Genomic DNA, 56,923 nt, shown 5'->3' with positions numbered 1-56,923 from the left:
CTGCCGCCCATCTGGTTCAGGTTCGGGCGGATCACGACGTCCGCATACTTGTCGAGCTCGTAGGTCTTGATCGTCTGGCCCATGATCGTGAAGGTCTGCAACAGCATCTCGATCGGGTTGTTCGTCGCGCCGCCTTCGGGGCGCGCGGAGATGTCGACGGCGATCACGAAATCCGCGCCCATCTTCTTCGCGTACGACGCCGGCACCGGGCTCACGAGGCCGCCGTCGACGTACTCGCGGTTGCCGATCGGCACCGGCTCGAACACGGACGGCACGCTGCACGACGCGCGCACCGCGAGGCCCGTGTTGCCCTGGCGGAACAGGATCGGCTGGCCGCTCCGCAGATCGGTCGCGACGATGCCGAGCGGCTTCGTCATCTTCTCGATCGGCCGGTTGGCAAGCGTCTGGTTGATGAAGTTCTGCAGCGCAACACCCTGCAGCAGGCCGCGCGAGCGGAACGGCAGCGCCCAGTCGCTGATCGACGACTCGTCCATCTTCAGCGCGAGTTCGTTGATCTTCAGCCCGCTCAACCCGGACGCGTACAGCGAGCCGACGACCGAGCCGGCGCTCGTGCCGGCGACGAGATCGATCGGAATGCCGCGCGCCTCGAGGCCCTTGAGCACGCCGATGTGCGCGAAGCCTCGCGCGGCGCCGCCGCCGAGCGCGATGCCGATCCGCACGGGCCGCGGCTGCGCGGGGTTGGCGGATGTGTTCTCGGGGCGGTTCTTTCTGCCGAATGACGTGCAGGCGGACGTGCAGGCGGCGAGGCTGACGGATGCGCACGCGATTCCGAACTGGCGGCGCGACAGGCGAGGGGACGACATCGGGGGGACTCTCCAGCTGCGGGCGGCGGGCTGCGTGCCCGCGCGCCGATACGTTCCTAAAACGACCGCGCGGCGATCCGCACGGCCGGCGCGGCGCCGGCTGGCGGCCGCGGCGCGCCCATCATAAAGCAACTGGCGTGCGCTGCGCGCGGTGGCCGGCAATGCGTGCGCGGCGGGTATAATCGCCGTTTCTTTCCGTTCCGGGCATCGGAGCGCGCGCCGCATGCACGCGCCGCCGCCGGTCCCGCGTCGATTCATTTCCGAGTGACCGTTTATGAGCCGTCCTGTCCGCACCCGCTTCGCGCCGAGTCCCACCGGGTTCATCCACCTCGGCAACATCCGCTCCGCGCTCTATCCGTGGGCGTTCGCCCGCAAGATGGAAGGCACGTTCGTGCTGCGCATCGAGGATACGGATGTCGAGCGTTCGAGCACGGAGGCGGTCGACGCGATCCTCGAGGGGATGGCGTGGCTCGGCCTCGATTTCGACGAAGGCCCGTTCTACCAGATGCAGCGGATGGACCGCTATCGCGAGGTGCTCGCGAAACTGGTCGCCGAGGGGCTCGCGTATCCGTGCTACATGTCGACCGAAGAACTCGACGCGCTGCGCGAGCGCCAGCGCGAGGCGGGCGAGAAGCCGCGCTACGACGGCACGTGGCGCCCCGAGCCGGGCAAGGTGCTGCCGCAGCCGCCGGAAGGCGTGAAGCCGGTGCTGCGCTTTCGCAATCCGCTGACGGGCACGGTCGCGTGGGACGACGCGGTGAAGGGGCGCGTCGAGATCTCGAACGAGGAACTCGACGACCTCGTGATCGCGCGTCCTGACGGCACGCCGATCTACAACTTCTGCGTGGTCGTCGACGATCTCGACATGGGGATCACGCACGTGATTCGCGGCGACGACCACGTGAACAACACGCCGCGCCAGATCAACATCCTGCGCGCGCTCGGCGGCGAGCCGCCGGTATACGCGCATCTGCCGACCGTGCTGAACGAGCAGGGCGAGAAGATGAGCAAGCGCCACGGCGCGATGAGCGTGATCGCGTACCGCGACGCCGGCTATCTGCCGGAGGCGGTCGTGAACTATCTTGCGCGTCTCGGCTGGTCACACGGCGACGCGGAGATCTTTTCGCGCGAGCAGTTCGTCGAGTGGTTCGATCTCGAGCATCTGGGCAAGTCGCCGGCGCAGTACGACCACAACAAGCTGAACTGGCTGAACAACCACTACATCAAGGAAGCGGACGTCGCGCGTATCGCGGCGCTGTCGAAGCCGTTCTTCGCGGCGCTGGGCATCGACGACGCGATGCTCGCGGCCGGTCCCGATCTCGCGGGCGTGATCGGGCTGATGAAGGATCGCGCAACGACGCTGAAGGAACTCGCGGAAGGCGCCGCGATGTTCTACCGCGCGCCGGTGCCGGAGGCCGACGCGCTCGCGCAGCATGTGAGCGACGCGGTGCGTCCGGCGCTCGCGGAGCTGGCGGCGGCACTGAAGACGGCCGACTGGAGCAAGGAGGCGATCGGCGCCGCGCTGAAGGCGACGCTCGCCGCGCACAAGCTGAAGATGCCGCAGCTCGCGATGCCGGTGCGTCTGCTGGTCGCGGGCACGACGCATACGCCGTCGATCGACGCGGTGCTCGCGCTGTTCGGCCGCGATGTCGTCGTGTCGCGGATCGAGGCGGGGCTCGCGTGAGGGGCTTCGCAAAAAGTTCGCAAAAAGGGTATTTACAGAAGCGAGATTGCCCCATATAATCTCACTTCTGTTCTGCAAGGGGGTATAGCTCAGCTGGGAGAGCGCTTGCATGGCATGCAAGAGGTCAGCGGTTCGATCCCGCTTACCTCCACCATCAGAACATCGAGTCGGTTGCGAAGCAGGGTAGTGAAAAAAATGCTTCACAAAACGATTCGAAGTAGTTAAAATTTCGGTCTTCGCTGTTGACGAAAAATTAATAGCGAAACCAGACAGATCTGAAAAGATTTTGTCCCCTTCGTCTAGAGGCCTAGGACATCACCCTTTCACGGTGAGTACAGGGGTTCGAATCCCCTAGGGGACGCCAAATTCGGCGTCGTTTCGATGAGAGGCGATGCAGCTTGCAGGGCATGACCGACGCCCGCAAGTGACGGTGCAGAAAGCTGGAGCGGTAGTTCAGTCGGTTAGAATACCGGCCTGTCACGCCGGGGGTCGCGGGTTCGAGTCCCGTCCGCTCCGCCAGAACGAAGCCCGTTCAAGACGTTTTTGAACGGGCTTTTGTATTAAAGATGTAAGCAGTACGTTGTCCCCTTCGTCTAGAGGCCTAGGACATCACCCTTTCACGGTGAGTACAGGGGTTCGAATCCCCTAGGGGACGCCAGAATTCGGCGTCGTTCGAACGACGCGCCGGCAGGACATAACCGACGCCTGCCGCGTATGAAGCAAGACTGGAGCGGTAGTTCAGTCGGTTAGAATACCGGCCTGTCACGCCGGGGGTCGCGGGTTCGAGTCCCGTCCGCTCCGCCAAAATAAAGAATGCCCGCCCTGTGCGGGCATTTTTTATTGCTTTCCTCCTTGAGTGCCCGCTTGCGGGCACGTGACTGCGGAGCGGAGGAAGCCGCCTGCGCGGCTTCCGGCGGGACTCGAAGGGATGCGCGTGCAAGCGCATCCGCGGCCTGCGGGACGTAGGCGAGTCCCGTCCGCTCCGCCAAAATAAAGAATGCCCGCCTTGTGCGGGCATTTTTTTCGCCGGTAACTTTCCCCGCACCGGATGCGTGCAAATCGTGATTGCATCCGCGCCGCGCTGAGCTATCGTGACGGAATGCGTCAACGACGACCGTGCGATGCTCGATCCCACTGACCTCCGACTCCTGTATCAGCTCCGTCCCGCGGAGCCCGGCGATTTCCCGTTTGCCGAAGCGCTGACGCACGGCAACATGGGCGGCTATTACAAGCGTCATGGCCTCGTCTGGCGCAGCGATCTGTTCTATGCGAGCTGGCGTGAGTCGGAAAACTTCATCCTCGAGGCGGACGGCGCGCGCATCGGCGTGCTGCGCGTGACCGAAGAGGGCGATTCGCTCCATATCCGCGACGTGCAGATCGCGGCCGGCCATCGCGGCCAGGGCGCCGGCACGTATCTGCTCGACATGTCGCATCGCTGGGCGCGCGCGCGCGGCCTGCGCGAACTGCAGTTGCGCGTGTTCGTCGACAATCCGGCCGCGCGGCTCTATCTGCGCATGGGCTATCGCGTCGCCGGTCCGAGGCTCGCGCAGCTCGGCGCGATCCGGCACATGGTGCGGCCGGTCTGACTCGGGATCGGGCGAGCCGCCGGCACCGCCGCGCACATGCGCAGCCCGGCGCGCGCGTCATGCCTTGTCATGCCTTGTCATACGTCTGCGCGTCGTCCCACGATGCATCGTGCTCCGACGCGATCTCGCCGCCGCGCGGCTCGTGCCCGCGCAGCATGAACGCGCGTGGACTCTCGCCGAACGCGCGCCGGAACATCGCCGAAAACGCGCTCTGGCTTTGATAGCCGAGCTCGCGCGCGATGTGCGACAGTGGGCGCCCCTGATTCAGCAGCGGAATCGCGCGCGCGAGCAGCGCCTGCTGCCGCCATTGCGAAAAGCTCACGCCGAGTTCCTGCCTGAACAGCCGCGACAACGTGCGCGTGCTCGCGCCGACCTCGCCGGCCAGATGCTCGAGCGACTCCGCGTGGGCCGGATGCGCAAGCACTGCCTCGCACAGCGCGCGCAGGCGTTTCTCGTCGGGCATCGGCACCGCGAGCGGCAGCGGCTCCGCATGGCTCAGCTCGTCGAGCACGAGCGCGTGCAGCATCCGCTCGCGCGTCGGGTTCAGGTCGCGCGCGTCGAGCGCGACGACCAGCTCGCGCAGCAGCCCCGACACCTCGACGACGCGGCACGCATCGAGCCCGTCCGGCACGATCGACGCATCGACGTACAGCGTGCGCAGATACGCATCCTCGACGATCACGACCTCGTGCGTCACATGCGGCGGCACCCAGATCGCGCGCGACGGCGGCACCATCCACGTCGTGCCGTCGGTCGCGACCCGCAACACGCCGCGCGACGCGTACGCGACCTGCGCCCACGCGTGCGTGTGCCGCGGCACGCGCACGCCGGCCGCGAGCGGGCGGGCGCGCACGCGCATCGGATGGGCGGCCGTCGGCGCGAATTCGGGCGGGATGTCGATCACGTCGATGTGCGTATCGTCGGGCATGCCGGCGGCGAGGAAGGGCGGGCTCATGGTGGTCGGGGGTGGTCGGGGGCGATCGGACGCGGCGCGCGGGTGCGGGTATGGGGGTAAGTCGCTATTGTAGAAGGGCTCGCGCGCGGCCCGCGATGGCATTTTTTCGTCTGATAATGGGGTATTCAACTCAGCCTTGCACGGGACCGGAGGCGGCGCCTGAGCGCCGGGTTCGGTCGACATTCGATCGATACGACAGGAGATGGCATGACGTTTGCGACGACCGATCTTTGCGACGCCCACGAAGACAAACTCGCGGCGGGCACGCTGCGCGTGCTCGCACCGGCGCTGCGCCCGTACGGCGGCGCGGCGCGCTTCGCCGGTCCGGCGGCGACGCTGAAGCTGTTCGAGGACAACACGCTCGTGCGCGCCGCGCTCGAAGAGGCCGGCGGCGGCCGCGTGCTCGTCGTCGATGGCGGCGGCAGCTTGCGCTGTGCGCTCGTCGGCGGCAATCTTGGCTTGCTTGCGCAGAAGAACGGTTGGGCCGGGATCGTCGTCGACGGCTGCGTGCGCGATTCGGCGGAGCTGGCCGCGTGCGACGTCGGCGTGCTCGCGCTCGCGACGCATCCGCGCAAGAGCGACAAGCGCGGTGCGGGCGTGCGCGACGTGCCGGTCACGGTGCTCGGCACGCGGATCGCGCCGGGCGAATGGATCTATGCCGATGCGGATGGCGTGCTCGTCAGCGACGCGCGGCTCGAATAATCCGACACCACACAAAACATACGGGGAAAATGCGATGCGCCATGTATTCGTCTACGGGACGTTGCGGGCCGGCGAGATCAACGACATCGGCCGGGCGGCCGCACGGCACGGCATCGCCGCGCCGGTCCTGCTCGGCTCGGTCGCGCTGGCGGGGGAACTGTACGACTTCGGGATTTGTCCGGGGATGATCGCCGGGGCCGGCGGAGGACGCGTATGGGGTGATCTGTACGCGATCGACGATCGGCTCGTGCCGGTGCTCGACGAGATCGAGCGCGTGTATCCGGGCGTCGATACGCTGTACCAGCCCGTGGAAATGGAGGTCGAGCTCAACGGCCTGCGCTACGCGTGTTTCTATTATCCGATCGCGCCGCATGCGGTCGCCGGCTTGCCGCGCATCGAATCCGGCGACTGGGTCCGGTACCGGCGCGACCGCGATCGCCTGAGCGCGTAACGTCGCGCGCCGGCGGCGCAGCAAAGCGAAAGGCGCGCCGCGGCGCGCCTTGTCATCGCATCGGGAACGCGACGCGCGGCTTGTGGCCACGCGTCGTGTTCCCGCGTTCGTCTGGCCGGCCGCGCCTAGTCGGCCGCACCTGGCCGGCCGCACCTGGCCGGCCGCACCTAGCCGGCCGCACCTAGCCGGCCGCACCTGGCCGGCCGCGTCAGATTTCCTCGTAAAGCGGCAACGTCAGGAACGCGGTGAAGTCCTCCGACGTCGACATCTTCTCGAAGATCACCGCCGCGCGCTCGTACGGCGCGGTATCGCCGCCGACCGACCGCTTCACGTTGTCGAGCTCGATCTTCGTGTACTCGCGCACCAGCTCCGCCGTCACCTTCCGGCCGTCGGCGAGCACGCCCTTCGGCGAGCGGATCCACTGCCACACCTGCGAGCGCGAGATCTCCGCCGTCGCCGCGTCTTCCATCAGGTTGTGGATCGGCACGCAGCCGTTGCCCGTGAGCCATGCGCCGAGATAGTGAATCCCGACGTTGATGTTGTTGCGCAGCCCCGCCTCGGTGATCGGCGCTTCCGGCTGGAAGTCGAGCAGGTTTTTCCCCTCGACCTGCACGTCGTCGCGCTGCTTCGCGATCTGGTTCGGCTTGTCGCCGAGCACCTTCACGAACGCCTCCATCGCGATCGGCACGAGATCCGGATGCGCGACCCAGCCGCCATCGTAGCCGTCGCCCGCGTCGCGCGCCTTGTCCGAACGCACGCCGGCCATCGCGTTGTCGTTCGCGGCCGGATCGTTCTTGATCGNGCTTGTGGCACGTCTTCAGCAGCAGCAGCGCGTACGCGCGCATGAACGGCACCGTCATCGTGATCTGCGAGCGCTCCGCGAGGCAGAAGTCGCGGTCGTTCTTGAACTTCTTGATCGCCGAGAAGATGTAGTCCCAGCGGCCCGCGTTCAGGCCCGAGCTGTGCTCGCGCAGTTCATACAGGATTTCGTCCATCTCGAACGCGGCGACGATCGTCTCGATCAGCACCGTCGCGCGGATCGTGCCGCGCGGCACCCCGACCGCATCCTGCGCGGCGACGAAAATGTCGTTCCACAGGCGCGCCTCGAGATGGCTCTCCATCTTCGGCAGATAGAAGTACGGGCCCGAGCCGCGCGCGATCAGCTCCTTCGCGTTGTGGAACAGGAACAGCGCGAAATCGAAGATGCCGCCGGACACGCGCTGGCCGTCGACCGTCACGTGCTTCTCGTCCAGATGCCAGCCGCGCGGACGCACGATCAGCGTCGCGATCCGGTCGTTGAGCGCGTAGGTCTTGCCGTTCTGCTCGAGCGAGATCGTGCGGCGCACCGCGTCCTTCAGGTTGATCTGGCCGACGATCTGGTTCGCCCAGCTCGGCGCGTTCGAATCCTCGAAGTCCGACATGTACGAATCGGCGCCGGAGTTCAGCGCGTTGATGATCATCTTGCGCTCGACCGGCCCGGTGATCTCGACGCGGCGGCACTGCAGATCGGCCGGCAGCGGCGCGACGCGCCAGTCGCCGTCGCGGATCGACTGCGTGTCGGCGAGGAAGTCGGGGCGTTCGCCGGCGTCCAGGCGCTGCGTGCGCTCGACGCGCGCGGCCAGCAGGGCCTGGCGGCGCGGCTCGAACGCGCGGTGCAGCGACGCGACGAGCGCGAGCGCGTCGGGCGTCAGGATCGTTTCGTAGCCGGGCTTGATTTCGCCGGTAATCGCCATGCCTTGCGGCAGCGTGAGCTGGGTGGTCATCAGTCGTTTCTCCTTGGTCGGTCAGTTGCGGTGGCGTTGAAGGGAGAGCGGCGGCGTTACGCGCCCGGGCCGGGGCGCGCGCGGCTTGCGCTCTTGCCGGCCGGAGCCGGCGGGTTGTCGATAAAGGAGAGCAGGTCGGCCATGCCGGAGCCGGTGCCGTCGGGCGGCGCGCCGAGTTCCTCGGCGGGGGCGCCGGTGCGGTTCAACCAGAACGTCGTATAGCCGAACCACGCGGCGCCCGCCACGTCCCAGCCGTTCGACGATACGAACAAGAAGTCGCGCGGATTCCCCCCGAACGCGTCGGTGCCGAGTGCGTACGCGGCCGGGCACGGCTTGTACGAACGCACTGCGTCGACCGACAGCACGCGGTCGAACAGGCCGGTCATCCCGGCGCTCTTGACCCCGATGTCGAGCATCTGCGGATTGCCGTTCGACAGGATCGCGAGCGACGGGCGCGGCGTGCGCGCGCGCAGCCGGCGCAGCGCGGGCACGGTGTCGGGATAGGTCGACAGACACGCGTATTCGTCCATCAGCCGCTTCTCGGCCGCGCGGTTCAGCGCGAGGCCGAGCGAGCGCGTCGCGAAGCGCAGCGCGTCGAGCGTGACGTCCCAGAACGGGCGATAGCGCGCGCCGCCCGGATCGGCGAGCGTGCGCAGTTGCGAGTATTCGAGTTGCTTGCGGCGCCAGAGCTGCGACAGTCGATCCCCGTGGCCGGGGAACATCTGCTCGGCGGCCGCGACGACGGCGTGCACGTCGAACAGCGTGCCGTATGCGTCGAACAGGATCGCGTGGGGAAAAGGTGTCGTTGTGGCCGACATAGCCGTGCGCTCCATCTTTCAGAGGTCGGGATCGATTCTATTCGTGATCACCTTCACTAAAAAAGACGCTAATCATCACTTGATCTTTTACTTTTGAGTACCTAATCTGGCGCCACTTCAGTCAATCCGGCGGGGGCGGAGGCCGCTCGCGACGTTCATGGACCGGTTCAAACAGATCGAAACGTTCGCCGCGGTCGCGGCGAAAGGCAGCCTGTCGGCGGCGGCGCACGCGGAAGGGGTCGCGCCCGCCATCGTCGGCCGTCGCCTCGACGCGCTCGAGGAGCGGCTCGGCGTGAAGCTGCTCGTGCGCACGACGCGCAAGCTGACGCTGACCTTCGAGGGCTCCGCGTTTCTCGAGGATTGCCAGCGCATCATCAACGACATGCAGAACGCGGAGGCGAGCGTGTCCGCGGGCGGGGTCAAGGCGAGCGGGCATCTGCGGATCACCGCGCCGGCGGGGTTCGGCCGGCGGCACGTCGCGCCGGTCGTGCCCGAATTCACGGCTGCGCATCCGGACGTGTCGGTGACGCTCGATCTGTCCGACCGGATGGTCGATCTCGTGAACGAGGGCTTCGACTGCGCGGTGCGGCTCGGCGAGCTGCCGGATTCGTCGCTCGTGTCGCTGAGGCTCGGCGAGAACCGGCGCGTGTGCGTCGCGGCGCCCGATTATCTCGCGCGGCGCGGCACGCCGGCCACGCTCGCCGAACTCGCGGACCACAACTGCCTCGCGCTCGCGGCGAGCGCGAACCAGCAGCGCGGCTGGGCGTTCCAGGAGGACGACAAGGTCGTGTCGATCCGCGTGAGCGGGACGATGGAATGTTCGGACGGTGTGGTGCTCCACGAATGGTGTCTGGCCGGGCACGGCCTCGCGTGGCGCTCGTGGTGGGAGGTCGGCGCCGACATCGCGGCGGGCCGCCTCGTCAGCGTGCTCGACGCGTTCGCGGCGCCGCCGATCGGCATCCACGCGGTGTTTCCGCAGCGGCGCCATCTGCCGCTGCGCGTAAGGCTCTTTCTCGACTATCTGAAGCACACGTACGAGCAGCCGGGGTACTGGGGCTAAATGCTGGGGCTGAATGCGGGGGCTGAACGCGGGGGCTGAATCGACCCCGCGTCCGCGCGTTTCCGATATGAGGACGAACCCGCTGCCCGGGCCGGCGGCGCGTTTTCTCACACTACAATCGAAGCTGGAACCCCGGGCGCGCGGCCGCCGCGGCCCGAGACGGCGCGGCGCGCGGCGTTCGATTGCCGATGGAGGCCGCGATGTTCAAGCACATCCTCGTTCCCACCGACGGCTCCGACCTGTCGAAGAAGGCGATCGACGGCGCGATCGACCTGGCCCGCGCGGTCGGTGCGCGCGTGACCGCGTATGCGTGCCTGCCGCAGTATCCGTATTCGCCGTTTTCCGAAGTGATCATCGAGCCGCCCGCCGATTTCCGCACGCGCAGCGAGCGCGAGGCGCGCACGCATCTCGACGAGGTCGAGGCCGCCGCGCGGCAGGCGGGCGTCACGTGCGACACGTGGACGAGCGTGCATCCGTCGCCGTATCTGGGGATCATCGAGGCGGCGGAGCGGGGCGGCTGCGACGTGATCTTCATGGCGTCGCACGGGCGGCGGGGGCTCGGCAGCCTGCTGATCGGCAGCGAGACCCAACGTGTGCTGACCCACACGAAAATTCCGGTGATCGTCTATCGCTAGCTCGCCGCGTGCCGCGGAAAAGCCGCGCGCCGGTCATGGCCGGCGCGCTGTATCGATGCGGTCCTCGCTCGGACCGCCTCCTGCTTACGCGACCCGCTTGCCGCCGTCGAAGAACTGCTCGTCTTCGGTCGAGCCGTGCAGCGCGGTCGTCGACGCGTCGCGCTCGACCGTCTGCGTGACCGCGTCGAAGTAGCCGGTGCCGACTTCGCGCTGGTGCTTGACCGCGGTGAAGCCCTTGTCGGCGGCCGCGAACTCGGCCTGCTGCAGCTCGACGAACGCGCTCATCTGCTGGCGGGCGTAGCCGTGCGCGAGGTTGAACATCGAGTAGTTCAGCGCGTGGAAGCCGGCCAGCGTGATGAACTGGAACTTGTAGCCCATCGCGCCGAGCTCCTTCTGGAACTTCGCGATCGTCGCGTCGTCGAGGTTCTTCTTCCAGTTGAACGACGGCGAGCAGTTGTACGACAGCATCTTGCCCGGGAACTGCTTGTGGATCGCTTCCGCGAACTTCTTCGCGTATTCGAGATCCGGCTTGCCGGTTTCGCACCAGATCAGGTCCGCGTACGGCGCGTAGGCCAGACCGCGCGAGATTGCCTGCTCGAGGCCCGGCTTCGTGCGGAAGAAGCCTTCGACCGTGCGCTCGCCCGTCAGGAACGGCTTGTCGTTGTCGTCGATGTCGGACGTGATCAGGTCGGCGGCTTCCGCGTCGGTGCGCGCGATCAGCACGGTCGGCGTGCCCATCACGTCGGCGGCGAGACGCGCGGCCGTCAGCTTGCCGACGTTTTCACGCGTCGGGACGAGCACCTTGCCGCCCATGTGGCCGCACTTCTTCACCGATGCGAGCTGATCTTCGAAGTGCACGCCCGATGCGCCCGCCTCGATCATCGCCTTCATCAGCTCGAACGCGTTCAGCACGCCGCCGAAGCCGGCTTCCGCGTCAGCGACGATCGGCGCGAAGAAATCGACGTAGCCTTCGTCGCCCGGGTTCTTGCCCTCGGACCACTGGATCTGGTCGGCGCGCGTCAGCGTGTTGTTGATGCGCTTCACGACGAGCGGCACCGAGTTCGCCGGGTACAGCGACTGGTCCGGGTACATTTCGCCCGCGACGTTCGCGTCGCCGGCCACCTGCCAGCCGGACAGGTAGATCGCCTTCAGGCCGGCCTTCACCTGCTGCATCGCCTGGTTGCCGGTCAGCGCGCCGAGCGCGTTGACGAACGGCTCGTCGTTCACGAGGCTCCACAGCTTCTCGGCGCCGCGCTTCGCGAGCGTGTGCTCGACCTGGATCGAGCCGCGCAGGCGAATCACGTCTTCAGCGGAATAGTTGCGCGTGATGCCCTTCCAGCGCGGATCCGTTTCCCATTGCTTCCGCAGTTCCTGTGCCTGTTGCTGACGCGACATGATGAGCTCCTTGAAGTGGGTGTTGCCTGATCGCGGTGGTGTCTTTCACGAAGCCGGTTGAGTGGGTTCCGTTTCGTGAAGTCTTGTATAAGAGTCTAGGCAAATCCGAGGGCGCGCAACAAAGGCTTTCGTGCAGGCGTTTGAAAATATTAGTCTTTATAAATCAATTATATAAGTTCAGTGTTTCACGATGAGAAACGATTTTTTCTATCCCGCAATGCCAGGCCTTGTGCCGCGCAGCATGTATTTTTACAGAGCAAAAAAATTTTCCGCATCGTGAAAAATCGGGTGGATCAAAAAAAACCGGCGCGAGTGCGCCGGTCGGATGAGGGTGCGAGGTCGCGGACCGCCGGAATGCGCGGTCCGCGTGACCGTCACGACGCGGAATTGCTGCGTCGCGGGCCGCCGCGCTGACCGTCGGTGCGGCGCGCGTAGCCGTCGCGGCTGCCGGCGGGCTTGCCGCCCCAGCTACCATTGCCGCCGCCACCGTGACGGCTGCTGCCGTTGCCGCCGCTGCCCGGCTTGCCGCCGAAGCGTCGGCCGCCGTTGCCGTTGCCGCCGCCCGGACGGCCACGGCCCGGTGCGCCGGTGCGCGCCGGCGGCGCCTTGCGCGGCTCGAAGCCTTCGATCACGTTGACCGGCAGCGGCGCGCGCACGAAGCGCTCGATCCGCTTCAGCGCGCCTTGCTCCGCGTGATGCACGAGGCTCACCGCGGTGCCGGAACGGCCCGCGCGGCCCGTGCGGCCGATCCGGTGCACGTAGTCTTCCGCGAACTTCGGCAGGTCGTAGTTGAACACGTGCGTGATGCCCGGGATGTCGATCCCGCGCGCGGCGACGTCGGTCGCGACCAGCACGCGCACGCGGCGCTCGCGCAGCGCGCGGATCGTGCGGTTGCGCGCGCCTTGCGGCAGATCGCCGTGCAGTGCGGCCGACTCGAAGCCCGCGTCGGCGAGCTTGCCGGCGAGCTGGTCCGCGTCGATCTTCGTCGCGGTGAAGATGATCGCCTGATCGAGCGCGCTATCGCGCAGCAGGTGATCGAGCAGGCGATCCTTGTGGTCGCGGTCGTCGACGTAATGCACCGTCTGCGCGATGTTCGTGCGCGACTCGAGGCGCTGCTGGATCTCGATGCGTTCCGGATCCTTCAGCAGGCGGCCCGTCAGCGAGCCGATCTTGCCGTCGAGCGTTGCCGAGAACAGCATCGTCTGGCGCGATTCGGGTGTGGCGGCGACGATCGTCTCGATGTCGTCGATGAAGCCCATGTCGAGCATCCGGTCGGCTTCGTCGAGCACGAGCATCTTCAGCTCGGACAGGTCGATGCGGCCGCGTTCGAGGTGGTCGAGCAGGCGGCCCGGCGTCGCGACGAGGATTTCCGGGTTCTTCGCGAGCAGCATCAGCTGCTGGCCGTACGCGACGCCGCCGAGGATGCTGACCGTGCGCAGGCGCTTCAGATGCTTGCCGTACGTCGACGCGGCGGTCGTCACCTGCATCGCGAGCTCGCGGGTCGGCGTCAGCACGAGGAGGCCGGGACGCGCGACCGGCTGCGGGCGGCGGGCGCGGCGATCGCCGTTGAACGGCTCGCGCGGCGCGCGCGGCTGCTGCGCTTGTGCCTTCTGCAGTTGCGCGAAGCGCTCGATCGCCGGCAGCATGAACGCCGCCGTCTTGCCGGAACCGGTCGGGCTCGACACGAGGAGGTCGCGGCCCGCGATGCCGGCCGGAATCGCGCGCTGCTGGACCGGCGTCGGCTTCACATAGCCGGCGGCTTCCAGCGCGGAGACGATCTCCGGCGACAGCCCGAGCGACGCGAAACTCGGTTCGTCCGACGGGGCGGCCGGGGCGGCGGCGGGAAGACCTGCGGCCGGGGCTGCGTCGAGACCGAGCGCCTGATCGGCGATCACGTTGAGCGGGCTGGTGGAGTTGCTCGAAGTCATAACAATCCTTGAAACACAGTGGGTCAAACGTCGGCGCCAATCGCGCATACCCAAGTCGTCGGATTCATCGAGCAAATCGGGAAACGGGGCAATCCGCCAGTAGGCTGGCGGATGGGGCATTAGAAGCTGTTTTTGGTGCGGCGCGCCGTGAGGCGGATGCCGCCAGCCTGATAATTGACGGCCAGCGAGGCCGAAGCAGGAGGGGACAGGTTCTAAACCGGATTGGAGCTACACGCTACGTGGCGTCGAGGCCGGATCGGCTAGTTGACCGAGTGTGGCGGGTGACGCAGCCGAGATTATAGAGACTTTTGCTGCGCTGCGCCACCCGCATTTTCGAGGAGCGGTGACTCAGGACGCAGTGCCGTTCTTCAGCGACTCGACGAGCGCGACGTACTGCTCTTTCGCCGCGTCGGACGTCGTGCCCTTCAGCGCATCCCACGCGTCGTACTTGTACTTGCCGACGATGTCGGTGAAGCCCGGCTTGTCGCCGTGGGCGTCGCCGTCGGTCGCCTGCTTGAAGAGCGCGTAGAGGCGCAGGAGCGTCAGGTTGCCCGGACGCTCGGTCAGTTGCTTCACGGCTTCCTGGGCCTGGCTGAACTGGGCGGTGATATCGCTCATCGGGTTTCTCCGTCAAGGGTTTCGAGTGCGGCGATGTTAGCAAGCGCGCCCGCGCGGCGGGGGCGAGCGATTCCTCCAAACGGCCGGGCCGCTCGCGCGTGCGCGCGCTTCGGCGCCGATCGCCCGTCATGGCGGGGCGTCGCATTACAATGTCGGCCATGACGCAAACAGTACTCCTCGCCATCGATACGTCGACCGAATACTGCTCGGTCGCGCTGCTGCGCTCGGCCGACGCCGCCGACGCCGTTTCTTCCCTCCAGAGCTGGGTCCGCCATGAGCGGACGGGCGCCGTGTCGAGCACGCGCGTGCTGCCGGCGATTCGCGAACTGTTCGACGAATCCGGGCTCTCGCTTGCCGACTGCGACGCGATCGCGTTCGGCGCCGGCCCCGGCTCGTTCACCGGGCTGCGCACCGCGACCGGCATTACGCAGGGGCTCGCGTTCGGGGGCGGGCTGCCGGTCGTGCCGGTCGGCACGCTGCTCGCGTGCGCGGAGCACGCGCGGCTGCGCGCGCCGCGGACCGCGCGCGTACTCGCCGCGCTCGATGCGCGGATGGATGAGGTCTACTGGGCCGACTACGCGTGGGACGACGCGGCCGGCGACTGGCGCGTGCTGCATCCGGCCGCGCTCGACGCGCCCGGCGCGGTCGGGGTGCCGGATGCGCCGTTCACGCTGGCGGGCAACGCGGCGGCCGCGTTTGGCGCGAAGCTGCCGGCGGCCGCGCAGGCGGCGGCGATCGACGCCGACGCACTGCCGCACGCGCTGCCGATCGCGCACGTCGCGCTGCGCGCGTATCGGGCCGGACGCACGGTGCCGGCCGACCGCGCGGCGCCGGAATACGTGCGCGACAAGGTCGCGCAGACCACGGCGGAACGGCTCGCCGCGCGCGCGGGAGCGCCGCGATGACCGGCGTGCTGCTGAGCGACCGCTATCTGGCGCCGATGACGGACGCGGATCTCGACGAAGTCGTCGAGATCGAGCGCGCCGCGTACGAATTCCCGTGGAGCCGCGGCAACTTCGAGGATTCGCTGCGCAACGGCTACTTCGGCGTGTGCCTGCGCCACGTGACGGGCGCGCTGCTGGGCTACTGCGTGCTGATGCCGGTCGTCGACGAGATGCATCTGCTGAACGTCTGCGTCGCGCCCCACGCGCAATGCACGGGCGCGGGGCTCGCGCTGCTGCGCGAGGCGACGCGGATCGCGCGCGCGGAGCGCCTCGACGGCATGCTGCTCGAGGTGCGGCCGTCGAATCCGCGCGCGATCCGGCTCTACGAGCGCTTCGGCTTCGTGACGATCGGGCGGCGCAAGAATTACTATCCGGCCCGGCATCGCGGCCGCGAGGACGCGATCGTGATGCGTCTGACGTTCAACGACGAAGGAGGCGGGCATGGCGTGGGCTGAAGCGGCGCTCGAGGAACTGGGGCTCGCGCAGATCTGGGTGCGGCGCGGCGGGCCTCCGGGCGATCGGGAGGCGACGGTTGCGCGCGTGGTCGACGCGCCGGAAAACGCGACGCCGCCCGCCGCGAGCCCGAATGTGGACGCGGAGGCGCTCGAAGTCGACACGGCTGCGCCGCGCGAGGCGAGCGACGCGCGCGAAGCTAGCGACGTGCGCGACGCGCGCGAAGTGGGCGAAGTGGGCGAAGTGCCCGACGCGGCACCCTCCGCGCTCCGCGCCCCGCGCACCGAATCCGAGCCCGCGCTCGAGGACGACTATGGATGGTTCGACGCTCCGCTGCCGGCCGACACTGCGCCGCGCGTCGACACGGTGCCGCTCGTCGACGCGCGCGACGCGGCGCCATCGATCGCCGAGCTCGACTGGGACACGCTCGCCGCCCGCGTCGCCGACTGCACGCGCTGCCGCCTGTGCGAGAAGCGGACCAACACGGTATTCGGCGTTGGCGACCGCCACGCCGACTGGATGCTGATCGGCGAGGCGCCCGGCGAGAACGAGGACAAGCAGGGCGAGCCGTTCGTCGGCCAGGCCGGCAAGCTGCTCGACAACATGCTGCAGGCGCTGTCGCTGAAGCGCGGCGAGAACGTCTATATCGCGAACGTGATCAAGTGCCGCCCGCCCGGCAACCGCAATCCGGAGCCGGACGAAGTCGCGCGCTGCTCGCCGTATCTGCAGCGGCAGGTTGCGCTCGTGAAGCCGAAGCTGATCGTCGCGCTCGGCCGCTTCGCCGCGCAGACGCTGCTGAACAGCGACTCGAGCATCGCGTCGATGCGCGGCCGCGTGCACGAATACGAAGGCGTGCCGGTCGTCGTCTCCTATCACCCCGCGTATCTGCTGCGCAGCCTGCAGGACAAGTCGAAGGCGTGGGCCGACCTCTGCCTCGCGCGCGATACGTTCCGTGAGGCGGCCAGCCGTGGGGCGGCCGGTAGTGCGGCGGCCGGTAGCGAGGTGGCTGGTAGCGAGGTGGCTGGTAGCGAGGCGGCCGGTAGCGACGCGTCGGACCCGCCGGACGACGCAGCCAGACGATGACCGCCGGCGCCGCGCTGCCGTTCGTCGACACGCTCCGCCACGCGGCGGTCCGCGATCTCGCGTGGCTGCTCGCGAGCCCGGGCCTGCTGAGCGCGGCGCCCGGCGCGCCGCTCGCCGCGCCCTGGGACGACGATGCGGCGCGCGACGCCGCATTCGGATGGCTCGCCGCGCTCGACGCGGCGCCCGCGCCGCTGCACCACGCGCTCGAAGGGCTGCGGCCGGTGCGGCTCGGCCGTTATGCCGAATGCCTGCTCGAATACTTCCTCACGCATGGGCCGGTGCTGCGGCTCGTCGTCGCGAATCTGGCGCTGCGCAGCAACGGGCAGACGCTCGGTGAAGTCGATTTTCTCGTCGATGCGCCCGGCGGACGCCGGCTGCACTGGGAGCTCGCGGTCAAGTGCTATCTGTACGCGTCGCCGCGCGGCGCTGATCCGGTTGGGCCAGCGTCGCTCGCGGACTTCGTCGGGCCGAATCTCGTCGACCGCTTCGACCGCAAGCGTGCGCGGCTGATCGATCATCAATTGCGCCTCGGCGAGCGCGCCGCGTTTGCGTCGCTCGGCTACGGCGCGCCGAGCGCCGCGCAGATGTTCGTGAAGGGCTGGTTGTTCTATCCGGTCGATGCGCCGGTGCCGTGCGTCGCCGCGGAGATCGCGCCCGACCATTCGCGCGGCTTCTGGGTCACGCATGCGCAGTGGCCCGCGTGGGCCGCCGCGCAGCGCGACGCCGGTTGGGCGGTGCTGCCGCGGCTCGCGTGGCTCGCGCCGCGCCGCATCGACGCCGGTGTGAGCGTGGGCGCGGTGCCCGAGTCGTTCGGCGACGCGGCCAGCGTGCCGGGGGCGCTCGCCGCGCGTCAGGCGCCGGCGCTGATCGGCGTGTTCCGGCCGGACGGCGAAGGCGGCGCGTGGCGGGAAACCGCGCGCGGCTTCGTCGTGCCGGACGACTGGCCAGCGCGGGCGGCCGCGTTCGCGGCGAGCTGAGGCCCGGGGCACGGCCAACTCACGGCCTGCTCAACGCCGACTCAAGGCCGACTCAAGGCCCGCTCAAGAACCGCTCAAGAACCGCTCAAGAACCGCTCAAGAACCGCTCAAGAACCGCTCAAGAACCGCTCAAGAACCGCAGCGAAGTGCCGTTGCGCGTGCACCGAGACGACGCAGACGCGACTTATCACCACCAGCGATAAAAGTGATGGACCGGGCCGACGCCGTGGCCGACGTCGAGCCGGCCGCTCGCGGCGATCGCGTCGGTCAGGTACGCCTTCGCGGCGCGGACCGCGCTTTCGAGATCGGGCGACTGCGGCAGCAGCGCGGCGATTGCCGACGACAGCGTGCAACCGGTCCCGTGCGTGTTGCGCACCGGCACGCGCACGCCGTCGAGCCGCACCGCGCGCGTCGCGTCGACGAGCCAGTCGGGGCTCACGGCAGCGTCGGGCAGGTGGCCGCCTTTCATCAGCACCGCGCGCGCGCCGGCCTGCACGAGCGCTTCGCCGTGCCGGACCATCTCGTCCTCGGTCTCGGCCGGCTGCACGCCGAGCAGCGCGCCCGCCTCGGGCAGGTTCGGCGTGACGACGCTCGCGAGCGGCAGCAGCTCGCCGCGCAGCGCGTCGACCGCGTCGGGCGCGAGCAGCGCGTGTGCGCTCTTCGAGATCATCACGGTGTCGAGCACGACGAAGCGGGGCGCATAGCGTCGTAGCGCGTCGGCGACCGCGCGCACGATCGACGCGTTCGCGAGCATGCCGATCTTCACCGCGTCGATCCGGATATCGCCGAACACCGCGTCGAGCTGCGCGGCGACGAACGCGGCGTCGGGCGCATGCACGCCGGTCACGCCCCGCGTGTTTTGCGCGGTCAGCGCGGTGATCGCGCTCGCGCCGTAGGCGCCGAGCGCGGAGACCGTCTTCAGGTCGGCCTGGATGCCGGCGCCGCCGCCGGAATCGGAGCCGGCGATCGTCAGTACGTTGGGAATCGGGTGCGTCATGGTGGCGGCGCGCCGGCTCCCGGGAGTCGGCGCGGACAAATGAAACGGGACGAAGGAAACAGTGTAAGCGGGATCAGTGCTTCGATTCGCCGATCAGCGCGACCGAATCGAACTGGCGCTGGTTCGCCTGGTGGCGGCGCATCACGAGCCACATCGTCAGGCACACGAACGTGCCGAACAGCACGATCACGACGCCGACCGGTACGTCGAGCCACACGAGCACCGCATACAGGCACAGCATCACGAGCACCGACAGGTTCTCGTTGAAGTTCTGCACCGCGATCGAATGGCCGGCGGACAGCAGCACGTGGCCGCGATGCTGGAGCAGCGCGTTCATCGGCACAACGAAGTAGCCGGACAGCGCGCCGACGACCATCAGGAACAGATACGCGATCACCAGATAGATGGGCACGCGCATGTGCGCGACGTGAAGCACCCAGTTCGACGGAAACAGATGGCGCGTGTAGAACGCCATCAGCATCACAGCGATCCCCATCATGATGCCGACGGGCAGCACGCTCAGCGACTTCTTCAGCGGAATCCGGCCCGCGGCCGCGATCGCGCCGGCCGCGACGCCGACTGCGACGACCGCCTGCAGCAGCGCGCCTTCGGACAGCGACATCCCGAGCGACACCTCGGCCCACTTCAGCACGATGAACTGCAGCGTCGCGCCGGCGCCCCAGAACAGCGTCGTGACCGCGAGCGAGATCTGGCCGAGCTTGTCGCGCCACAGCGCGAGGAAGCAGTCGGCGAAATCGGTGACGAGCTTCATCGGGCCGTGCTGCTGCTTCGGATAGCGCGCGCCGGTGTCGGGGATGCGCAGGTTGAAGGCCGCGGCGATCACGTAGATCGCCATGATCACGAGCATCGCGGCCTCGGCCGGCGTGTTGATCGACGGCGGCGTGTGCCTGAGCACGTGCTCGGCGATGTGCGGGCTGATCAGCGCGCCGCCGAGCACGGTGCCGAGGATGATCGAACCAACGGTCGTGCCTTCGATCCAGCCGTTCGCGGCGACGAGCTTATCGGCGGGCAGCAGCTCGGTCAGAATCCCGTACTTCGCGGGCGAATACGCGGCGGCGCCGAACCCGACGATCCCGTACGCGAACAGCGGATGCGCGCCGACGAGCATGATGATGCAGCCGACGACCTTGATCGAGTTCGTGATGAACATCACGCGGCCTTTCGGACGGGAATCGGCGAACGCGCCGACGAACGCTGCGAGCACGACGTACGACAGTACGAAGAACAGCTTCAGCAGCGGGGTCATCCAGTTCGGAGCGTGGAGGTCTTTCAGCAGGGCGATGGCGGCGATGAGGAGCGCATTGTCGGCCAGCGACGAGAAAAACTGCGCGGCCATGATGGTGTAAAAACCTTTTTTCATCTGAAGCGATGCGTGCCTCGCTACGGCGTGGCCGGGAAGGCCGCCGGGTATGGCGATCGGCTTATTCCGTTCGAAATGGGTTGTGCGCACGGCTTTATAACACGAAAATACGACAATCCGACTAGCAAGATTCCCCGATCGTTCCGCGAATCGTTGCACAACTATGCGGCTTCGGCGCTCAAAAGGCGCGGTAAGCCGATGATTCGCAAGCGTCTTTACCTACACTGCCCATGCCGCGCCCGATTTCCGCCACGATCCATACCGCCGCCCTCGCGAACAATCTCTCCGTCGTCCGCCGCCACGCCGGCCAGTCCAAGGTCTGGGCGGTCGTCAAGGCGAACGCCTACGGGCACGGCCTCGCGCGCACGTTCCCGGGCCTGCGCGGCACCGACGGCTTCGGCCTGCTCGATCTCGACGAGGCCGTGAAGCTGCGCGAGCTCGGCTGGGCCGGCCCGATCCTGCTGCTCGAAGGCTTCTTCCGGTCGACCGACATCGACGTGATCGACCGCTACAGCCTCACGACGACGATCCACAACGACGAGCAGATGCGCATGCTCGAGATGGCGCGGCTGTCGAAGCCCGTCAACGTGCAGCTGAAGATGAACAGCGGGATGAACCGCCTCGGCTACGTGCCCGAGAAGTTCCGCGCCGCGTGGGAGCGTGCGCGCGCGTGTCCGGGGATCGGCCAGATCACGTTGATGACCCATTTCTCGGACGCCGACAGCGAGCGCGGCGTCGCCGATCAGATGGCCGCGTTCGAGCGCGGTGCCGAGCACATCGCCGGCGCGCGCAGCCTCGCGAACTCGGCGGCCGTGCTGTGGCACCCGGCAACCCACTTCGACTGGGTTCGCCCCGGGATCATCCTGTATGGCGCGTCGCCGTCCGGGCGCTCCGCGGACATCGCGGACACCGGCCTCAAGCCCGCGATGACGCTCGCATCGGAGCTGATCGCCGTGCAGACGATCGGGAAGGGCCAGACGATCGGCTACGGCTCGGCGTTTGCCGCGCATGCGTCGATGCGGATCGGCGTCGTCGCGTGCGGCTACGCGGACGGCTATTCGCGCGTCGCGCCCGAAGGCACGCCGGTGATCGTCGACGGAATCCGCACGCGGATCGTCGGCCGGGTGTCGATGGACATGATCACGGTCGACCTGACGCCGTGCCCGCAGGCGAACGTCGGCTCGCGCGTCGAGCTGTGGGGCGAGGCGCTGCCGATCGACGACGTTGCGCGTCATTGCGGGACGATCGGGTACGAATTGATGTGCGCGGTCGCCGCCCGCGTGCCGGTCCGCGCGGAATAAGGGCACTCGCGTGGCGAAACCGAAGACTGTCTACGTCTGCAGCGAATGCGGCGGCCAGACCCCGAAGTGGCAGGGGCAGTGCCCGTCGTGCCAGGCCTGGAACACGCTCGTCGAATCGGTCGAGCAGGCGCCGTCCGCGCACCGCTTCCAGTCGCTCGCGAAGCGCGCGCCGGTGCAGCGCCTGTCCGACATCGAGGCGGCCGACGTGCCGCGCTTCTCGACCGGGATCGGCGAATTCGACCGCGTGCTCGGCGGCGGGCTCGTCGCGGGCGGCGTCGTGCTGATCGGCGGCGATCCGGGGATCGGCAAGTCGACGCTGCTCCTGCAGTCGCTCGCCGGCATCGCGAGCGAGCGGCGCGCGCTCTATATCAGCGGCGAGGAATCGGCCGCGCAGATCGCGCTGCGCGCGCAGCGGCTCGCACTGCTCGACGGCGGCGCGCCGGCCGCCGAGCTGAAGCTGCTCGCGGAAATCCAGCTCGAGAAGATCCAGGCGGCGATCGACGCGGAGCGGCCCGACATCGCGGTCGTCGACTCGATCCAGACGATTTACTCGGAAGCGCTAACGTCCGCGCCGGGTTCGGTCGCGCAGGTGCGCGAGTGCGCGGCGCAGCTCACGCGGATCGCGAAGCAATCCGGCACCGCGATCATCATGGTCGGCCACGTGACGAAGGAGGGGAACCTCGCGGGCCCGCGCGTGCTCGAGCACATCGTCGACACCGTGCTCTACTTCGAAGGCGATACGCATTCGTCGTTCCGCCTCGTGCGCGCGTTCAAGAACCGCTTCGGCGCGGTCAACGAGCTCGGCGTGTTCGCGATGACCGAGCGGGGCCTGCGCGGCGTCGCGAATCCGTCCGCGCTGTTCCTGTCGCAGCACGAGCAGATCGTGCCGGGCTCGTGCGTGCTCGTCACGCAGGAGGGCACGCGGCCGCTGCTCGTCGAGGTGCAGGCGCTCGTCGACACCGCGCACGTGCCGAATCCGCGCCGGCTCGCGGTCGGGCTCGAGCAGAACCGGCTCGCGATGCTGCTCGCGGTGCTGCACCGCCACGCGGGGATTGCGTGCTTCGACCAGGACGTGTTCCTGAACGCGGTCGGCGGCGTGAAGATCGCCGAGCCGGCCGCCGACCTCGCGGTGCTGCTTTCGATCCACTCGTCGATGCGCAACAAGCCGTTGCCGAAGGGGCTGATCGTGTTCGGCGAGGTCGGCCTCGCGGGTGAAATCCGGCCATCGCCGCGTGGGCAGGAGCGGTTGCGCGAGGCCGCGAAGCTTGGCTTCACGATCGCGCTGATTCCGAAGGCGAACGCGCCGAAGCAGCCGGTCGAAGGGCTCCGGGTGATCGCGGTCGAGCGGATCGAGCAGGCGATCGACCGGGTGCGCGAGCTCGAGTGACGGCGTACTCGAATGGCGGCGTACGCCAGATCGGGCGCGCAATCCGGTGCGTAATTCGGTGCATCATCCGGCCCGTAATGGACTGTAAATATCCTGAAGGCCGCTGTAACCCGAAGGACACCGCATTTCCCTATGCTTCGACGGACTGTCGAATTGTCGAATCGCGATGCGGAAGGGAAGCATGTTGAAACGGTCTTTCGAGGCGTCCGACGCCGGGCGCGCATACAAGCTGCGAGGCTGCCGCGTGTCGGAGCCGATTCGCCCGCCGTGGGGCGGCGGCTGCCGGATCGTCGAGTGGGTCGATGCCGAGGGGCGCATCGCGCGCCGCGTGGTGGCCGAGGACGTGACCGAGGCGGAGGTTGCCGCCGCGATCCGGCGGCCGACCGAAGGGCGCCGCCACCTGATGGACGACGACGAGCAGATGCCGCGCGAGACGCTGCCGCGGCGCTGAGCAGGCGAGGTGGGCGGGCTGAGCAGACTGAGCAGGCGACATGCCCGCTCGGTCTGTCGCCCGCTCAGTCTGCTCAGCCGATCTGTTCGAGTTCCTCCTGCGCGGCGAGCCACTCCATTTCGATCGATTCGAGCCGGCCGTTGACGTCGCCGAGCGTGCGGATCGCGTCGGTCAGCTCGGTCTTGCGCGCGGCCTCGTAGCTCGCCGGATCGGCGACGAACGCGTCGAGGCGCGCCTTCTCCGCGTGCAGCTTTTCCATTTCCTTTTCGAGCTTCGCGATGCGCGTCTGTAGCGGCTTCTTCAGATGCGACAGGCGCTGCCGCAGCTCGGCTTCCTGCCGTTTCTGATCCTTGCGGTTCACGACCGGCCCGGACGATGACGCCGCCGCACTGTCGGCCTTCGCGGCCGCGCGCTGCTCGGCCGCGTGCTGGAGCAGCCAGTCGCGGTAGTCGTCGAGGTCGCCGTCGAACGGCTGCAGCCGGTGCTTGGCGACCAGCATGAACTGGTCGGTCGTCGCGCGCAGCAGATGGCGGTCGTGCGACACGAGGATCAGCGTGCCTTCGAACTGCGCGAGCGCCATCGTCAACGCATGGCGGGTTTCGAGGTCGAGGTGGTTCGTTGGCTCGTCGAGCAGCAGCAGGTTCGGCTTCTGCCAGATGATCAGCGCGAGCGCGAGGCGCGCCTTTTCGCCGCCGGAGAACGGCCCGACCGGGTGCGTCGCCATCTCGCCGGAGAAGTTGAAGCCGCCGAGGAAGTCGCGCAGCTCCTGCTCGCGCGTGTCGGGCGCGAGGCGGGCGAGGTGTGCGAGCGGCGAATCGTCCTCGCGCAGCGTCTCGAGCTGGTGCTGCGCGAAATAGCCGATCGTCAGCCCCTTGCCCTCGCGCACCGTGCCCGCGAGCGGTGCGAGCGTGCCGGCGAGCGTCTTGATCAGCGTCGACTTGCCCTGGCCGTTCGCGCCGAGCAGGCCGATGCGCTGGCCGTTCTGGATCGACAGCGACACGCGCTCGACGATCGGAATCTCTGCGCCGCCGTCCATGCCGCCGTTCGCCCGGTAGCCGCAGCGGACGTCCTCCATCACCATCATCGGGTTCGGCGCCGCGTCGGGCGTGCGGAACTCGAACGTGAACGCCGACGCGACGTGCGCGGGCGCGATCAGTTCCATCTTCTCGAGCGCCTTCATCCGGCTCTGCGCCTGCCGCGCCTTCGTCGCCTTCGCCTTGAAGCGGTCGATGAAGCTCTGCAGATGCTCGACCGTCTTCTGCTGCTTCTCGTACGCGCTCTGCTGCAGCGCGAGCTGCTGCGCGCGCAGCACTTCGAACTGCGAGTAGTTGCCGCCGTAGCGCTTCACCTGCCGGTTCTCGAGATGCAGCGTGACGTTGCAGATCGCGTCGAGGAACTCGCGGTCGTGCGAGATCACGACGAGCGTGCCGGGATAGCGGTGCAGCCAGTCTTCGAGCCAGACGATCGCGTCGAGGTCGAGGTGGTTCGTCGGTTCGTCGAGCAGCAGCAGGTCGGAGCGGCACATCAGCGCCTGCGCGAGGTTCAGGCGCATCCGCCAGCCGCCGGAGAAGCTCGACACCGGCTCGCGCGTCTGCGCGAGCGTGAAGCCGAGCCCGAGCAGCAGCGCCTCGGCGCGCGCGGGCGCGGTGTAGCCGTCGGCGTCCGCGAACGCCGCGTGCGCGTCGGCCTCGGCGGCGCCGTCATGCGCGGCCGAGGCCGCGGCGATGCGCGCCTCGATCCGGCGCAGCGCGGCGTCGCCGTCGAGCGTGTAGTCGAGCGCGGTGCGGTCGACCGCGGGCGTCTCCTGCGACACGTGCGCGATCTGCCACGACGGCGGAATCGAGAAGTCGCCGGCGTCGGCGTGCAGCTCGCCGCGCAGCACCGCGAACAGCGTCGATTTGCCGGCGCCGTTCGCGCCGATCAGGCCGGCTTTTTCGCCGGGGTTGAGCGCGAACGACGCGGCGTCGAAGAGCGGCTTGGTGCCGCGCGCGAGACTGAACTGGTTGAAACGGATCACGACGGAAGGAGTGGAGCAAAAGCGCTATTCTAAGCCGTGTGCCCGGCGCGAGGCATCGGCCGTTCGGCCAGGCCCCGCTCGCGCCCGATTTCGCCTAGACTCCACGTCGGTCCCGCTTCCGGGAAAAAGGGGAATTGCAGATGTCCAAGATCTATTCGTTCAGCGCCGAGTCGCTGGCCGGCGAGCCGGTGTCGCTCGACGCCTATCGCGGCAAGGTGATGCTGATCGTCAACACCGCGAGCGCCTGCGGGTTCACGCCGCAATACAAGGGGCTGCAGCAGCTGTACGATCGCCTCGCGGAGCAAGGCTTCGTCGTGCTGGGCTTTCCGTGCAACCAGTTCGGCGCGCAGGAGCCGGGCAATGCCGAGCAGATCGGCGCGTTCTGCGAGCGCAACTACGGCGTCACGTTTCCGATGTTCGCGAAGATCGACGTGAACGGCTTCGGCGCGCATCCGCTCTATCAGTACCTGGCCGATGAGGCGCCCGGCATCCTCGGGCTCAAGTCGATCAAGTGGAATTTCACGAAGTTTCTCGTCGACCGCGACGGCAACGTCGTCAAGCGCTATGCGCCGTCGACGCGGCCGGAGGAGATCGCCGCCGACGTCGAGAAGCTGCTCTGACGATCCGGGCCGGGCGGCGGGCGCCTCAGCGGCGGCGCGCGACGGCCGGCGCTACAGAATCGGCGCGAACAGCCGCGCGAAGTGCATCGCGACGCGCCGCCACGCGGGCGAGCGCCGGTACTCGCGTTCGTCGACCTCGTACGCCTGCGCGAAGTCGGCCGCGAGCATCGCCTCGACCTCGGCCGCGAATGCGCGATCGACGGTCAGCACCATGATCTCGAAATTGAGCCGGAACGAGCGGTTGTCGAGGTTCGCACTGCCGATCGCAGCCGCGTCGCCGTCGATCAGCACGACCTTCTGGTGCAGGAAGCCGGGCCGGTAGCGGAACACCTTGACGCCGGCGGCCGACAGATCGCGCGCATACAGCTTCGACGCCTCGAACACGACATAGTGATCGCGCCGGCTCGGAATCAGGATCCGCACGTCGACCCCGCGCATCACCGCGAGCTTCAGCGCGGCGATCACCGCCTCGTCGGGCACCAGGTAAGGTGTCGTGATCCACACGCGCGTGCGCGCCGCGTTGATCGCCTCGACGAAGAAGAGCGACCCGGTTTCCTGCTTGTCGGCCGGCCCCATCGGTAGCGCGAGGCAGTGCATGTCGGCGTCGGCGAGCGGCTCGGGCGGCGGCGCGAGGCGCGGCAGCGTCTGCGTTGCCCAGTGCCAGTCCTCGGCGAACACGTACTGGATATTCGCGACGACCGGGCCGCGCACCTCGATGTGCGTGTCGCGCCACGGCGACAGGCGCGGGTTCGCGCCGAGATATTCGACGCCGACGTTGTGCCCGCCGACGAACGCGCGCACTCCGTCGACGACGACGATCTTGCGGTGATTGCGGAAGTTGAGCTGGAAGCGGTTCACGAACTGGCGCTTCGTCGCGAACGGATGCACGTCGACGCCGCCCGCGCGCAGCGTGTTCACGTAGCTGTGCGGCAGGTCGAAGCTGCCGATGCTGTCGTACAGCAGGTAGCAGCGCACGCCGGCGGCCGCGCGCGCGAGCAGCGCGTCGCGCAGCATGTCGCCGAGCGCGTCGTCGCGGACGATGAAGAACTGCACGATCACGTAGTCGCGCGCGGCGTCGATCGCGGACAGGATCGCTTCGAACGTCGCGTCGCCATTCACGAGCGTGCGCACCGCGTTGCCGCGCAGGAACGGCATGTCGCCGAGCCGCGTCAGCGAGCGCACGGCCGGCAGGCCCAGCGCGTCGGCGGGCGTGCCGTCGGTCGAGCGCGCCGCGTCCCACGGGGCGGGTCGGGTTTGCGTGCGCAGCGTCTCGGCTTCGTGGCGGCGCGCGTTCACGTAGCCGGAGAACCTGCTGCGGCCGAGGAACAGATACGGGATCAGCGTCAGATACGGCATCGCGGCGAGCGACACCGCCCATGCGATCGCGCCTTGCGACGTGCGCGTGTTCAGGATCGCATGGCCCGCCGCGATCACCCCGAGCACGTGGATGACGAGGATGAGGGTGCCTAGGTGTAGCCAGTCGAGGTGCATAAGTGCGTAGCGGCCTCCCGAATCGCGCGGCCGGGCGGCCGCTTACACGCATCTTACCGAAGCGTGCGGCGAAGCGGATTGTCGTGCCGCACGGCCGGCGCGGCGCGCGAGTTCGGCCAGCCGCGGATTCGGCCGGCCCGGCCCTGGCCCCGGCCTGCTCAGACTTTCGCCGGCAGATCCCAGGCCTGGATCAGGAACACGCTGTCCTCGCCCGCGCTGGTCGGCAGCCACGTCATCTCGAGGCCGCCGAACGCGGCCTCGACGTTCGCGCGCTCGTTGCCGATCTCGACGACGAGCGCGCCGTCGTCGTGCAGCCAGTTGCGCGCTTCGCTAATGATCCGGCGGACGATGTCCATCCCGTCCGCGCCGCCCGCGAGCGCCATCTCCGGCTCGTGGCGGTATTCGGGCGGCAGCGCGGCCATCGACGCGCTGTTCACGTATGGCGGATTCGTCAGGATCACGTCGTAGCGCGCGCCCGGATCGGTCGAGCGGAACATCGGCAGCGGCGCGTACAGGTCGCCGTGGTGGAGCGTGACGCGGTCCTCGAGCCCGTAGTCGCGCACGTTGATCGCGGCGACTTCGAGCGCCTTCTCGGACAGATCGACCGCGTCGATCTCCGCGTTCGGAAACGCGCTCGCCGCGAGGATCGCGAGGCACCCGGAGCCGGTGCACAGCTCGAGCACCGCGCCGACCTGCTCGGGATCGGCGACGTACGGCTGCAGCCCGTCGTCGAGCAGTTCGCCGATGAACGAGCGCGGCACGATCACGCGCTCGTCGACATAGAAGCGATGGCCGTGCATCCACGCCTCGTGCGTCAGGTACGCGGCCGGCACGCGCTCGGTCGCGCGCCGCTCGATCACCTTGAGCACCGCGTCGATCTCGTCGGGCAACAGACGCGCGTCGAGGAACGGTTCGAGCGTGTCGAGCGGCAAGTCGAGCGTGCGCAGCACCAGGTAGGCCGCTTCGTCGTATGCGTTGTCCGACCCGTGGCCGAACGCAAGCTGTGCTTTCGTGAAGCGCGTGACCGCGTAGCGCAGCAGGTCGCGCACGGTCGAGAAAGGCGTAGTCGTCATGCTTGGGCTCCGTCAGGCGATCAGTTGTTCGAGGACGCGGCGGTACACGTTCTTCAGCGGATCGATGAAACGCACGTCGATGTGCTCGTCGATCTTGTGGATGCTGCCGTTCGGCGGGCCGAACTCGATCACCTGCGGGCAGATCCGGGCGATGAAGCGGCCGTCCGACGTGCCGCCGGTCGTCGACAGCTCGGTCGTGAGTCCGGTCTCCGCGTGGATCGCGGCCTCGAGCGCGTTCGACAGCTCGCCGCGGGGCGTCAGGAACGGCAGGCCGCTGACGGTCCAGTTCAGATCGTAGTCGAGTCCGTGCCGGTCGAGAATCGCGTGCACGCGCGCCTGCAGCCCTTCGACCGTGCTCGCGGTCGAGAAGCGGAAGTTGAACAGCAGCTCCACGTGGCCCGGGATCACGTTCGTCGCGCCGGTGCCCGCGTGCAGGTTCGATACCTGCCACGTGGTCGGCGGGAAGTATTCGTTGCCGTCGTCCCAGCGCTCGGCGACGAGCTCCGCGAGCACGGGCGCGAGCAGGTGGATCGGGTTCTTCGCGAGATGCGGATACGCGATGTGCCCCTGCACACCCTTGACGATCAGCTCGCCGGACATCGAGCCGCGGCGCCCGTTCTTCACCATGTCGCCGAGCGCCGTGCTCGACGTCGGCTCGCCGACGATGCAGTAGTCGAGCCGCTCGCCGCGCGCGTCGAGCAGATCGACGACCTTCACGGTGCCGTCGGTCGCGGGGCCTTCCTCGTCGCTCGTCAGCAGGAACGCGATCGAGCCGCGATGGCCCGGATACGTGGCGACGAATTCCTCGGCCGCGACGACGAAGCCCGCGAGCGACGTCTTCATGTCGGCCGCGCCGCGGCCGTACAGCTTGCCGTCGCGATGCGCGGGGATGAACGGCGGCGATGACCACTGCTCGAGCGGGCCGGTCGGCACGACGTCGGTGTGGCCCGCGAACGCGAGCAGCTTGCCGTCGCGGCCGTCGGCGCCGCGCTTGACGGCCCACAGGTTCGTCACGCCGTGCGACGCGATCGTCTCGCATTCGAAGCCGAGCGCCGCGAGGCGCTCGACGATGATCTGCTGGCAGTGCTGGTCGTCGGGCGTCACGGACGCGCGCGCGATCAGCTGTTCGGTAAGGGCTAGGGTGACGGACATGGCGGTGCGAACCACTTTCGATGAAAAATGCCGGCGCGATGGCCGGCAGCGATGCGTTCTTCGGGCGCCTCGCGGCGCATCCGGGCGATGTTTATCAGATAGCGATCAGGCGGCAATCAAGCGGCGAACAGCGCCGCATACTGATCGGCGGCGAAGCCGAGCGACTTCACACGGCCGTTGACGACCAGCACGGGACGCTTGATGACCGACGGCTTGTGCGACATCAGCGCGATCGCGCCGGCCTGCGTTTCGGCGGCCGCCTTCATGTCGTCGGGGAGACCGCGCCAGGTCGTGCCGCGCCGGTTCAGCAGCGCGTCGAGCGTGACGTCCTTCAGCCAGTCCTCGATCAGCGGCGCGCTGACGCCGGCCTTCTTGAAATCGTGAAACTCGAACTCGACACCGTGCTCGTCGAGCCACACGCGGGCCTTCTTCACGGTGTCGCAGTTCGGGATTCCGTACACGACGACGGCGCGGGCCTTCGCCATCAGTCGCCTCGCAGCAGCTCGTTCAGGCCGACCTTCGCGCGGGTCTTCGCGTCGACCTTCTTCACGATCACCGCGCAGTAGAGGCTGTGCGAGCCGTCCTTCGACGGCAGGTTGCCCGCGACGACGACCGAGCCGGCCGGGATGCGGCCGTAGCTGACTTCGCCGGTTTCGCGGTCGTAGATCTTCGTGCTCTGGCCGAGGTACACGCCCATCGAGATCACCGAGTTTTCCTCGACGATCACGCCTTCGACGACTTCCGAGCGCGCGCCGATGAAGCAGTTGTCCTCGATGATGACCGGGTTCGCCTGCAGCGGCTCGAGCACGCCGCCGATGCCGACGCCGCCCGACAGGTGCACGTTCTTGCCGATCTGCGCGCACGAGCCGACCGTCGCCCACGTGTCGACCATCGTGCCTTCGTCGACGTACGCGCCGATGTTCGTGTACGACGGCATCAGCACGACGTTCTTCGCGATGAACGACCCGCGGCGCGCGATCGCCGGCGGCACGACGCGGAAGCCGCCCGCGGCGAAATCTTCGGCCGTGTAGTTCGCGAACTTCGACGGCACCTTGTCATAGAACTGCGAGTAGCCGCCGGCGGGCATCGGCGCGTTGTCCTGCAGGCGGAACGACAGCAGCACGGCCTTTTTCAGCCACTGGTGCACGACCCAGTTGCCGTCGATCTTCTCGGCGACGCGCAACTGACCCTTGTCGAGCTGCTCGATCGCGTGGGTGACCGCTTCGCGGACTTCGGGGGGCGCGGCGTACGGCGACAGCTCGGCGCGGTTTTCCCACGCGTTGTCGATGATTTGCTGAAGTTGTTGCGACATGTTCGTTTTCGCAGGAAGTGGAGTTGATCGGGTGGTCGGTCAGCGGGCAAGGCCCCGGCAGAAATCGACGATCCGCTGCGCGCCTTCGACGCACTCGGCGGTGCCGGCGACGAGCGCGATCCGGACGAAATCGCGGCCCGGATTCGTGCCGTGCGCGTCGCGCGCGAGGTACGAGCCGGGCAGAACCGTCACATTATAGTCGGCGTACAGGCGCCGGGCGAACTCGGTATCCGTGAGGCCGGTGCGCGCGACGTTCGCCCACAGGTAGAACGCGGCGTCGGGCAGCTTCACGTCGACGACGCCGGCGAGCATCGGCGTCACCGTGTTGAATTTCTGCGCGTAGAGTGCGCGGTTCTCGCGCACGTGCGCCTCGTCGCCCCACGCGGCGATGCTCGCCTGCTGCCAGACCGGCGACAGCGCCGCGCCGTGATACGTGCGGTACAGCAGGAATCGCTTGAGCAGCGCCGCGTCGCCGGCGACGAAGCCCGAGCGCATCCCCGGCACGTTCGAGCGCTTCGACAGGCTCGACAGCATCACGAGCCGCTCGAAGCCGCGGCCGAGCTTGTGCGCGGCTTCCAGCGCACCGAGCGGCGGGTTCGCTTCGTCGAAATAGATTTCCGAATAGCATTCGTCGGACGCGATCACGAAGCCGTGCCGGTCCGACAGCGCGAACAGCTCGCGCCAGTCGTCGAGCGTCAGCACCGCGCCCGTCGGGTTGCCCGGCGAGCACACGTACAGCAGCTGCGTGCGCGCCCAGACTTCGTCGGGCACGGCCGCGTAGTCGCACGCGAAGTTGCGGGCCGGATCGCTATTCGCGAAGTACGGCTCGGCGCCGCCGAGCAGCGCCGCGCCCTCGTAGATTTGATAGAAAGGATTCGGACAGAGTACGATCGCCTTTTTGCCGTCCGCGCGCGGCGTCGGGTCGATCACAGTCTGCGCGAGCGCGAACAGCGCCTCGCGCGAGCCGGACACCGGCAGCACCTGCGTGGCCGCATCGATCGCCGGCAGCCCGTAGCGGCGCTCGAGCCAGTGCGCGATCGACGTGCGCAGCGCGTCCGAGCCGGCCGTCGCCGGATAGGAGGCGAGGCCGTCGAGCGCGGCGACGACGGCTTCGCGGATCAGCGCGGGCGTCGCGTGCTTGGGCTCACCGATACCGAAGCTGATCGGTTTGAGGCCGGCGGGCGGGCTCACGTCCTTGAACAGGGCGCGCAGCTTTTCGAAAGGATAGGGCTGGAGCGTGTCGAGTCGAGGGTTCACGGGCGAATTCAGCGGCGAAACGGCCATCGCGGCCGGTTGAAGCGAAAGGAGCGGCGAGGCGCCGCGTGGCGGCGCGGCCGGCACCGGGAACGGAGCCGGCCGCGACCGACGATTATAGCGTGACGGAATGCGGTCACGGCGGCCGCCGCAGTGTCCACGGCGGCCGCCGGACGACGAAGAAACAACGAGAGGGCTGGGAAAGAAAAATGAGTCATGGTGCACGCGGCAGCCTGCCGACGCTCGCGATCCTGTTCGGCGCGTCGGTCTGGGGCCTGATCTGGTATCCGCTGCGGATACTGTCGTCGCTCGGCATCACGGGCACCGAGGCGAGCGCGCTGACGAGCGCCGTCGCGTTCGCATTCGTGCTGATCGCGCGGCGCAGCGCGATCGCGACGCTGCGCTGGCACTGGGTGCTGCCCGGGATCGCGGTGACGGCGGGGGTCACGAACCTCGGCTTCGTCTGGGGCACGATCCACGGCGAGGTATTGCGCGTGATGCTGCTGTTCTATCTGACCCCGGCGTGGACCGCGATCTACGCGCACTTCCTGCTGCGCGAGCGGCTCACGTGGGCGGGCGCCGCGCTCGCCGCGCTGTCGATCGGCGGCGCGATGCTGATGCTGTGGTCGCCGCGGCTCGGCGTGCCGCTGCCCGCGAATCCGGCCGAATGGGCGGGCCTCGCGGCAGGCCTCGCGTTCGCGATGAGCAACGTGCTCGTCGTGAAGGCGAGCCGGGAGCTGCCGCAGATGCGCGCGGAGATGCGCACCGCGACGCTGTTCGGCGGCTCCGCGCTGTTCGGCGCGATCGCCGCGCTGTTCGAGGGGCTGCCGGCCGCGCCGGCGGGGCACGATCTGACGGTCGCGGCGCTGCTGATCGTCGGGATCGGCGTGACGGTCGCGTCGAACAACCTGCTCGTCCAGTACGGGCTCACGCGCGTGCCGGCGAACCGCGCGTCGGTCATCATGCTGTTCGAGATCGTGATCACCGCGCTGTCCGCGTGGCTGTTCGCGCATGAGCTGCCGAGCGCGCGCGAGTGGGCGGGCGGCGCGTGCATCGTGCTCGCGACGCTGCTGTCGAGCCGCGTGCACCGGCCGAGCCCGTCGCCGGATCTGCCGGGCGACGGGCTTCCCGGGCCGGACACCGACCGGGACCGTCAACGCGCGATGGTATGATTGATCCCATTCGCGGGGCCGCACGCTTGACAGCACGGCCCCGTTTTTCGAATTCCGGGGCGCGCCGCGCACACGGGCCCGAGGGCCCCGCGCGGCGCGGCGCCGTCCGTTTCACGCAACCTTCACATCCGATACCGCCGTGCGTCTGAGCTCGATCAAACTCGCTGGCTTCAAGTCTTTCGTCGATCCCACGCATTTCCAGGTTCCGGGCCAGCTCGTCGGCGTCGTGGGCCCGAACGGCTGCGGCAAATCCAACATCATCGACGCGGTGCGCTGGGTGCTCGGCGAGTCCCGCGCGTCCGAGCTGCGCGGCGAGTCGATGCAGGACGTGATCTTCAACGGCTCGACCGCGCGCAAGCCCGGCAGCCGCGCGAGCGTCGAGCTGATCTTCGACAACTCCGACGGCCGCGCGGCCGGCCAGTGGGGCCAGTACGGCGAGATCGCGGTGAAGCGCGTGCTCACGCGCGACGGCACGTCGAGCTACTACATCAACAACCTGCCCGCGCGGCGCCGCGACATCCAGGACATCTTCCTCGGCACCGGCCTCGGGCCCCGCGCGTACGCGATCATCGGGCAGGGGATGATCGCGCGGATCATCGAGGCGAAGCCGGAAGAGTTGCGTGTGTTCCTCGAAGAAGCGGCAGGCGTGTCGAAGTACAAGGAGCGCCGCCGCGAGACCGAGAACCGGCTGCACGACACGCGCGAGAACCTGACGCGCGTCGAGGACATCGTCCGCGAGCTCGCGGCGAATCTGGAAAAGCTCGACGCGCAGGCGGTCGTCGCGACGAAATACCAGGCGCTCGTCGCCGACGGCGAGGAGAAGCAGCGTCTGCTGTGGCTGTTGCGCAAGAACGAGGCGGGCGGCGAGCAGGGCAGGCAGCAGCGCGCGATCGAGCAGGCGCAGATCGACCTCGACGCGCAGACCGCGAAGCTGCGCGAGGTCGAGGCGCAGCTCGAGACGCTGCGCGTCGCGCACTACGCGGCGAGCGACGCGATGCAGGGCGCGCAGGGCGCGCTCTACGAGGCGAACGCCGAAGTGAGCCGGCTCGAGGCGGAGATCAAGTTCATCGTCGAATCGCGCAACCGCGCGCAGGCGCAGATCGCCGCGCTCGTCGCGCAGCGCGAACAATGGCAGGCGCAGGCCGAGAAGGCGCAGGGCGATCTCGAGGACGCGGAAGAAGCGCGCGCGGTCGCCGACGAGAAGGCCGCGATCGCCGAGGACGAAGCCGCCGCGAAGCACGACGCGCTGCCCGCGTTCGAAGCGCAGTGGCGCGACGCGCAGGCGAAGCTGAACGACGAGCGCGCGCGGATCGCGCAGACCGAGCAGGCGCTGAAGCTCGAGGCCGCGCATCAGCGCAACGCGGATCAGCAGCTTCAGCAGTTGCAGCAGCGTCACGAACGGTTGAAGTCGGAGGCGGGCGGCCTCGACGCGCCCGACGAGGCGCAGCTCGAGGAACTGCGGATGCAGCTCGCCGAGCACGAGGAAATTCTCGCGGACGCGCAGGCGCGCGTCGCCGATGCGCAGGACGCACTGCCGCGCATCGACGCTGAGCGCCGCGCCGCGCACGAGCGTGTGCAGGCCGAAAGCGCGCAGATCCATCAGCTCGAGGCGCGGCTCGCCGCACAGAAGCAGCTGCAGGACAACGTGCAGACCGAGGGCAAGATCCAGCCGTGGCTCGACAAGCACGAGCTCGGCGCGCTGCCGCGTCTGTGGAAGAAGCTGCACGTCGAGCCGGGCTGGGAGACGGCGCTCGAGGCCGTGCTGCGCGAGCGGCTCGCGGCGCTCGAAGTGTCGAATCTCGACTGGGTGAAGGCGTTCGCGACCGACGCGCCGCCGGCGAAGCTCGCGTTCTACGCGCCGCCGCCCGCGGGCGAGCCGCTCGCGGCGCCGGGCGGGCTGCGTGCGCTGCTGTCGCTCGTGCGGATCGACGACGCCGGCTTGCGCGCGGTATTGAACGACTGGCTCGGCGCGGTGTACCTCGCCGACGATCTCGCGCAGGCGCTGGCGGCCCGCGCGCAGTTGCCGGCCGGCGGCGCGTTCGTGGTGAAGGCGGGCCACGTCGTCACGCGCGTCGGCGTGCAGCTTTACGCGGCCGATTCCGAACAATCCGGGATGCTCGCGCGCCAGCAGGAAATCGAGAACCTGACCCGCCAGGTGCGCGCGCAGGCGCTGCTCGCGGACGAAGCGAAGACCGCCGCGGTGCGCGCGGAAGCTGCGCACACGCAGGCGTCGCAGGCGCTCGCGGACGTGCGCGGCGGGGCCGAGCGCGCGACGCAGCGCGTGCACGCGCTGCAGCTGGACGTGCTGAAGCTCGCGCAGGCGCACGAGCGCTATACGCAGCGCAGCACGCAGATCGGCGAGGAACTCGAGGAGATCCGCGCGCAGATCGACGAGCAGCGTGCGCTGCGCGCGGAGTCGGAAGCGAACTTCGAGCGCTACGACGGCGAGCTCGCGGAATTGCAGGCGCGCTTCGAGGACAACCAGCTCGCGTTCGAGGCGCTCGACGAATCGTTGACGCAGGCGCGCCAGCACGCGCGCGATCTCGAGCGTGCGGCGAACGACGCGCGCTTCGCGGCGCGTAATGCGGCGACGCGGATCGACGAGCTGAAGCGCAACATCCAGGTCGCGCACGAGCAGCGCGAGCGCGTGGCCGGTTCGCTGGAGGATGCGCGCGCGGAGCTCGAGACGATCAACGAGCAGACCGCGCAGACGGGCCTGCAGGATGCGCTCGAAATCCGCGCGGTGAAGGAAGAGGCGCTGCAGGCCGCGCGGGTCGAGCTCGACGATCTGACGTCGACGCTGCGCGCGTCCGACGAGGCGCGCATTGTCGCCGAGCGCGCGCAGCAGCCGCTGCGCGACCGGATCACCGAATTGCAGTTGAAGGAGCAGGCGGCGCGCCTCGCGGTCGAGCAGTTCGCCGAGCAGCTCGCGGCGGCCGGCGTCGACGAGGCCGCGCTCGCCGACAAGCTGACGTCGGACCTGAAGCCGTCGTACCTGCAGGGCGAGGTCACGCGGATCAACAACGCGATCACCGCGCTCGGGCCCGTGAACATGGCGGCGCTCGACGAGCTGAAGGCCGCGAGCGAGCGCAAGGTGTTCCTCGACGCGCAGTCGGCCGATCTGAACGACGCGATCACGACGCTCGAGGACGCGATCCACAAGATCGACCAGGAAACGCGCACGCTGCTGCAGGGCACGTTCGACGAGGTGAACCGTCACTTCAGCGATCTGTTCCCGCGCCTGTTCGGCGGCGGCCAGGCGAAGCTGATCATGACGGGCGACGAGATCCTCGACGCCGGCGTGCAGGTGATGGCGCAGCCGCCGGGCAAGAAGAACGCGACGATCCATCTGCTGTCCGGCGGCGAGAAGGCGCTGACCGCGACCGCGCTCGTGTTCGCGATGTTCCAGTTGAATCCGGCGCCGTTCTGTCTGCTCGACGAGGTCGATGCGCCGCTCGACGACGCGAACACCGAGCGCTTCGCGAACCTCGTGCGCGCGATGTCCGACAAGACGCAGTTCCTGTTCATCTCGCACAACAAGATCGCGATGGAAATGGCGCAGCAACTGATCGGCGTGACGATGCAGGAGCAGGGCGTGTCGCGGATCGTCGCGGTGGACATGGAAACCGCCGCGGGTTTTGCGCAGAATTGACGTTTGACGAATGGCCGCGGGCGCGCGGCGTCCATTGCGACCCCGCCCGCGAGCCCGATGAATAAGAATTCCTGATGGAGCGTGCATGGACGAGTTGACACTCGGTTTGATCGGCGCCGGTGCGGTCGTGGTCGGTGGCGTCGTGGTCTACAACGCATGGCAGGGGGCGAAGGTGCGGCGCAGGATGCCGCGACCGATGCCGCAGGAAACGGCGGATGCGATGAACCGCCCCGAGCGCGACGACGAGTTGCCGTTCATCGAGCCGGTGCGCCAGCCGGCGCGCCGCGAGGCGGTGCCCGCGGCCGAAGCGTCGGGCGCGGCGGGTGCGGGTGCGGCGGGTGCGGCTTCGGGCGCGGCGGGTGTCGCTTCGGGCGGGCCGGCGCCGACCGCCGAGACGCGCGTCGAGCCGACGTTCGGCGCGGTCGCGCCGGCCGACACGCCGGCCGACATGCAGGCGGAGGCGACGTCGGCCGATCTGCCGATCGGTTTGCCCGACGACGACGAAGCGGATGCGAAAGCCGAGCCCGCCGCGCCGGGCGAGCCCATCGAGCCGGTGCTGCCGGCCGCGACGACGATCTCCGCGGCGCCGCCGACCATCGTCGACCGCCGCATCGACTGCATCGTGCCGATCCGGCTCGCGGGGCCGCTGGCGGGCGACAAGATCCTGCCGTCCGCGCAGCGTCTGCGCCGCGCGGGCAGCAAGCCGGTCCACATCGAAGGCAAGCCGGAAGGCGGCAACTGGGAGCTGCTGCAGAACGGCGTGAGATATGAAGAACTGCGCGCGGCCGCGCAGCTCGCGAACCGCAGCGGCGCGCTGAACGAGCTCGAGTTCTCGGAGTTCGTCACCGGCGTCCAGCAGTTCGCCGACGCGATCGACGGCGCGCCCGAATTCCCGGACATGATGGAGACGGTATCGATGGCGCGCGAGCTCGACGGCTTCGCCGCGCAATGCGACGCGCAGCTGTCGATCAACGTGATGTCCGACGGTGCGCCGTGGTCCGCGAACTACGTGCAGGCGGTCGCGTCGCAGGACGGCCTGTTGCTGTCGCGCGACGGCACGCGCTTCGTGAAGCTCGACGCGAAGCAGAACCCGGTGTTCATGCTGCAGTTCGGCGACACGAACTTCCTGCGCGACGACCTCACGTACAAGGGCGGCAACATGATCACGCTGGTGCTCGACGTGCCGGTCGCCGAAGAGGACATCCTGCCGTTCCGGCTGATGTGTGATTACGCGAAGTCGCTGTCCGAGCGGATCGGCGCGCGTGTCGTCGACGATCAGCACCGCACGCTGCCCGAATCGGCGCTGCTCGCGATCGAGCAGCAGTTGATGAAGCTGTACGCGAAGCTCGAGGAGGCGGGGATCCCGGCGGGGTCGCCGGTGACGCGGCGGTTGTTCAGTCAGTGATGCGCGGCGGTGTCGGAGCTTTGGAAGCGGAGCGCCGACACCGTATTTGCCTTACCGGCTGTCGATCGGTGCGACAGTCCTCCTTGCAACGCACCCTGAACACCACCGGTGATCATAGCGGCGATTCCAGCCGTCCCGATAGGGAGGCCAGCATGGGATGCTCCAACCGCGCCGGCAATGCCTCCGAAGACCGCGTTTCGCGCTCCGTGATACATGGCGCCGCCCCAGTTCCACCACCCTGCGCCTGAGACCGCGGCCAACTCTTCTGCCGAGAGCAAATTGAGATCGCTCAGTCCAGCGGGAATCGTGATGTCCACCGTGTTGCAAGATGTCTGGTTCATCATCGAAGGGCAATTCATGGGCGTTTTCCTGTGAATTGGTAGTATCTGAAAAATAGCGATGCAAGCGGGATTGCGATCACTATCGAGATCAATCCGACTGTGGTGTTTCCGAAAATCGATGTGTTAAGTATTTTTCCGATGGATACGCTTACTCCTATTATGGTGATGATGGTAAAAAATAAAGTCATGATAAAAGAGATTGAATTTTTGAGTGAGCCTGATCTTTTTATTTTGTCGAGAAGAGTGTTATCTTCGAGCTTGTTCGTGCGAGCGGCGCTGGCGCGCGCCACCAACCGGTCTCGGTGACAAAACGTCCAGCTGGTGCAACCGTAGTCTGATTTGAAATATCGGCACAACACGATCTCCAGTAGAACTGCCGCTATTGCAAGCATGATCTTTATCGGGATGTCGATGTTTGAGCTGAAATGTTTTTGAGCAATTGATTGGATGCCCGTGAAGATGATGGCGATGATGAATATTCTCGGAACGTTTTCGAGATAGTTCTTCATGTTGGTTAAAATGAGTGATTGAAATTTAAATTAGGGTATCACTGATTATTTAACATTACAATATGTAATTTATTGCGATTTCGCAATAAATGCCGCAGAATTTTCGTACGCAGGCACGAAAAGCGGGGGTGTCGAATGGTCGATGCCTGACCGATTGGAGGATGCCTGTCCGGCCCGCGTAACATGACGCTGATGCACCGATCGCCCTCCGCGCGACCCGTCGGCAACATAGGTGCCGAACCCCTTGCGACCTGCGATAATCGGCCATCCGTTTATCTCTAAATGCATCCGCCGCCAGCATGGCCCGATCCTCCGTTGAACCGTCCGCCAGCCATCCCGCGGCGCGCGCCGCGTGGCTGCGCGACGAACTCGAGCGCGCGAACCGCGCGTACTACGTGCTCGACGCTCCCTATCTGCCCGACGCCGAGTACGACCGCCTTTTCCTCGAACTGCAACAGCTCGAAGCCGAGCATCCCGATCTCGCGACGCCCGACTCGCCGACGCAGCGCGTCGGCGGCGCGGTCGCGGAAGGCTTCACGCCGGTCGTCCACGACCTGCCGATGCTGTCGCTGAACAACGGTTTTGCCGACGAGGACATCGAAGCATTCGACAAGCGCGTCGCCGACGCGCTCGACAAGCCGGCCGATCTCGTCGGCACCGTGACCGAACCGGTCGAATACGCGTGCGAGCTGAAGTTCGACGGGCTCGCGATCTCGCTGCGCTACGAGCACGGCGTGTTCGTTCAGGCGTCGACGCGCGGCGACGGCGCGACCGGCGAGGACGTCACGCGAAACGTGCGCACGATCCGCTCGCTGCCGCTGAAGCTGAAGGGCGATCACGTGCCGGCCGTGCTCGACGTGCGCGGCGAGGTGCTGATGTTCAAGCGCGATTTCGCACGCCTGAACGAGCGCCAGCGCGCAGCCGAGCAGCGCGAGTTCGCGAATCCGCGCAACGCGGCCGCGGGCAGCCTGCGGCAGCTCGATTCGAAGATCACCGCGCAGCGGCCGCTGTCGTTCTTCGCGTACGGGATCGGCGTGCTCGACGGCGCGCCGATGCCCGGCACGCACAGCGCGCTGCTCGACTGGTACGAGACGCTCGGGCTGCCGGTGAACCGCGAACGCGCGGTCGTGCACGGCGCCGACGGATTGCTCGGCTTCTTCCGCAGGATCGGCGAGAAGCGCGAGTCGCTGCCGTACGACATCGACGGCGTCGTCTACAAGGTGAACCGCCGCGACGAGCAGGAGCGGCTCGGCTTCGTGTCGCGCGCGCCGCGTTTCGCGCTCGCGCACAAGTTTCCCGCGCAGGAAGCGTTGACGACGCTCGTCAACATCGACTTTCAGGTCGGTCGTACTGGTGCGATTACGCCGGTTGCGCGGTTGGCGCCGGTGTTCGTCGGCGGTGCGACAGTGACGAACGCGACGTTGCACAACGAGGACGAGGTCCGTCGCAAGGGTATCCGCATCGGCGATACCGTGATCGTGCGGCGCGCGGGCGATGTGATTCCGGAGGTCGTTGGGCGTTTCGAGTCAAGCGAGCGCGGCGAACAGGTTTCGGGGCGGCGGAAGCAACGTCGTTGCAAGAGGAACGATCGGTGGTTCGTTTGGGGATTGCGGCCCGGCTGCCGTCGCCCGCGCGTGGCTGTGCGTCTTAAACCCAAGGAGTTTAAGATGCCGGCGCATTGCCCGGTCTGCGGATCGAGGATCGAGCGGCTGCCCGACGAGGCGATCGCGCGCTGCACCGGCGGCCTGTTCTGCCCCGCGCAGCGCAAGCAGGCGCTGTGGCATTTCGCGCAGCGGCGCGCGCTCGACATCGACGGGCTCGGCGAAAAGATCATCGACCAGCTCGTCGAGCAGAACCTCGTGCGCACGCCGGCTGACCTGTTCAATCTCGGCTTCGCGACGCTCGCGGAGCTCGACCGCTTCGCGGAGAAATCCGCGCAGAACCTGCTCGATTCGCTCGAGAAGGCGAAGCACACGACGCTCGCGCGCTTCATCTACGCGCTCGGCATTCGGCACGTCGGCGAATCGACCGCGAAGGATCTCGCGAAGCATTTCGGCTCGCTGACGCCGATCATGGATGCGTCGATCGACGAATTGCTCGAAGTCAACGACGTCGGGCCGGTCGTTGCCGAGTCGATTCACCAGTTCTTCGCGGAGGAGCACAATCGCACGGTGATCGAGCAGCTGCGCGCGCCGGGCAAGGTCACGTGGCCCGAAGGGCCGCCGGCGCCGAAGGCGCCGCAGGGCGTGCTCGCGGGCAAGACGGTCGTGCTGACCGGCACGCTGCCGAATCTCACGCGCGACGCGGCGAAGGAAATGCTCGAAGCGGCCGGCGCGAAGGTCGCCGGGTCGGTATCGAAAAAGACGGATTACGTGGTCGCGGGCGCGGAGGCGGGCAGCAAGCTCGCGAAGGCCGAGGAACTCGGCATCCCCGTCCTCGATGAAGACGGTTTGCACAAACTCCTGGAGGGCCAAGCGCCATGATTCGCGAGATCCTGAAAATGGGCGATCCCCGCCTGCTCGAGATCGCCAAGCCGGTTGAACAGTTCGATACGCCTGAGCTGCACGAGATCGTCGCGGACATGTTCGACACGATGCATCACGCGAACGGCGCCGGACTCGCGGCGCCGCAGATCGGCATCGGGCTGCAGATCGTGATCTTCGGCTTCGCGACCAACGACCGCTATCCGGAAGCGCCGCCGGTGCCGGAGACGGTGCTGATCAATCCGAAGCTCGAATATCTGCCGCCGGACATGGAGGAGGGCTGGGAAGGCTGCCTGTCGGTGCCGGGGATGCGCGGCGTCGTCAGCCGCTACGCGAAGGTCCGCTACAGCGGCTTCGACCAGCGTGGGGAGAAGATCGATCGCGTCGCCGACGGCTTCCACGCGCGCGTCGTGCAGCACGAGTACGACCATCTGATCGGCAAGCTGTATCCGATGCGGATCACGGACTTCACGCGCTTCGGCTTCACCGACGTGCTGTTCCCGGGGCTCGACGCGCCGATGGACGACTGATTTCGCGGCCGGCGCGCGGCCCCCGTGTGAGGCCCGCGCGCCGGCCCGGCTCAGAACGTTTCGTCGGCCGACAGATAGCGCCACTGGCCCGGCGGCAGCGCGCCGAGCATCACGTGGCCCATTCGCACGCGCTTCAGGCCGACGACGTCGAGCCCGACGAGCTCGCACATCCGGCGGATCTGGCGCTTCTTGCCTTCGCGCAGCACGAAGCGCAACTGCTCGCCGTTCTGCCAGCTGACCATCGCGGGCTTCAGCGGCGCGCCGTCGAGCTCGAGGCCGTGCCGCAGCCGGGCGAGCGATTCGGCCGGGAAGTGCTGGTCGATGTCGATCAGGCGCTCGCCGTAGCGGACGCGCACCAGATATTCCTTGTCGATGTCCGACTGTTCGCCGATCAGCTGCTTCGCGATCCGGCCGTTCTGCGTGAGCACGAGCAGGCCGGTCGAATCGATGTCGAGCCGCCCGGCGGGCGCGAGTGCGTGCAGATGCTGCGGCGAGAAGCGCTGCGGCGAGCGGTCACCGCTCCAGTGGTTGTCGCGCGTGATCAGCACGGCCGCGGGCTCGTAGCCGTCCTCGGCCTGGCCCGACACGTAGCCGACCGGCTTGTGCAGCAGGATCGTCACCTGTGCGGCCTGCTCGGCGCTTGCGCGTTCGTCGATCTCGATGCGCTGGTCCGCGCGGATCTTCGTGCCGAGCGTGTCGATGCGCTCGCCGTCGACGAGCACCCAGCCTTTCTCGATCCATTCGTCCGCTTCGCGGCGCGAGCAGAGACCCAGTTCCGACATCCGCTTCGACAGACGCATCAGGCCGGTTTCGTCGCCGATCTCGCCGGCGGCGCGGCGCTTGACCGGTTCGGCGGTTTTCAGCGGGCGCGCGGGCCGGGCGTCGTCGCTCGGGCGGCGAGGGGACGTCGGGCGGTTCGATGCGGCGTCGCCGCGCTTCGCGGAGGCGGCGCGGGGCGCGGTGTCGCCGGCACGCGGCTTGCGCGCGGTATCGCGCGAACCGAAACGGTCGGCGCCGGCCGAAGCGGGCTTGCCCGCGCGAGGCGTGGTCGGGCGCGTCGCGCGCTTGTCGTCGGTCGCCGATGAAGAACGTGTGCGGGCGGCGGGCTTGTCGTAGCCGTCGGCGGCGCGGGTGCGGTTGGCGGGCTTTTCATAGCTGCCCTCAGCGCGTGCGCGGCCAGCGGGCTTTTCATAGCCGCCCTCAGCGCGTGTACGGCCGGCGGGCTTTTCATAGCCGCCGTCGGTGCGTGTGCGGCCAGCGGGCTTTTCATAGCTACCCTCAGCGCGCGTACGGCCAACGGGCTTTTCATAGCCGCCTGCGGCGCGTGTACGGCCAGCCGGCTTTTCATAACCGCCCTCGGTGCGTGCGCGCCCAGCCGGCTTTTCATAACCGCCTTCGGTGCGTGCGCGCCCAGCGGGCTTTTCATAACCGCTGTCGGTGCGTGTACGGCCAATGGGCTTTTCATAACCGCCCTCAGCGCGTGTACGGCCAGCGGGCTTTTCATAGCCGCCTGCGGCACGTGTACGGCCAGCCGGTTTTTCATAACCGCCCTCGGTGCGTGTACGGCTAGCGGGCTTTTCATAACCGCCCGTGCTGCGTGCACGCCCGGCAGGCTTGTCACGGTCGCCCGCGGCGCGCGTACGATCGCCGGGCTTGCCGCCGGTGTCCGATGCGCGGGAGCGACCAAACGGCCGGCTATCGCTGTCCGACGCGCGTGTCCGCGTGAAGGATTTGTCGCCACTGTCTGCCGCGCGCGCGCGCGGAGCGGCGCCTGTTTTCGGCGCGAACTTCCCAGCTGGCTTCCCAGCCGGTTTTCCTGCCGGCTTCCCAGCCGATTTCACAGGCCCTTTACCCGCCGGCTTGGCGGTATCGGGCGCGGGCTTCGCGGCGCGCACGGGTTTGCGTCCGGTGAGGGTGCCGGAACGGACGGGGTCGCGGTCGGCCGAAGCCGGCCGCGGATGTTTGGCGGTCAATTTGGGACGCATGAAGGTTCAGACTGCGATCGCGCGCAGCAGCTCGGTTTCGACTTGAATTTGCAGACGGTTGTCGGACAGGCCGGCACCGTCGAGCAGGAAGACGTCCTCGACGCGTTCGCCGAGCGTGTTGATCCGCGCCGCATGGACGCCGACCCGGTGCTCGGCCAGCACGCGCGCGATCGAATAGAGAAGGCCCGGCCGGTCGTTCGCGGACACGGACAGGATGTAGTACTGGCCGCGCTCGTCGGCCCGCAGGTCGACGCGCGGCGTGATCGGGAACGTGCGCGACAGCCGCGACAACCGCCCCTTCGACGGCTCGGGCAGCGGCGCCGCTTCCGCGAGCCGCGCGGCGAGCTGCTGCTCGACGAGGTTCGCGATGTCGCGGTAATGCACGTCGTGCTCGGTCTGCGTGACGATGAAGTTGTCGAGCGCATAGCCGTGCCGCGTCGTGTTCACGCGCGCGTCGAGCACCGACAGCCCGTTGCGGTCGAAGTACGCGCAGATGCCCGCGAACAGGTCCGCGCGATCCTTCACGTAGACGAGCACCTGCAGCGCGTCGCCGACCGGCGACGGCCGCGCGCGGACGATCGCGATATCCGCGTTCACGTGCCGGTACAGCACGCGGGTCTGCCACGCGATGTCGGCCGGGTCGTGCCGCAGGAAGAAGCCGACGTCGAGCTGATCCCACAGCGCGCGGTGCGCGTCGGTGGGCACGGTCTCGAGGCGCAGCAGCGCGAGCGCGGCCTCCTGGCGCGACTTCAGTTCCGAATGCGCGTCGGGCTGCGCGCCGCCGAGCACCGCGAGCGTCGCGCGGTACAGATCCTCGAGCAGCTTGCCCTTCCATGCGTTCCACACCTTCGGGCTCGTGCCGCGGATGTCGGCGACGGTCAGCAGGTAGAGCCCGGTCAGCCAGCGCTCGTTGCCGACGAGCTCCGCGAAGCGCTTGATCACTTCCGGGTCGCTCGTATCCTGCTTCTGCGCGACCTGGCTCATCGTCAGGTGATGCTGCACGAGCCAGACGATTAGCGCCGCGTCGTCGCCGACGATCCCGTGCTCGCGGCAGAAGCGCCGCGCGTCGGCCATGCCGAGCGTCGAGTGGTCGCCGCCGCGGCCCTTCGCGATGTCGTGGAAGAGCGCGGCGACGTACAGCACCCACGGCCGCTCGAAGTTGCCGATCAGCTGGCTGCAGAACGGATACTCGTGCGCATGCTCGGCGACCGCGAAGCGGCGGATGTTGCGCAGCACCATCAGGATATGCTGGTCGACCGTGTACACGTGATACAGGTCGTGCTGCATCTGGCCGACGATCCGGCGGAAGTTCAGCAGATAGCGGCCGAGCACGCTCGTCTGGTTCATCAGCCGGAACGCGTGCGTGATCCCTTCCGGCTGCTGGATGATCTGCAGGAACGTCGCGCGGTTCTGCGGATCGCGCCGCCACGCGTCGTTCATGATCTCGCGCGAGTTGTACAGCGCGCGCAGCGTGCGCGCGGACAGACCCTTCACGCCGCGCGTCGCCTCATAGAGCAGGAACGCCTCGAGGATCGCGTCCGGATGGCGCTCGAACACGTCGTCGGCGGCGATCTCGAGCATGCCCTGCTTCTCGACGAAGCGGCCCGGCGACAGCACGCGCGTGATCCCGCTCGTTGCCGGGAACAGCTGCGCCTCGATGTTCTGGATCAGGATCGTCGCGAGCTGCGTGACCGCCTTCGCGGCCCAGTAGTAGCGGCGCATCAGCTGCTCGCTCGCGCGCTTCGCGGGCGTCGGCTGGTAGCCGAAGCTCTCGGCTGCCTGCGTCTGCAGGTCGAACACGAGCATGTCCTGGCGGCGGCCGGCGATCACGTGCAGCCGCGCGCGCAGCGTCTTCAGGAAGTTCTCGTTGCGGCGCAGCTCGCGCGCCTCGCGCTCGGTGATGAGCCCGCGCGTGTCGAGCTCGCGCCAGCTGCTGCCGAGGCCGGCCGCGCGCGCGATCCACAGGATCGTCTGCAAGTCGCGCAGCCCGCCCGGGCTTTCCTTCACGTTCGGCTCGAGGCTGTACGGCGTGTCCTGATATTTCGCGTGGCGCTGGCGCATCTCGAGCACCTTCGCCTGGAAGAACGCGCGCGCGTCGAGCGCCTCGTGATAGCGCAGCGCGAAGTGCTCGAACAGCGTGGTGCTGCCGACGATCCGGCGCGCTTCGAGCAGCGACGTGCGCACCGTCACGTCGTGCGACGCCTCCTCGATGCACTGGCCGACCGTGCGCACGCTGCTGCCGATCTCGAGGCCGAGATCCCACGCCATGCCGATGAAGCGCTCGATCCGCGCGTCGAGCTCCGCGTCGTGGCCACCGTCGTGCGCCGCATCGGGCCCCGCAGTGTGCCCATCATGCAGCAGCACCAGGATATCGACGTCGGAATACGGCGACAGCTCGCCGCGCCCGTAGCCGCCGACCGCGACGAGCGCGAGCGTCGACGGCAGCGCGCAGTCTTCCCACAGATGCTTCAGCGCGTCGTCGGTGGCCTTCGACAGCGCGTGCATCAGCGGCGCGACGGTGGTCGCGTCGCGAAAGCGCGCGAGCAGCTCGCCTTTCGCGGCCTTGAATTCGGCGCGTCGCGACAGCGTTTCGGACGGAGCGGCGGCGTGAGCGCTCATGAGCGGGGCGGGGCGGTCAGACGGCCGCGGCGGGGTTCGCGAACACCGGCCGCGCCGGCGAGCCGGCGGACACGGTCAGCACGTCGTAGCCGGTCTCGGTCACGAGCACGGTGTGCTCCCACTGCGCGGACAGGCTGCGGTCGCGGGTCTTGACGGTCCACTGGTCGGGCATCGTGCGGATGTCCCGGCGGCCGGCGTTGATCATCGGCTCGATCGTGAAGATCATCCCCGGCTTCAGCTCGACGCCGGTGCCCGGGCGGCCGTAGTGGACGACCTGCGGATCCTCGTGGAACACGGTGCCGATCCCGTGGCCGCAGTATTCGCGCACGACGCTGTAGCCCTGCGCTTCCGCGTGCTTCTGGATCGCGTAGCCGATGTCGCCGAGATGCGCGCCCGGCTTCACCTGGTCGATGCCGAGCCACATGCACTCGTAAGTCGTCTGCACGAGGCGCTTCGCGAGGATCGACCCTTCGCCGACGATGAACATCCGGCTCGTGTCGCCGAAATAGCCTTCCTTGATCACGGTGATGTCGATGTTCAGCGCATCGCCGTTCTTGATCGTCTTGTCGCCCGGAATGCCGTGACAGATCACGTCGTTGACCGAGATGCAGGTCGCCTTCGGGTACGGCGGATAGCCGGGCGGCTGATAGTTCAGCGGCGCGGGGACCGTGCCCTGCTCCTTGACCATGTATTCGTGGCAGAGCCGGTCGAGCTCGCCGGTCGTGATGCCGGCGACGACGTGCGGCGTGATGAAGTCGAGCACTTCGCTCGCGAGGCGGCAGGCGACGCGCATTTGCGCGATATCGTGTTCGTTTTTGAGCGTAATAGCCATCGAAGTCAGCCTGGAATGCGGTGAATTGGTGGATTATCGCACCTTATGCGGAGCGTCGCAGCCCTTTGGGCGACGCGCGGGCACGGGTTTTTGCGGATTGCCGGGCGGGGCGGCAAAGTGGCGGCCGACTTGAGGGACGAATATCGGCCGTGCTATACTCACTGGCTAAGTCGACGTCCAAAATGCTTTCGAATACATCCGGATGGGTTCCATTCGGGGGTCGTTCAGCCCGATTCGCAGGGCGGCATTTGACGACCGAGGCTTACGGCACGGGCATTGGGCGTAGTCCGATGCGTGCCGAATCGCGAGCCGGCGCACCCAGGGTGCCGATCGCGCAGCCGGCGCCCCGAACGAACAACGGGCGCGGTGCGCGGCGGTACGGCGGCCGGCTTCAGACCCAACCCTCGTGGAGAGAAAAACATGGCAGTCACGATGCGCCAAATGCTGGAAGCGGGTGTCCACTTCGGTCACCAGACGCGCTTCTGGAACCCGAAGATGGCCCCGTTCATTTTCGGTCACCGCAACAAGATTCACATCATCAACCTCGAAAAGACGCTGCCGATGTTCACGGACGCACAGAAGTACGTGCGTCAGCTGGCAGCAAACCGCGGCACGATCCTGTTCGTCGGCACGAAGCGCCAGTCGCGCGACACGATCGCCCAGGAAGCGCAGCGCGCCGGCATGCCGTACGTGAACGCACGCTGGCTCGGCGGCATGATGACCAACTTCAAGACGCTGAAGGTGTCGATCAAGCGCCTGAAGGACATGGAAGCGGCCGTCGAATCGGGCGAAACCGAGAAGATGAGCAAGAAGGAAGCGCTGCTGTTCGAACGCGAAATCGCGAAGCTGCAGAAGTCGATCGGCGGCGTGAAGGACATGGGCGGCATTCCTGACGCGATCTTCGTCGTCGACGTCGGCTACCACAAGATCGCCGTCACCGAAGCGAACAAGCTCGGCGTGCCGGTCATCGCGGTGGTCGATACGAACCACTCGCCGGAAGGCGTCGACTACGTGATCCCGGGTAACGACGACTCGAGCAAGGCCGTCGCGCTGTACGCCGAAGGCGTTGCTGACGCGATCCTCGAAGGCCGTGCGAACGCGGTCAACGAAGTGGTCCAGGCGGCACGCGGCGACGACGAGTACGTCGAGGAAAACGCGTAACCGGCCCCGAGCCGGCGCAAAAAGGGGGCTCTCAACAGGCCCCCTTTTTTTAAATGCGCGGCCGGACAGGCGTTTGCGGCCGCGTCGGCGTCCCCGTTGACGTCATATAGCGGCGCGAAAATCGCCTATTCGGAAACGAATTTCAGCCGCTCGCGTCGAAGTGCGGGCGGCGTTGTGAACCCAGACTCAAGGAGCGAATGATGGCGGCAATTACCGCAAGCATGGTGGCAGAACTGCGCGCGAAGACCGACGCACCGATGATGGAGTGCAAGAAGGCGCTGACCGAAGCCGACGGCGACATGGGCAAGGCCGAAGAGCTGCTGCGCGTGAAGCTCGGCAACAAGGCGACCAAGGCGGCATCGCGCGTGACGGCCGAAGGCATCGTGTCGTCGTTCGTCGGCAACGGTGCGGGCTCGCTCGTCGAACTGAACTGCGAAACCGACTTCGTCGCGAAGAACGACGACTTCAACGCATTCGCGAAGACCATCGCCGAGCTCGTCGCGACGCAGAACCCGGCCGACGTGGCCGCGCTGTCCGCGCTGCCGCTCGACGGCAAGACGGTCGACGAAGTGCGCCTCGCGCTCGTCGGCAAGATCGGCGAGAACATCTCGATCCGCCGCTTCGTGCGTTTCGAGACGTCGAACGCGATCGCTTCGTACCTGCACGGCAGCCGCATCGGCGTGATCGTCGAATACACGGGCGCGGACGAGCAGGTCGGCAAGGACGTCGCGATGCACGTCGCCGCGATGAAGCCGGTTTCGCTGTCGTCGAACGACGTGCCGGCGGAACTGATCGAGAAGGAGCGCCGCGTCGCCGAGCAGAAGGCCGCCGAATCGGGCAAGCCGGCCGAGATCGTCGCGAAGATGGTCGACGGCAGCGTGCAGAAGTTCCTGAAGGAAGTGTCGCTGCTGAACCAGCCGTTCGTGAAGAACGACAAGCAGTCGATCGAACAGATGCTGAAGGCTGCGAACTCGACGGTGCAGAAGTTCGCGCTGTTCGTCGTCGGCGAGGGCATCGAGAAGCGCCAGGACGACTTCGCCGCCGAAGTGGCCGCTCAGGTCGCCGCCGCGAAGCAGCAATAAGCAGTCCAGCAGTACCCGCGGCGGGGCGCTCGTCCCGTCGCGGCAGGCGGCGCCGCCGGCCGGCCGGTCAGCCCGGCCGCGCCGGGGCGCTTGCCCGAATCCGTATTTCGCCCCTACAGTTCGTGGTTGTCACCCTCTCGTCGCTCGGAAGCCCCTATGCCCAATGCCTATAAACGCGTCCTCCTCAAACTCTCCGGCGAAGCGCTGATGGGCGACGATGCCTTCGGCATCAATCGCGCGACGATCGAACGGATGGTGGCCGACATCGCCGAAGTGGTGCGGCTCGGCACGCAGCTCGCGGTCGTGATCGGCGGCGGCAATATTTTCCGCGGCGTCGCGGGCGGCGCGGCCGGCATGGACCGCGCGACGGCCGACTACATGGGGATGCTCGCGACGATGATGAACGCGCTCGCGCTGCAGGACGCGATGCGCCACGCGGGCATCGAGGCGCGCGTGCAGTCCGCGCTGCGGATGGACCAGGTCGTCGAGCCGTACATCCGCCCGCGCGCGATCCGCCAGCTCGAGGAAGGCCGCGTCGTGATCTTCGCGGCGGGCACCGGCAACCCGTTCTTCACGACCGACACGGCGGCCGCGCTGCGCGGCTCGGAAGTCGGCGCCGAGGTGGTGCTGAAGGCGACGAAGGTCGACGGCGTATACTCGGCCGATCCGAAGAAGGATCCGTCGGCGACGCGCTACGCGACGATCACTTTCGACGAGGCGATCAGCCGCAACCTGCAGGTGATGGACGCGACGGCTTTCGCGCTGTGCCGCGACCAGAAGCTGCCGATCCGCGTGTTCTCGATCAACAAGCCGGGCGCGCTCAAGCGCATCGTGCTGGGCGAAGAGGAAGGGACGCTCGTCCACGTGTAAACTCCCGCGGGGGCGCGGGTGGCCGGCGGGGCGCTCCCGGGCGGGCGCCGGCGCCGTATTGAAGGTTTTGAGGTTTCGGAGGTTGAAATGAGTGCAGCTGACATTAAAAAGGGCGTCGAGCAGAAGATGCAGCGCTCGATCGAGGCGTTCAAGAACGATCTGGCGAAGATTCGCACGGGCCGTGCGCACACGGGCCTGCTCGATCACGTGCAGGTCGACTACTATGGCTCGATGGTGCCGATCTCGCAGGTCGCGAACCTGACGCTCGTCGACGCGCGCACGATCGGCGTGCAGCCGTGGGAAAAGAACATGGTCGCGAAGGTCGAGAAGGCGATTCGCGAGGCCGACCTGGGCCTGAACCCGGCGACGTCGGGCGACCTGATCCGCGTGCCGATGCCCGCGCTGACCGAAGAGCGCCGCCGCGAGCTGACGAAGGTCGTGAAGGGCGAGGGCGAGACCGCGAAGGTCGCGATCCGCAACCTGCGCCGCGACGCGAACGAGCAGCTGAAGAAGCTCGTGAAGGACAAGGAAATCTCGGAAGACGACGAGCGCCGCGCGAGCGACGACGTGCAGAAGCTGACCGACAAGCACGTCGCCGAAATCGACAAGCTCGTGCAGTCGAAGGAAGCCGAGATCATGACGGTCTGACGGCCGTCGCGTTCTTTTCGTATCAAGCATCATTGTCTCGACGGCCATGACCTATACCAGCTCTACCGTTCGCGTGCCTGACGTCGCCGCCGTGCCGCGTCATGTCGCGATCATCATGGACGGCAACGGCCGTTGGGCGACCGAGCGCCGCTTGCCGCGCGTCGCGGGGCATACCCGGGGCGTCGACGCGGTGCGCGCGACGGTCGAAGGCTGTGCGCGCGCGGGCGTCGAGTACCTGACGCTGTTCGCGTTCAGCTCGGAAAACTGGCGCCGGCCGAACGAGGAAGTGTCGTTCCTGATGCGCCTGTTCATCACCGCGCTCGAGCGCGAAGTCGGCAAGCTCCATGCGAACGGGATCCGCCTGCGCGTCGTCGGCGATCTCGACCGCTTCGAGCCGAAGATTCAGGCGCTGATCCGCCGCGCCGAAGCGAAGACCGCGCGCAACTCGCGGCTCACGCTGACGATCGCCGCGAACTACGGCGGCCGCTGGGACATCCTGCAGGCGACGAAGAAGCTCGTCGCGCAGGCCGTGCGCGAGGGCCGCGAGGTCGAGATCAACGAAGACACGTTCGCGCCGCATCTCGCGATGGCCTACGCGCCGGAGCCCGATCTCTTCATCCGCACGGGCGGCGAGCAGCGGGTCAGCAACTTCCTGCTGTGGCAGCTCGCGTACACCGAGTTCTACTTCACCGATACCTACTGGCCGGACTTCGATGCCGCGGCGCTCGCCGCCGCGCTCGGCTCCTACACCGATCGCGAGCGCCGCTTCGGCCGTACCAGCGCGCAGCTCGAGCCGCAATCGCAGAGCGCCGACACCCTTTCATGCTGAAAACCCGTGTGATCACGGCGATCGCGATGCTGGCAGTGCTGCTGCCGGTGACGCTGTTCGCGCCGTTGCGCGCGTTCGGCGCGCTGATCGCCGTCGTGCTCGTGTTCGCCGCGTGGGAATGGGCGCGCCTGCTGAAGTTCGGCGGGAAGGCCGGCCCGATCGTCTACGCGCTCGTCGCCGCGGCCGTGCTCGCGGCGACCACGCGGCTCGGCGTCGGCACCAGCGCATCGCGCCCCCTTTTCGCGGCGGCCGGCGTGTTCTGGCTCGCGGTCGGGCCGTTCGCGCTGCGCCGCAAGCCGGTGCTCGCCGAAGGCGTGTGGCGGCCGTTTCTGCTCGCGGCCGGCCTCGTGATCTTCGCCGCGTGCTGGCACGCGCTCGTCGCGGCGCGCGCGCAGGGCGTCGCGTTCGTGCTGTCGTTGCTGATCGTCGTCTGGCTCGCCGATATCGGCGCGTATTTTGCCGGCCGGGCGTTCGGCAAGCGTAAACTGGCGGTATCGATCAGCCCCGGCAAGACGTGGGAGGGCGCGATCGGCGGCTGGCTCGCGGTGATGATCGTCGCGACCGTCGCGATGGCCGCGCGCCTGTTCGCGCCGACCCTTTTTTCTGCATTCGCGTCCCGTTACGGCATGCCGGGTGGATGGGCGGCGCTGACGCTGCTCGTCGCGTTCAGCATCGTCGGCGATCTGTTCGAGTCGCTGATGAAGCGCCAGGCCGGCGTGAAGGACTCGAGCGGGCTGCTGCCGGGCCACGGCGGCGTGCTCGACCGCGTCGACGCGCTGTTGCCGGTGCTGCCGCTCGCGATGCTGCTGCTGCACGGTTAAACCTACATACCAGTTATGCAAAAACGTCTGACATTGCTCGGTTCGACGGGCTCGATCGGAGACAGCACGCTCGACGTCGTCGCGCGGCACCCGGAGCGTTTCTCGGTCTACGCGCTGAGCGCGCACCGCAACGGCGACAAGCTCGTCGAGCAGTGCCTGCGCTTTTCGCCCGAGGTCGCGGTGGTCGGCGACGCGCAGACGGCCGCGCACGTCGAAGCGAAGCTGCGCGCGGCCGGCAGCAAGACGCAGATCGCGTACGGGCCGCAGGCGCTCGTCGACGTGTCGAAGAGCGACGGCTGCGACACCGTCGTCGCGGCGATCGTCGGCGCGGCGGGCCTCGCGCCGAGCCTCGCGGCCGCGCGCGCGGGCAAGCGGATCCTGCTCGCGAACAAGGAATCGCTCGTGATGTCGGGCGCGATCTTCATGGACGCGGTGCGCGATCACGGCGCGATCCTGCTGCCCGTCGACAGCGAGCACAACGCGATCTTCCAGTGCATGCCGCGCGACGCGGACGAGCACGGCGGGATCGCGAAGATCATCCTGACCGCGTCGGGCGGCCCGTTCCGCACGCGCGAGCCGGCGACGCTCGTCGACGTGACGCCGGACGAGGCGTGCAAGCATCCGAACTGGGTGATGGGCCGCAAGATCTCCGTCGATTCGGCGACGATGATGAACAAGGGCCTCGAGGTGATCGAGGCGCACTGGATCTTCGGGCTGCCGGGCGAGCGGATCGACGTGCTGATCCATCCGCAGAGCGTGATTCACTCGGCGGTGTCGTACAAGGACGGCTCGGTGCTCGCGCAGCTCGGCAATCCGGACATGCGCACGCCGATCGCGCACGCGCTCGCGTTCCCGGAGCGCGTCGACGCCGGCGTCGCGCCGCTCGATCTCGCGGCGATCGCGCAGCTGTCGTTCGAGAAGCCCGACTATGCGCGCTTCCCGTGCCTCGCGCTCGCGCTCAAGGCGCTCGAGGCGGGCGGCATCGCGAGCGCCGCGCTGAATGCGGCGAACGAGGTCGCGGTCGACGCGTTTCTCGAACGCCGGATCGGCTTCATGGCGATCGCCCAGACCGTCGACGCGGTGCTCGGCGCGCTGCCGAACCGCACGCCGGACGGGCTCGACGACGTCCTCGCGGCCGATGCCGAAGCGCGTCGCCTCGCGGCCGCGCATATTGCCAAAACGCCTGCGCCACGCGTGGAGCGCTCGGCCTGAATGAGGTGCACTCATGAACGTGCTGGTTGAACTGATCGCGTTTGCGGTGGCGATCGGCGTGCTGGTCGTCGTGCATGAGTACGGTCATTACCGTGTCGCGCGCTGGTGCGGCGTGAAGGTGCTGCGGTTCTCGATCGGCTTCGGCCAGCCGGTCGCGCGCTGGGTCAGCAAGCGGACGGGCACCGAGTGGACGCTCTCCGCGCTGCCGCTCGGCGGCTACGTGAAGATGCTCGACGAGCGCGACCCGGGCCCCGGCGTGAACCCGGAGGATCTCGCGCACGCGTTCAACCGGCAGTCGGTCGCGAAGCGCATCGCGATCGTGGCGGCCGGGCCGATCGCGAATTTCCTGCTCGCGATCGTGCTGTTCTCCATCGTGTTCGCGTCGGGCGTGAGCGAGCCCGCGGCGATCGTCGCGCCGCCGGCCGCGGGCACGGTGGCTGCGCGGGCGGGGCTCGACGGCAACGAGACGATCGTGTCGATCCGCACCGTGCGCGGCGGCACGGACAGCGGTATGGACGGCGGCACGGACGGTGGCGATGTGCAGCCGGTGCGCTCGTGGGCCGACCTGCGCTGGAAGCTGCTCGGCGCCGCGTTCGACCACCAGCTGGTCGTGCTCGGCGCGCGCGACGGCGGCCGCACGACGTACGACTTCCGCGTCGATCTGCGCAACGTCGCGCAGCGCGATCTCGACGACGACTTCATGGCGCATCTCGGCTTCGAGCCTGGCGGCGGCACGCTGACGGTCGCCTCGGTGCTGCCGGACGGCGCGGCCGCTCAGGCGGGTCTGCGCGGCGGCGACAAGCTGCTCGCGCTCGACGGCGTGCGCATCGGCGGCGCGTCGCGCTTCATCGACGCGGTGAAGCGGCACCCCGGCACGTCGCTCGCGCTCGAGATCGAGCGCGGCGGCGCGGTGCAGACGGTGAAGATCGTGCCGCAACTGCAGCGCGACGACGAGACGGGCGAGCAGATCGGCCGCATCGGCGCGGCGCTCGCGATGCAGACGCCGAACGTCGACGTGCATTACGGGCCGCTCGAGAGCGTCGAGCTCGGCGCGCGGCGCACGTGGGACATTTCGGTGTACTCGGTGCGGATGTTCGGGCGGATGATCACGGGCGCCGCGTCGCTGAAGAATCTGTCCGGCCCGGTGACGATCGCGGACTACGCGGGCAAGAGCGCGCGCCTCGGTCCGTCGGCGTTCATGTCGTTCCTCGCCCTTGTCAGCATTAGCCTCGGCGTGCTGAACCTGCTGCCGATTCCGGTTCTGGACGGGGGGCATCTGTTATATTATCTGGTTGAAGCCGCGACCGGAAAGGCCGTATCGGAGCGCTGGCAGCTTATTCTGCAAAGAGCCGGGTTGATCTGCATCGTCGCGTTGTCGGCGATCGCGCTGTTCAACGACCTGGCTCGTTTAATCCATTTCTGAAGCGTCGGGCGGCGGCCGAACGGTCGCCGCCCGATTCGATGCAGCTAAAAATTGTGGGGATGCATGTTGTTCAAACCTCATCGCTTTGTACCTAAGACAGTTGCGGCCGCGGCGCTCGCCGTGCATGGCCTCGCGGCCCACGCAACGGCACCGTTCGTGGTGCAAGACATCAAGATCGAGGGCTTGCAGCGCGTCGAACCCGGCTCCGTGTTCGCGTATCTGCCGATCAAGCAGGGCGACACGTTCACCGACGACAAGGCATCCGAAGCGATTCGCGCGCTGTACGCGACGGGCTTCTTCAACGACGTGCGCATCGCAACGCAAGGCAGCGTCGTGATCGTGCAGGTGCAGGAGCGTCCGGCGATCGCGTCGGTCGACTTTACCGGCACCAAGGAGTTCGACAAGGAAAATCTGACCAAGGCGCTGCGCGCGGTTGGTCTCTCCGACGGGCGCTATTACGACAAGGCGCTCGTCGACAAGGCCGAGCAGGAACTGAAGCGCCAGTATCTGACGCGCGGCTTCTACGCGGCCGAAGTCACGACGACGGTCACGCCGGTCGACGCGAACCGCGTGTCGATCCTGTTCGCGGTCGCCGAAGGCCCGAGCGCGAAGATCCGCCAGATCAACTTCATCGGCAACAAGGCATACAGCACGAGCACGCTGCGCGACGAGATGCAGCTGTCGACGCCGAACTGGTTCTCCTGGTACACGAAGAACGACCTGTACTCGAAGGAAAAGCTCACGGGCGACCTCGAAGCGGTGCGCTCGTACTACCTGAACCACGGCTACCTGGAATTCAACATCGAGTCGACGCAGGCGTCGATCTCGCCGGACCGCAAGGACATGTACCTGACGGTCACGCTGCACGAAGGCCAGCCGTACACGGTGTCCGGCATCAAGCTCGGCGGCAACCTGCTCGACCGCGAGGCGGAACTGCAGAAGCTCGTGAAGGTGAAGGCGGGCGACCGCTTCTCGGCCGAGAAGCTGCAACAGACGACGAAGGCGATCGTCGACAAGCTCGGCGAATACGGCTACGC

At 67.9% G+C, this 56,923-nt stretch carries 48 protein-coding genes, 5 tRNA genes and 1 pseudogene (1 of these 54 cut by a window edge); 33 read left to right on the top strand and 21 right to left on the bottom strand.

Annotation, left to right across the window (positions count from 1 at the left end; all coding sequences use genetic code 11):
- A protein-coding gene (locus HZI36_RS24590; RefSeq protein WP_179405277.1) for a patatin-like phospholipase family protein crosses the window boundary here: on the bottom strand, positions 1 to 824 show its 5' portion. The gene continues 115 nt to the left of window position 1, outside the view; the window shows 824 of its 939 coding nt (coding positions 1-824); its start codon is at positions 822 to 824; its stop codon lies beyond the left edge, outside the window.
- Positions 825 to 1,098: 274 nt separating this feature from the next.
- Here HZI36_RS24590 and gltX point away from each other — a divergent pair, with 274 nt between their 5' ends.
- The 7 genes from gltX (at position 1,099) to HZI36_RS24555 (ending at position 4,094) form a co-directional block, all read left to right on the top strand.
- Positions 1,099 to 2,508 carry a glutamate--tRNA ligase gene (gltX, locus tag HZI36_RS24585; RefSeq protein WP_179405276.1) on the top strand — a complete coding sequence of 470 codons (1,410 nt, stop codon included), beginning with the start codon at positions 1,099 to 1,101 and terminating at the stop codon, positions 2,506 to 2,508.
- A gap of 78 nt (positions 2,509 to 2,586) precedes the next feature.
- Positions 2,587 to 2,662 (top strand) — tRNA-Ala (locus tag HZI36_RS24580).
- A 134-nt stretch (positions 2,663 to 2,796) separates the two neighbouring features.
- Positions 2,797 to 2,872: transfer RNA gene (locus HZI36_RS24575), tRNA-Glu, on the top strand.
- A 78-nt stretch (positions 2,873 to 2,950) separates the two neighbouring features.
- Positions 2,951 to 3,027: transfer RNA gene (locus tag HZI36_RS24570), tRNA-Asp, on the top strand.
- Positions 3,028 to 3,090: 63 nt separating this feature from the next.
- Positions 3,091 to 3,166 (top strand) — tRNA-Glu (locus tag HZI36_RS24565).
- A 69-nt stretch (positions 3,167 to 3,235) separates the two neighbouring features.
- A tRNA-Asp gene (locus tag HZI36_RS24560) sits at positions 3,236 to 3,312 on the top strand.
- Between the two features lie 317 nt (positions 3,313 to 3,629).
- Positions 3,630 to 4,094, top strand: a complete 465-nt coding sequence (locus HZI36_RS24555) for a GNAT family N-acetyltransferase (RefSeq protein ID WP_179405275.1) — start codon at positions 3,630 to 3,632, stop codon at positions 4,092 to 4,094.
- Between the two features lie 67 nt (positions 4,095 to 4,161).
- Here HZI36_RS24555 and HZI36_RS24550 read toward each other — a convergent pair whose 3' ends face one another.
- Positions 4,162 to 5,022 carry an AraC family transcriptional regulator gene (locus HZI36_RS24550; RefSeq protein WP_179405294.1) on the bottom strand — a complete coding sequence of 287 codons (861 nt, stop codon included), beginning with the start codon at positions 5,020 to 5,022 and terminating at the stop codon, positions 4,162 to 4,164.
- 234 nt (positions 5,023 to 5,256) lie between these two features.
- On the opposite strand from HZI36_RS24550, the gene rraA reads away from it, so the two are divergent.
- Together rraA and HZI36_RS24540 are read left to right on the top strand one after the other, a co-directional pair.
- Complete coding sequence (gene rraA, locus HZI36_RS24545; protein WP_179405274.1) at positions 5,257 to 5,751, top strand: ribonuclease E activity regulator RraA; 495 nt, start codon at positions 5,257 to 5,259, stop codon at positions 5,749 to 5,751.
- Between the two features lie 34 nt (positions 5,752 to 5,785).
- The gene (locus HZI36_RS24540; RefSeq protein WP_179405273.1) at positions 5,786 to 6,202 is read left to right on the top strand and encodes a gamma-glutamylcyclotransferase family protein; all 417 of its coding nucleotides are present in this window, start codon (positions 5,786 to 5,788) and stop codon (positions 6,200 to 6,202) included.
- Positions 6,203 to 6,410: 208 nt separating this feature from the next.
- Here the strand turns inward: HZI36_RS24540 and aceB are convergent.
- Positions 6,411 to 7,965: pseudogene (aceB, locus tag HZI36_RS24535) on the bottom strand (malate synthase A).
- Positions 7,966 to 8,021: 56 nt separating this feature from the next.
- Complete coding sequence (locus HZI36_RS24530; RefSeq protein ID WP_179405272.1) at positions 8,022 to 8,783, bottom strand: haloacid dehalogenase type II; 762 nt, start codon at positions 8,781 to 8,783, stop codon at positions 8,022 to 8,024.
- Positions 8,784 to 8,940: 157 nt separating this feature from the next.
- Here HZI36_RS24530 and HZI36_RS24525 point away from each other — a divergent pair, with 157 nt between their 5' ends.
- Together HZI36_RS24525 and HZI36_RS24520 are read left to right on the top strand one after the other, a co-directional pair.
- Positions 8,941 to 9,843 (top strand): LysR family transcriptional regulator, encoded by a 903-nt coding sequence (locus HZI36_RS24525; protein WP_179405271.1) that lies wholly within the window; start codon positions 8,941 to 8,943, stop codon positions 9,841 to 9,843.
- 200 nt (positions 9,844 to 10,043) lie between these two features.
- Entirely contained in the window at positions 10,044 to 10,478 is a 435-nt protein-coding gene (locus HZI36_RS24520) for a universal stress protein (RefSeq protein WP_179405270.1), read from the top strand.
- A gap of 84 nt (positions 10,479 to 10,562) precedes the next feature.
- Here HZI36_RS24520 and aceA read toward each other — a convergent pair whose 3' ends face one another.
- From aceA to HZI36_RS24505, 3 genes are all read right to left on the bottom strand, one after another.
- Positions 10,563 to 11,873 (bottom strand): isocitrate lyase, encoded by a 1,311-nt coding sequence (gene aceA / locus HZI36_RS24515; RefSeq protein ID WP_179405269.1) that lies wholly within the window; start codon positions 11,871 to 11,873, stop codon positions 10,563 to 10,565.
- Positions 11,874 to 12,247: 374 nt separating this feature from the next.
- Positions 12,248 to 13,801: a DEAD/DEAH box helicase gene (locus HZI36_RS24510; RefSeq protein WP_179405268.1), complete on the bottom strand. Its 1,554-nt coding sequence runs from the start codon at positions 13,799 to 13,801 to the stop codon at positions 12,248 to 12,250.
- Positions 13,802 to 14,149: 348 nt separating this feature from the next.
- Positions 14,150 to 14,419: an acyl-CoA-binding protein gene (locus HZI36_RS24505; RefSeq protein WP_179405267.1), complete on the bottom strand. Its 270-nt coding sequence runs from the start codon at positions 14,417 to 14,419 to the stop codon at positions 14,150 to 14,152.
- 149 nt (positions 14,420 to 14,568) lie between these two features.
- Between HZI36_RS24505 and tsaB the strand changes: the two genes are divergently transcribed.
- From tsaB to HZI36_RS24485, 4 genes are read left to right on the top strand one after another with little or no spacing between them, the layout of a single operon-like run.
- Positions 14,569 to 15,324: a tRNA (adenosine(37)-N6)-threonylcarbamoyltransferase complex dimerization subunit type 1 TsaB gene (gene tsaB, locus HZI36_RS24500; RefSeq protein ID WP_179405266.1), complete on the top strand. Its 756-nt coding sequence runs from the start codon at positions 14,569 to 14,571 to the stop codon at positions 15,322 to 15,324.
- Entirely contained in the window at positions 15,321 to 15,818 is a 498-nt protein-coding gene (gene rimI / locus HZI36_RS24495; RefSeq protein ID WP_179405265.1) for a ribosomal protein S18-alanine N-acetyltransferase, read from the top strand. Before tsaB ends, rimI begins: the two co-directional genes overlap by 4 nt.
- Complete coding sequence (locus tag HZI36_RS24490; RefSeq protein WP_179405264.1) at positions 15,805 to 16,899, top strand: uracil-DNA glycosylase; 1,095 nt, start codon at positions 15,805 to 15,807, stop codon at positions 16,897 to 16,899. Before rimI ends, HZI36_RS24490 begins: the two co-directional genes overlap by 14 nt.
- On the top strand, positions 16,896 to 17,876 hold the full coding sequence (locus tag HZI36_RS24485; protein WP_179405263.1) for a DUF1853 family protein: 981 nt from the start codon (positions 16,896 to 16,898) through the stop codon (positions 17,874 to 17,876). The genes HZI36_RS24490 and HZI36_RS24485 overlap by 4 nt, the downstream gene beginning before the upstream one ends.
- A gap of 187 nt (positions 17,877 to 18,063) precedes the next feature.
- Here HZI36_RS24485 and thiD read toward each other — a convergent pair whose 3' ends face one another.
- Positions 18,064 to 18,873, bottom strand: coding sequence for a bifunctional hydroxymethylpyrimidine kinase/phosphomethylpyrimidine kinase (gene thiD / locus HZI36_RS24480; protein WP_179405262.1), 810 nt, complete (start codon positions 18,871 to 18,873; stop codon positions 18,064 to 18,066).
- A gap of 73 nt (positions 18,874 to 18,946) precedes the next feature.
- A complete protein-coding gene (gene lplT / locus HZI36_RS24475; protein ID WP_179405261.1) occupies positions 18,947 to 20,254 on the bottom strand; it encodes a lysophospholipid transporter LplT in 1,308 nt (435 codons plus the stop codon).
- Between the two features lie 230 nt (positions 20,255 to 20,484).
- Between lplT and alr the strand changes: the two genes are divergently transcribed.
- From alr to HZI36_RS24460, 3 genes are all read left to right on the top strand, one after another.
- The gene (gene alr, locus HZI36_RS24470; RefSeq protein WP_179405260.1) at positions 20,485 to 21,555 is read left to right on the top strand and encodes an alanine racemase; all 1,071 of its coding nucleotides are present in this window, start codon (positions 20,485 to 20,487) and stop codon (positions 21,553 to 21,555) included.
- Between the two features lie 10 nt (positions 21,556 to 21,565).
- A complete protein-coding gene (gene radA, locus HZI36_RS24465; protein WP_179405259.1) occupies positions 21,566 to 22,942 on the top strand; it encodes a DNA repair protein RadA in 1,377 nt (458 codons plus the stop codon).
- Between the two features lie 166 nt (positions 22,943 to 23,108).
- A complete protein-coding gene (locus tag HZI36_RS24460) occupies positions 23,109 to 23,393 on the top strand; it encodes a DUF2866 domain-containing protein (RefSeq protein ID WP_425485296.1) in 285 nt (94 codons plus the stop codon).
- Between the two features lie 73 nt (positions 23,394 to 23,466).
- Here the strand turns inward: HZI36_RS24460 and HZI36_RS24455 are convergent, their stop codons facing one another.
- On the bottom strand, positions 23,467 to 25,410 hold the full coding sequence (locus tag HZI36_RS24455; RefSeq protein ID WP_179405257.1) for an ATP-binding cassette domain-containing protein: 1,944 nt from the start codon (positions 25,408 to 25,410) through the stop codon (positions 23,467 to 23,469).
- Between the two features lie 140 nt (positions 25,411 to 25,550).
- On the opposite strand from HZI36_RS24455, the gene HZI36_RS24450 reads away from it, so the two are divergent.
- Positions 25,551 to 26,030, top strand: a complete 480-nt coding sequence (locus HZI36_RS24450) for a glutathione peroxidase (protein WP_179405256.1) — start codon at positions 25,551 to 25,553, stop codon at positions 26,028 to 26,030.
- Between the two features lie 51 nt (positions 26,031 to 26,081).
- Here the strand turns inward: HZI36_RS24450 and cls are convergent, their stop codons facing one another.
- The 6 genes from cls to dapC form a co-directional block, all read right to left on the bottom strand.
- Positions 26,082 to 27,521, bottom strand: coding sequence for a cardiolipin synthase (gene cls / locus HZI36_RS24445; RefSeq protein WP_179405255.1), 1,440 nt, complete (start codon positions 27,519 to 27,521; stop codon positions 26,082 to 26,084).
- A 158-nt stretch (positions 27,522 to 27,679) separates the two neighbouring features.
- Entirely contained in the window at positions 27,680 to 28,594 is a 915-nt protein-coding gene (prmB, locus tag HZI36_RS24440) for a 50S ribosomal protein L3 N(5)-glutamine methyltransferase (RefSeq protein ID WP_179405254.1), read from the bottom strand.
- Positions 28,595 to 28,606: 12 nt separating this feature from the next.
- Positions 28,607 to 29,746, bottom strand: coding sequence for a succinyl-diaminopimelate desuccinylase (gene dapE, locus HZI36_RS24435; protein ID WP_179405253.1), 1,140 nt, complete (start codon positions 29,744 to 29,746; stop codon positions 28,607 to 28,609).
- Positions 29,747 to 29,862: 116 nt separating this feature from the next.
- A complete protein-coding gene (locus HZI36_RS24430) occupies positions 29,863 to 30,231 on the bottom strand; it encodes an ArsC family reductase (RefSeq protein ID WP_179405252.1) in 369 nt (122 codons plus the stop codon).
- Positions 30,231 to 31,058: a 2,3,4,5-tetrahydropyridine-2,6-dicarboxylate N-succinyltransferase gene (dapD, locus tag HZI36_RS24425; RefSeq protein WP_179405251.1), complete on the bottom strand. Its 828-nt coding sequence runs from the start codon at positions 31,056 to 31,058 to the stop codon at positions 30,231 to 30,233. The genes HZI36_RS24430 and dapD overlap by 1 nt, the downstream gene beginning before the upstream one ends.
- Before the next feature lie 39 nt (positions 31,059 to 31,097).
- On the bottom strand, positions 31,098 to 32,342 hold the full coding sequence (gene dapC / locus HZI36_RS24420) for a succinyldiaminopimelate transaminase (protein ID WP_179405250.1): 1,245 nt from the start codon (positions 32,340 to 32,342) through the stop codon (positions 31,098 to 31,100).
- A gap of 179 nt (positions 32,343 to 32,521) precedes the next feature.
- On the opposite strand from dapC, the gene HZI36_RS24415 reads away from it, so the two are divergent.
- The 3 genes from HZI36_RS24415 (at position 32,522) to HZI36_RS24405 (ending at position 38,541) form a co-directional block, all read left to right on the top strand.
- Entirely contained in the window at positions 32,522 to 33,484 is a 963-nt protein-coding gene (locus HZI36_RS24415; protein ID WP_179405249.1) for a DMT family transporter, read from the top strand.
- A 139-nt stretch (positions 33,485 to 33,623) separates the two neighbouring features.
- Positions 33,624 to 37,136: a chromosome segregation protein SMC gene (smc, locus tag HZI36_RS24410; protein ID WP_179405248.1), complete on the top strand. Its 3,513-nt coding sequence runs from the start codon at positions 33,624 to 33,626 to the stop codon at positions 37,134 to 37,136.
- Positions 37,137 to 37,221: 85 nt separating this feature from the next.
- Positions 37,222 to 38,541, top strand: coding sequence for a cell division protein ZipA C-terminal FtsZ-binding domain-containing protein (locus HZI36_RS24405; RefSeq protein ID WP_179405247.1), 1,320 nt, complete (start codon positions 37,222 to 37,224; stop codon positions 38,539 to 38,541).
- On the opposite strand, the gene HZI36_RS24400 is transcribed toward HZI36_RS24405, so the two are convergent.
- On the bottom strand, positions 38,535 to 38,900 hold the full coding sequence (locus HZI36_RS24400) for a hypothetical protein (protein WP_179405246.1): 366 nt from the start codon (positions 38,898 to 38,900) through the stop codon (positions 38,535 to 38,537). The genes HZI36_RS24405 and HZI36_RS24400 overlap by 7 nt on opposite strands.
- Entirely contained in the window at positions 38,897 to 39,391 is a 495-nt protein-coding gene (locus HZI36_RS24395) for a hypothetical protein (RefSeq protein WP_179405245.1), read from the bottom strand. The genes HZI36_RS24400 and HZI36_RS24395 overlap by 4 nt, the downstream gene beginning before the upstream one ends.
- Before the next feature lie 299 nt (positions 39,392 to 39,690).
- On the opposite strand from HZI36_RS24395, the gene ligA reads away from it, so the two are divergent.
- A complete protein-coding gene (gene ligA, locus HZI36_RS24390; RefSeq protein ID WP_179405244.1) occupies positions 39,691 to 41,874 on the top strand; it encodes an NAD-dependent DNA ligase LigA in 2,184 nt (727 codons plus the stop codon).
- A complete protein-coding gene (gene def / locus HZI36_RS24385; RefSeq protein WP_179405243.1) occupies positions 41,871 to 42,404 on the top strand; it encodes a peptide deformylase in 534 nt (177 codons plus the stop codon). Before ligA ends, def begins: the two co-directional genes overlap by 4 nt.
- Positions 42,405 to 42,454: 50 nt before the next feature.
- On the opposite strand, the gene HZI36_RS24380 is transcribed toward def, so the two are convergent.
- Genes HZI36_RS24380 through map form a run of 3 tightly spaced genes read right to left on the bottom strand, consistent with a single transcriptional unit; the run spans position 42,455 to position 47,840 of the window.
- Entirely contained in the window at positions 42,455 to 44,389 is a 1,935-nt protein-coding gene (locus tag HZI36_RS24380; RefSeq protein WP_179405242.1) for a pseudouridine synthase, read from the bottom strand.
- Positions 44,390 to 44,395: 6 nt separating this feature from the next.
- A complete protein-coding gene (locus HZI36_RS24375; RefSeq protein ID WP_179405241.1) occupies positions 44,396 to 47,008 on the bottom strand; it encodes a [protein-PII] uridylyltransferase in 2,613 nt (870 codons plus the stop codon).
- A gap of 16 nt (positions 47,009 to 47,024) precedes the next feature.
- On the bottom strand, positions 47,025 to 47,840 hold the full coding sequence (map, locus tag HZI36_RS24370) for a type I methionyl aminopeptidase (protein WP_179405240.1): 816 nt from the start codon (positions 47,838 to 47,840) through the stop codon (positions 47,025 to 47,027).
- A gap of 420 nt (positions 47,841 to 48,260) precedes the next feature.
- Here map and rpsB point away from each other — a divergent pair, with 420 nt between their 5' ends.
- From rpsB to bamA, 9 genes are all read left to right on the top strand, one after another.
- Positions 48,261 to 49,001, top strand: coding sequence for a 30S ribosomal protein S2 (gene rpsB, locus HZI36_RS24365; protein ID WP_011352461.1), 741 nt, complete (start codon positions 48,261 to 48,263; stop codon positions 48,999 to 49,001).
- Between the two features lie 200 nt (positions 49,002 to 49,201).
- Positions 49,202 to 50,083, top strand: a complete 882-nt coding sequence (gene tsf / locus HZI36_RS24360) for a translation elongation factor Ts (RefSeq protein ID WP_179405239.1) — start codon at positions 49,202 to 49,204, stop codon at positions 50,081 to 50,083.
- Between the two features lie 156 nt (positions 50,084 to 50,239).
- A complete protein-coding gene (gene pyrH, locus HZI36_RS24355) occupies positions 50,240 to 50,953 on the top strand; it encodes a UMP kinase (protein ID WP_179405238.1) in 714 nt (237 codons plus the stop codon).
- Positions 50,954 to 51,040: 87 nt separating this feature from the next.
- Positions 51,041 to 51,601, top strand: a complete 561-nt coding sequence (frr, locus tag HZI36_RS24350; protein ID WP_179405237.1) for a ribosome recycling factor — start codon at positions 51,041 to 51,043, stop codon at positions 51,599 to 51,601.
- 46 nt (positions 51,602 to 51,647) lie between these two features.
- Entirely contained in the window at positions 51,648 to 52,430 is a 783-nt protein-coding gene (gene uppS / locus HZI36_RS24345) for a polyprenyl diphosphate synthase (protein WP_179405236.1), read from the top strand.
- Entirely contained in the window at positions 52,424 to 53,251 is an 828-nt protein-coding gene (locus tag HZI36_RS24340; protein ID WP_179405235.1) for a phosphatidate cytidylyltransferase, read from the top strand. Before uppS ends, HZI36_RS24340 begins: the two co-directional genes overlap by 7 nt.
- Positions 53,252 to 53,266: 15 nt before the next feature.
- The gene (locus tag HZI36_RS24335; RefSeq protein WP_179405234.1) at positions 53,267 to 54,463 is read left to right on the top strand and encodes a 1-deoxy-D-xylulose-5-phosphate reductoisomerase; all 1,197 of its coding nucleotides are present in this window, start codon (positions 53,267 to 53,269) and stop codon (positions 54,461 to 54,463) included.
- 13 nt (positions 54,464 to 54,476) lie between these two features.
- Complete coding sequence (gene rseP, locus HZI36_RS24330; protein ID WP_179405233.1) at positions 54,477 to 55,886, top strand: RIP metalloprotease RseP; 1,410 nt, start codon at positions 54,477 to 54,479, stop codon at positions 55,884 to 55,886.
- A 63-nt stretch (positions 55,887 to 55,949) separates the two neighbouring features.
- A partial coding sequence (gene bamA, locus HZI36_RS24325) for an outer membrane protein assembly factor BamA (RefSeq protein ID WP_179405232.1) occupies positions 55,950 to 56,923 on the top strand: 974 nt, incomplete at its 3' end.

Origin of the sequence: Burkholderia guangdongensis, from assembly GCF_013403875.1 — a bacterium.
In the GTDB taxonomy this organism is placed as follows: Bacteria; Pseudomonadota; Gammaproteobacteria; order Burkholderiales; family Burkholderiaceae; genus Burkholderia; species Burkholderia guangdongensis.
This window is presented reverse-complemented; position numbering and strand designations above follow the sequence as displayed.

Coding starts and splice junctions, on each gene's coding strand:
- gltX (WP_179405276.1), top strand. CDS start 1,099: ATGAGCCGTCCTGTCCGCACCCGCTTCGCGCCGAGTCCCACCGGGTTC.
- HZI36_RS24555 (WP_179405275.1), top strand. CDS start 3,630: ATGCTCGATCCCACTGACCTCCGACTCCTGTATCAGCTCCGTCCCGCG.
- HZI36_RS24550 (WP_179405294.1), bottom strand. CDS start 5,022: ATGCCCGACGATACGCACATCGACGTGATCGACATCCCGCCCGAATTC.
- rraA (WP_179405274.1), top strand. CDS start 5,257: ATGACGTTTGCGACGACCGATCTTTGCGACGCCCACGAAGACAAACTC.
- HZI36_RS24540 (WP_179405273.1), top strand. CDS start 5,786: ATGCGCCATGTATTCGTCTACGGGACGTTGCGGGCCGGCGAGATCAAC.
- HZI36_RS24530 (WP_179405272.1), bottom strand. CDS start 8,783: ATGTCGGCCACAACGACACCTTTTCCCCACGCGATCCTGTTCGACGCA.
- HZI36_RS24525 (WP_179405271.1), top strand. CDS start 8,941: ATGGACCGGTTCAAACAGATCGAAACGTTCGCCGCGGTCGCGGCGAAA.
- HZI36_RS24520 (WP_179405270.1), top strand. CDS start 10,044: ATGTTCAAGCACATCCTCGTTCCCACCGACGGCTCCGACCTGTCGAAG.
- aceA (WP_179405269.1), bottom strand. CDS start 11,873: ATGTCGCGTCAGCAACAGGCACAGGAACTGCGGAAGCAATGGGAAACG.
- HZI36_RS24510 (WP_179405268.1), bottom strand. CDS start 13,801: ATGACTTCGAGCAACTCCACCAGCCCGCTCAACGTGATCGCCGATCAG.
- HZI36_RS24505 (WP_179405267.1), bottom strand. CDS start 14,419: ATGAGCGATATCACCGCCCAGTTCAGCCAGGCCCAGGAAGCCGTGAAG.
- tsaB (WP_179405266.1), top strand. CDS start 14,569: ATGTCGGCCATGACGCAAACAGTACTCCTCGCCATCGATACGTCGACC.
- rimI (WP_179405265.1), top strand. CDS start 15,321: ATGACCGGCGTGCTGCTGAGCGACCGCTATCTGGCGCCGATGACGGAC.
- HZI36_RS24490 (WP_179405264.1), top strand. CDS start 15,805: ATGGCGTGGGCTGAAGCGGCGCTCGAGGAACTGGGGCTCGCGCAGATC.
- HZI36_RS24485 (WP_179405263.1), top strand. CDS start 16,896: ATGACCGCCGGCGCCGCGCTGCCGTTCGTCGACACGCTCCGCCACGCG.
- thiD (WP_179405262.1), bottom strand. CDS start 18,873: ATGACGCACCCGATTCCCAACGTACTGACGATCGCCGGCTCCGATTCC.
- lplT (WP_179405261.1), bottom strand. CDS start 20,254: ATGAAAAAAGGTTTTTACACCATCATGGCCGCGCAGTTTTTCTCGTCG.
- alr (WP_179405260.1), top strand. CDS start 20,485: ATGCCGCGCCCGATTTCCGCCACGATCCATACCGCCGCCCTCGCGAAC.
- HZI36_RS24460 (WP_425485296.1), top strand. CDS start 23,109: ATGCGGAAGGGAAGCATGTTGAAACGGTCTTTCGAGGCGTCCGACGCC.
- HZI36_RS24450 (WP_179405256.1), top strand. CDS start 25,551: ATGTCCAAGATCTATTCGTTCAGCGCCGAGTCGCTGGCCGGCGAGCCG.
- cls (WP_179405255.1), bottom strand. CDS start 27,521: ATGCACCTCGACTGGCTACACCTAGGCACCCTCATCCTCGTCATCCAC.
- prmB (WP_179405254.1), bottom strand. CDS start 28,594: ATGACGACTACGCCTTTCTCGACCGTGCGCGACCTGCTGCGCTACGCG.
- dapE (WP_179405253.1), bottom strand. CDS start 29,746: ATGTCCGTCACCCTAGCCCTTACCGAACAGCTGATCGCGCGCGCGTCC.
- HZI36_RS24430 (WP_179405252.1), bottom strand. CDS start 30,231: ATGGCGAAGGCCCGCGCCGTCGTCGTGTACGGAATCCCGAACTGCGAC.
- dapD (WP_179405251.1), bottom strand. CDS start 31,058: ATGTCGCAACAACTTCAGCAAATCATCGACAACGCGTGGGAAAACCGC.
- dapC (WP_179405250.1), bottom strand. CDS start 32,342: ATGGCCGTTTCGCCGCTGAATTCGCCCGTGAACCCTCGACTCGACACG.
- HZI36_RS24415 (WP_179405249.1), top strand. CDS start 32,522: ATGAGTCATGGTGCACGCGGCAGCCTGCCGACGCTCGCGATCCTGTTC.
- HZI36_RS24405 (WP_179405247.1), top strand. CDS start 37,222: ATGGACGAGTTGACACTCGGTTTGATCGGCGCCGGTGCGGTCGTGGTC.
- HZI36_RS24400 (WP_179405246.1), bottom strand. CDS start 38,900: ATGAATTGCCCTTCGATGATGAACCAGACATCTTGCAACACGGTGGAC.
- HZI36_RS24395 (WP_179405245.1), bottom strand. CDS start 39,391: ATGAAGAACTATCTCGAAAACGTTCCGAGAATATTCATCATCGCCATC.
- ligA (WP_179405244.1), top strand. CDS start 39,691: ATGGCCCGATCCTCCGTTGAACCGTCCGCCAGCCATCCCGCGGCGCGC.
- def (WP_179405243.1), top strand. CDS start 41,871: ATGATTCGCGAGATCCTGAAAATGGGCGATCCCCGCCTGCTCGAGATC.
- HZI36_RS24380 (WP_179405242.1), bottom strand. CDS start 44,389: ATGCGTCCCAAATTGACCGCCAAACATCCGCGGCCGGCTTCGGCCGAC.
- HZI36_RS24375 (WP_179405241.1), bottom strand. CDS start 47,008: ATGAGCGCTCACGCCGCCGCTCCGTCCGAAACGCTGTCGCGACGCGCC.
- map (WP_179405240.1), bottom strand. CDS start 47,840: ATGGCTATTACGCTCAAAAACGAACACGATATCGCGCAAATGCGCGTC.
- rpsB (WP_011352461.1), top strand. CDS start 48,261: ATGGCAGTCACGATGCGCCAAATGCTGGAAGCGGGTGTCCACTTCGGT.
- tsf (WP_179405239.1), top strand. CDS start 49,202: ATGGCGGCAATTACCGCAAGCATGGTGGCAGAACTGCGCGCGAAGACC.
- pyrH (WP_179405238.1), top strand. CDS start 50,240: ATGCCCAATGCCTATAAACGCGTCCTCCTCAAACTCTCCGGCGAAGCG.
- frr (WP_179405237.1), top strand. CDS start 51,041: ATGAGTGCAGCTGACATTAAAAAGGGCGTCGAGCAGAAGATGCAGCGC.
- uppS (WP_179405236.1), top strand. CDS start 51,648: ATGACCTATACCAGCTCTACCGTTCGCGTGCCTGACGTCGCCGCCGTG.
- HZI36_RS24340 (WP_179405235.1), top strand. CDS start 52,424: ATGCTGAAAACCCGTGTGATCACGGCGATCGCGATGCTGGCAGTGCTG.
- HZI36_RS24335 (WP_179405234.1), top strand. CDS start 53,267: ATGCAAAAACGTCTGACATTGCTCGGTTCGACGGGCTCGATCGGAGAC.
- rseP (WP_179405233.1), top strand. CDS start 54,477: ATGAACGTGCTGGTTGAACTGATCGCGTTTGCGGTGGCGATCGGCGTG.